The sequence below is a fragment of the Pseudomonas putida genome (assembly GCF_002741075.1).
In the GTDB taxonomy this organism is placed as follows: Bacteria; Pseudomonadota; Gammaproteobacteria; order Pseudomonadales; family Pseudomonadaceae; genus Aquipseudomonas; species Aquipseudomonas putida_T.
In genome coordinates, this window is record NZ_CP016634.1 from 3187364 (window position 1) to 3243253 (window position 55890).

The 55890-nt window shown below is 64.3% G+C and carries 54 protein-coding genes and 1 pseudogene (2 of these 55 only partly in view); 11 read left to right on the top strand and 44 right to left on the bottom strand.

All coding sequences use genetic code 11. The features are described 5' to 3' along the window. The 8 genes from IEC33019_RS14995 to hflK (IEC33019_RS15030) form a co-directional block, all read right to left on the bottom strand. Positions 1 to 189 carry the beginning of a metal ABC transporter substrate-binding protein gene (locus tag IEC33019_RS14995; protein WP_070092852.1) on the bottom strand. 687 nt of this gene lie to the left of the window's left edge, so 189 of the gene's 876 nt are visible here — the first part of the coding sequence; the start codon lies at positions 187 to 189; its stop codon lies beyond the left edge, outside the window. Positions 190 to 198: 9 nt separating this feature from the next. Then, the gene (locus IEC33019_RS15000; protein WP_070092853.1) at positions 199 to 1059 is read right to left on the bottom strand and encodes a metal ABC transporter permease; all 861 of its coding nucleotides are present in this window, start codon (positions 1057 to 1059) and stop codon (positions 199 to 201) included. Beyond that, positions 1059 to 1724, bottom strand: a complete 666-nt coding sequence (locus IEC33019_RS15005; protein ID WP_070092854.1) for a metal ABC transporter ATP-binding protein — start codon at positions 1722 to 1724, stop codon at positions 1059 to 1061. Before IEC33019_RS15005 ends, IEC33019_RS15000 begins: the two co-directional genes overlap by 1 nt. A 98-nt stretch (positions 1725 to 1822) precedes the next feature. Continuing rightward, positions 1823 to 2224 carry a hypothetical protein gene (locus IEC33019_RS15010; RefSeq protein ID WP_070092855.1) on the bottom strand — a complete coding sequence of 134 codons (402 nt, stop codon included), beginning with the start codon at positions 2222 to 2224 and terminating at the stop codon, positions 1823 to 1825. Continuing rightward, entirely contained in the window at positions 2221 to 4161 is a 1941-nt protein-coding gene (locus tag IEC33019_RS15015; RefSeq protein WP_070092856.1) for a heavy metal translocating P-type ATPase, read from the bottom strand. Before IEC33019_RS15015 ends, IEC33019_RS15010 begins: the two co-directional genes overlap by 4 nt. Before the next feature lie 37 nt (positions 4162 to 4198). After that, positions 4199 to 5224, bottom strand: a complete 1026-nt coding sequence (gene hflK, locus IEC33019_RS15020; protein ID WP_070092857.1) for a protease modulator HflK — start codon at positions 5222 to 5224, stop codon at positions 4199 to 4201. Further along, on the bottom strand, positions 5217 to 6257 hold the full coding sequence (hflC, locus tag IEC33019_RS15025; protein WP_070092858.1) for a protease modulator HflC: 1041 nt from the start codon (positions 6255 to 6257) through the stop codon (positions 5217 to 5219). The genes hflK (IEC33019_RS15020) and hflC overlap by 8 nt, the downstream gene beginning before the upstream one ends. Beyond that, complete coding sequence (hflK, locus tag IEC33019_RS15030; protein WP_244509760.1) at positions 6254 to 8218, bottom strand: protease modulator HflK; 1965 nt, start codon at positions 8216 to 8218, stop codon at positions 6254 to 6256. The genes hflC and hflK (IEC33019_RS15030) overlap by 4 nt, the downstream gene beginning before the upstream one ends. 856 nt (positions 8219 to 9074) lie before the next feature. On the opposite strand from hflK (IEC33019_RS15030), the gene IEC33019_RS15035 reads away from it, so the two are divergent. After that, a complete protein-coding gene (locus IEC33019_RS15035) occupies positions 9075 to 9341 on the top strand; it encodes a DUF3077 domain-containing protein (RefSeq protein ID WP_070092860.1) in 267 nt (88 codons plus the stop codon). Positions 9342 to 9392: 51 nt separating this feature from the next. On the opposite strand, the gene IEC33019_RS15040 is transcribed toward IEC33019_RS15035, so the two are convergent. From IEC33019_RS15040 to IEC33019_RS15100, 13 genes are all read right to left on the bottom strand, one after another. Continuing rightward, positions 9393 to 10088 (bottom strand): response regulator, encoded by a 696-nt coding sequence (locus IEC33019_RS15040; protein WP_070092861.1) that lies wholly within the window; start codon positions 10086 to 10088, stop codon positions 9393 to 9395. After that, positions 10085 to 12739 (bottom strand): sensor histidine kinase, encoded by a 2655-nt coding sequence (locus IEC33019_RS15045; RefSeq protein ID WP_099593734.1) that lies wholly within the window; start codon positions 12737 to 12739, stop codon positions 10085 to 10087. The genes IEC33019_RS15040 and IEC33019_RS15045 overlap by 4 nt, the downstream gene beginning before the upstream one ends. 211 nt (positions 12740 to 12950) lie before the next feature. Then, the gene (gene kdpC / locus IEC33019_RS15050) at positions 12951 to 13517 is read right to left on the bottom strand and encodes a potassium-transporting ATPase subunit KdpC (protein WP_070092863.1); all 567 of its coding nucleotides are present in this window, start codon (positions 13515 to 13517) and stop codon (positions 12951 to 12953) included. An 11-nt stretch (positions 13518 to 13528) separates the two neighbouring features. Further along, positions 13529 to 15583 (bottom strand): potassium-transporting ATPase subunit KdpB, encoded by a 2055-nt coding sequence (gene kdpB / locus IEC33019_RS15055; protein ID WP_070092864.1) that lies wholly within the window; start codon positions 15581 to 15583, stop codon positions 13529 to 13531. Between the two features lie 9 nt (positions 15584 to 15592). Further along, positions 15593 to 17287 carry a potassium-transporting ATPase subunit KdpA gene (gene kdpA, locus IEC33019_RS15060; RefSeq protein ID WP_070092865.1) on the bottom strand — a complete coding sequence of 565 codons (1695 nt, stop codon included), beginning with the start codon at positions 17285 to 17287 and terminating at the stop codon, positions 15593 to 15595. 9 nt (positions 17288 to 17296) lie between these two features. Beyond that, positions 17297 to 17386 (bottom strand): K(+)-transporting ATPase subunit F, encoded by a 90-nt coding sequence (gene kdpF / locus IEC33019_RS15065; RefSeq protein ID WP_070092866.1) that lies wholly within the window; start codon positions 17384 to 17386, stop codon positions 17297 to 17299. 184 nt (positions 17387 to 17570) lie between these two features. Next, complete coding sequence (locus tag IEC33019_RS15070) at positions 17571 to 18623, bottom strand: AI-2E family transporter (protein ID WP_070092867.1); 1053 nt, start codon at positions 18621 to 18623, stop codon at positions 17571 to 17573. A gap of 12 nt (positions 18624 to 18635) precedes the next feature. Continuing rightward, entirely contained in the window at positions 18636 to 19418 is a 783-nt protein-coding gene (locus tag IEC33019_RS15075) for a DUF4892 domain-containing protein (RefSeq protein WP_070092868.1), read from the bottom strand. A gap of 109 nt (positions 19419 to 19527) precedes the next feature. Then, the gene (locus IEC33019_RS15080; RefSeq protein ID WP_070092869.1) at positions 19528 to 20382 is read right to left on the bottom strand and encodes an alpha/beta hydrolase; all 855 of its coding nucleotides are present in this window, start codon (positions 20380 to 20382) and stop codon (positions 19528 to 19530) included. Then, positions 20379 to 21167 carry an alpha/beta fold hydrolase gene (locus tag IEC33019_RS15085; RefSeq protein WP_070092870.1) on the bottom strand — a complete coding sequence of 263 codons (789 nt, stop codon included), beginning with the start codon at positions 21165 to 21167 and terminating at the stop codon, positions 20379 to 20381. The genes IEC33019_RS15080 and IEC33019_RS15085 overlap by 4 nt, the downstream gene beginning before the upstream one ends. A gap of 212 nt (positions 21168 to 21379) precedes the next feature. Then, a complete protein-coding gene (gene sixA / locus IEC33019_RS15090; RefSeq protein ID WP_070092871.1) occupies positions 21380 to 21838 on the bottom strand; it encodes a phosphohistidine phosphatase SixA in 459 nt (152 codons plus the stop codon). Continuing rightward, positions 21835 to 22182: a DUF4389 domain-containing protein gene (locus tag IEC33019_RS15095; protein WP_070092872.1), complete on the bottom strand. Its 348-nt coding sequence runs from the start codon at positions 22180 to 22182 to the stop codon at positions 21835 to 21837. The genes sixA and IEC33019_RS15095 overlap by 4 nt, the downstream gene beginning before the upstream one ends. A gap of 15 nt (positions 22183 to 22197) precedes the next feature. Further along, a complete protein-coding gene (locus IEC33019_RS15100) occupies positions 22198 to 23223 on the bottom strand; it encodes an NAD(P)H-dependent glycerol-3-phosphate dehydrogenase (protein ID WP_043211374.1) in 1026 nt (341 codons plus the stop codon). A gap of 136 nt (positions 23224 to 23359) precedes the next feature. On the opposite strand from IEC33019_RS15100, the gene IEC33019_RS15105 reads away from it, so the two are divergent. The 5 genes from IEC33019_RS15105 (at position 23360) to fabB (ending at position 30356) form a co-directional block, all read left to right on the top strand. After that, a complete protein-coding gene (locus tag IEC33019_RS15105; RefSeq protein ID WP_170831784.1) occupies positions 23360 to 25504 on the top strand; it encodes a TonB-dependent receptor plug domain-containing protein in 2145 nt (714 codons plus the stop codon). After that, positions 25504 to 26394 carry an ABC transporter substrate-binding protein gene (locus tag IEC33019_RS15110; RefSeq protein WP_070092873.1) on the top strand — a complete coding sequence of 297 codons (891 nt, stop codon included), beginning with the start codon at positions 25504 to 25506 and terminating at the stop codon, positions 26392 to 26394. The genes IEC33019_RS15105 and IEC33019_RS15110 overlap by 1 nt, the downstream gene beginning before the upstream one ends. Beyond that, on the top strand, positions 26391 to 28316 hold the full coding sequence (locus tag IEC33019_RS15115) for an ATP-binding protein (RefSeq protein WP_070092874.1): 1926 nt from the start codon (positions 26391 to 26393) through the stop codon (positions 28314 to 28316). Before IEC33019_RS15110 ends, IEC33019_RS15115 begins: the two co-directional genes overlap by 4 nt. A 292-nt stretch (positions 28317 to 28608) precedes the next feature. Then, the gene (gene fabA, locus IEC33019_RS15120; RefSeq protein WP_043211383.1) at positions 28609 to 29124 is read left to right on the top strand and encodes a 3-hydroxyacyl-[acyl-carrier-protein] dehydratase FabA; all 516 of its coding nucleotides are present in this window, start codon (positions 28609 to 28611) and stop codon (positions 29122 to 29124) included. Positions 29125 to 29135: 11 nt separating this feature from the next. Beyond that, positions 29136 to 30356 (top strand): beta-ketoacyl-ACP synthase I, encoded by a 1221-nt coding sequence (gene fabB, locus IEC33019_RS15125; RefSeq protein WP_070092875.1) that lies wholly within the window; start codon positions 29136 to 29138, stop codon positions 30354 to 30356. An 88-nt stretch (positions 30357 to 30444) separates the two neighbouring features. Here fabB and IEC33019_RS15130 read toward each other — a convergent pair whose 3' ends face one another. Together IEC33019_RS15130 and IEC33019_RS15135 are read right to left on the bottom strand one after the other, a co-directional pair. Next, positions 30445 to 32091, bottom strand: a complete 1647-nt coding sequence (locus tag IEC33019_RS15130; protein WP_437436733.1) for a methyl-accepting chemotaxis protein — start codon at positions 32089 to 32091, stop codon at positions 30445 to 30447. An 88-nt stretch (positions 32092 to 32179) separates the two neighbouring features. Beyond that, positions 32180 to 33187: an amidohydrolase family protein gene (locus tag IEC33019_RS15135; protein ID WP_070092877.1), complete on the bottom strand. Its 1008-nt coding sequence runs from the start codon at positions 33185 to 33187 to the stop codon at positions 32180 to 32182. 115 nt (positions 33188 to 33302) lie between these two features. Here IEC33019_RS15135 and IEC33019_RS15140 point away from each other — a divergent pair, with 115 nt between their 5' ends. Then, the gene (locus IEC33019_RS15140; RefSeq protein ID WP_070092878.1) at positions 33303 to 34166 is read left to right on the top strand and encodes a pirin family protein; all 864 of its coding nucleotides are present in this window, start codon (positions 33303 to 33305) and stop codon (positions 34164 to 34166) included. A gap of 97 nt (positions 34167 to 34263) precedes the next feature. On the opposite strand, the gene IEC33019_RS15145 is transcribed toward IEC33019_RS15140, so the two are convergent. The 4 genes from IEC33019_RS15145 to IEC33019_RS15160 form a co-directional block, all read right to left on the bottom strand. Further along, positions 34264 to 34989: a dienelactone hydrolase family protein gene (locus IEC33019_RS15145; protein WP_070092879.1), complete on the bottom strand. Its 726-nt coding sequence runs from the start codon at positions 34987 to 34989 to the stop codon at positions 34264 to 34266. Between the two features lie 55 nt (positions 34990 to 35044). After that, entirely contained in the window at positions 35045 to 36949 is a 1905-nt protein-coding gene (htpG, locus tag IEC33019_RS15150; protein ID WP_070092880.1) for a molecular chaperone HtpG, read from the bottom strand. Between the two features lie 95 nt (positions 36950 to 37044). Continuing rightward, a complete protein-coding gene (locus IEC33019_RS15155) occupies positions 37045 to 37503 on the bottom strand; it encodes a PaaI family thioesterase (protein ID WP_081337463.1) in 459 nt (152 codons plus the stop codon). Next, positions 37500 to 37976, bottom strand: coding sequence for a PaaI family thioesterase (locus IEC33019_RS15160; RefSeq protein WP_070092881.1), 477 nt, complete (start codon positions 37974 to 37976; stop codon positions 37500 to 37502). Before IEC33019_RS15160 ends, IEC33019_RS15155 begins: the two co-directional genes overlap by 4 nt. A gap of 159 nt (positions 37977 to 38135) precedes the next feature. On the opposite strand from IEC33019_RS15160, the gene IEC33019_RS15165 reads away from it, so the two are divergent. Continuing rightward, positions 38136 to 38357 carry a hypothetical protein gene (locus IEC33019_RS15165; RefSeq protein WP_043211402.1) on the top strand — a complete coding sequence of 74 codons (222 nt, stop codon included), beginning with the start codon at positions 38136 to 38138 and terminating at the stop codon, positions 38355 to 38357. A 305-nt stretch (positions 38358 to 38662) separates the two neighbouring features. Here IEC33019_RS15165 and IEC33019_RS15175 read toward each other — a convergent pair whose 3' ends face one another. From IEC33019_RS15175 to IEC33019_RS15235, 13 genes are read right to left on the bottom strand one after another with little or no spacing between them, the layout of a single operon-like run. Next, a complete protein-coding gene (locus tag IEC33019_RS15175) occupies positions 38663 to 38908 on the bottom strand; it encodes a DUF2274 domain-containing protein (protein ID WP_000108283.1) in 246 nt (81 codons plus the stop codon). Then, a complete protein-coding gene (locus IEC33019_RS15180; RefSeq protein WP_003092274.1) occupies positions 38905 to 40185 on the bottom strand; it encodes a TrbI/VirB10 family protein in 1281 nt (426 codons plus the stop codon). The genes IEC33019_RS15175 and IEC33019_RS15180 overlap by 4 nt, the downstream gene beginning before the upstream one ends. Before the next feature lie 2 nt (positions 40186 to 40187). Then, positions 40188 to 41180 carry a P-type conjugative transfer protein TrbG gene (trbG, locus tag IEC33019_RS15185; RefSeq protein WP_000776560.1) on the bottom strand — a complete coding sequence of 331 codons (993 nt, stop codon included), beginning with the start codon at positions 41178 to 41180 and terminating at the stop codon, positions 40188 to 40190. Beyond that, positions 41177 to 41881, bottom strand: a complete 705-nt coding sequence (trbF, locus tag IEC33019_RS15190) for a conjugal transfer protein TrbF (RefSeq protein WP_001211312.1) — start codon at positions 41879 to 41881, stop codon at positions 41177 to 41179. Before trbF ends, trbG begins: the two co-directional genes overlap by 4 nt. Before the next feature lie 18 nt (positions 41882 to 41899). Next, entirely contained in the window at positions 41900 to 43267 is a 1368-nt protein-coding gene (gene trbL / locus IEC33019_RS15195; protein ID WP_023093366.1) for a P-type conjugative transfer protein TrbL, read from the bottom strand. Beyond that, on the bottom strand, positions 43264 to 43590 hold the full coding sequence (locus IEC33019_RS15200; RefSeq protein ID WP_014603538.1) for a hypothetical protein: 327 nt from the start codon (positions 43588 to 43590) through the stop codon (positions 43264 to 43266). The genes trbL and IEC33019_RS15200 overlap by 4 nt, the downstream gene beginning before the upstream one ends. Positions 43591 to 43602: 12 nt before the next feature. Continuing rightward, positions 43603 to 44346: a P-type conjugative transfer protein TrbJ gene (gene trbJ, locus IEC33019_RS15205; protein WP_003092277.1), complete on the bottom strand. Its 744-nt coding sequence runs from the start codon at positions 44344 to 44346 to the stop codon at positions 43603 to 43605. Continuing rightward, on the bottom strand, positions 44343 to 46793 hold the full coding sequence (gene trbE / locus IEC33019_RS15210; protein ID WP_000933135.1) for a conjugal transfer protein TrbE: 2451 nt from the start codon (positions 46791 to 46793) through the stop codon (positions 44343 to 44345). Before trbE ends, trbJ begins: the two co-directional genes overlap by 4 nt. Before the next feature lie 12 nt (positions 46794 to 46805). Further along, positions 46806 to 47075 (bottom strand): VirB3 family type IV secretion system protein, encoded by a 270-nt coding sequence (locus IEC33019_RS15215; protein ID WP_003092280.1) that lies wholly within the window; start codon positions 47073 to 47075, stop codon positions 46806 to 46808. Beyond that, positions 47072 to 47458 (bottom strand): TrbC/VirB2 family protein, encoded by a 387-nt coding sequence (locus tag IEC33019_RS15220; RefSeq protein ID WP_000150010.1) that lies wholly within the window; start codon positions 47456 to 47458, stop codon positions 47072 to 47074. The genes IEC33019_RS15215 and IEC33019_RS15220 overlap by 4 nt, the downstream gene beginning before the upstream one ends. After that, positions 47455 to 48525 carry a P-type conjugative transfer ATPase TrbB gene (gene trbB, locus IEC33019_RS15225; protein WP_023093367.1) on the bottom strand — a complete coding sequence of 357 codons (1071 nt, stop codon included), beginning with the start codon at positions 48523 to 48525 and terminating at the stop codon, positions 47455 to 47457. Before trbB ends, IEC33019_RS15220 begins: the two co-directional genes overlap by 4 nt. After that, a complete protein-coding gene (locus IEC33019_RS15230; protein ID WP_000085131.1) occupies positions 48522 to 48998 on the bottom strand; it encodes a ribbon-helix-helix protein, CopG family in 477 nt (158 codons plus the stop codon). The genes trbB and IEC33019_RS15230 overlap by 4 nt, the downstream gene beginning before the upstream one ends. Next, the gene (locus IEC33019_RS15235; protein ID WP_001163195.1) at positions 48995 to 50992 is read right to left on the bottom strand and encodes a conjugal transfer protein TraG; all 1998 of its coding nucleotides are present in this window, start codon (positions 50990 to 50992) and stop codon (positions 48995 to 48997) included. The genes IEC33019_RS15230 and IEC33019_RS15235 overlap by 4 nt, the downstream gene beginning before the upstream one ends. A gap of 305 nt (positions 50993 to 51297) precedes the next feature. Here IEC33019_RS15235 and IEC33019_RS15240 point away from each other — a divergent pair, with 305 nt between their 5' ends. The 3 genes and pseudogenes from IEC33019_RS15240 to IEC33019_RS15250 form a co-directional block, all read left to right on the top strand. Further along, positions 51298 to 52203, top strand: a complete 906-nt coding sequence (locus IEC33019_RS15240) for a LysR family transcriptional regulator (protein ID WP_023093368.1) — start codon at positions 51298 to 51300, stop codon at positions 52201 to 52203. Positions 52204 to 52484: 281 nt separating this feature from the next. Continuing rightward, complete coding sequence (locus IEC33019_RS15245) at positions 52485 to 53015, top strand: hypothetical protein (RefSeq protein ID WP_000043569.1); 531 nt, start codon at positions 52485 to 52487, stop codon at positions 53013 to 53015. A 101-nt stretch (positions 53016 to 53116) separates the two neighbouring features. Next, a pseudogene (locus IEC33019_RS15250) lies at positions 53117 to 53296 on the top strand (integrase core domain-containing protein); the annotation flags it as partial. A gap of 228 nt (positions 53297 to 53524) precedes the next feature. On the opposite strand, the gene IEC33019_RS15255 reads toward IEC33019_RS15250, so the two are convergent. The 4 genes from IEC33019_RS15255 to IEC33019_RS15270 all read right to left on the bottom strand — a co-directional run. Then, positions 53525 to 53842 carry a DMT family transporter gene (locus IEC33019_RS15255; protein ID WP_000539741.1) on the bottom strand — a complete coding sequence of 106 codons (318 nt, stop codon included), beginning with the start codon at positions 53840 to 53842 and terminating at the stop codon, positions 53525 to 53527. Positions 53843 to 53900: 58 nt separating this feature from the next. After that, the gene (locus IEC33019_RS15260; RefSeq protein WP_000717310.1) at positions 53901 to 54164 is read right to left on the bottom strand and encodes an EexN family lipoprotein; all 264 of its coding nucleotides are present in this window, start codon (positions 54162 to 54164) and stop codon (positions 53901 to 53903) included. Positions 54165 to 54196: 32 nt separating this feature from the next. Continuing rightward, on the bottom strand, positions 54197 to 55102 hold the full coding sequence (locus IEC33019_RS15265) for a LysR family transcriptional regulator (protein ID WP_000405670.1): 906 nt from the start codon (positions 55100 to 55102) through the stop codon (positions 54197 to 54199). Between the two features lie 93 nt (positions 55103 to 55195). Then, positions 55196 to 55890 carry the 3' end of an efflux transporter outer membrane subunit gene (locus IEC33019_RS15270; protein ID WP_000078291.1) on the bottom strand. The gene runs 709 nt beyond the window's last position, so only the last 695 of its 1404 coding nucleotides appear in the window; its start codon lies beyond the right edge, outside the window; its stop codon occupies positions 55196 to 55198.

A 55890-nucleotide genomic window follows, 5' to 3' on the forward strand; every position in this document is an offset into this window, starting at 1 on the left:
GTCCGGCGTGGTCTCGTAGACATGCGCATCGCTGTCGGGGCCGACGATGTTGATGACCTGCACCTGATCGCTACCGATTTGTCGGGTGATATCGGCCAGAATACTGAAGCTGGTCACCACCTTGATGCGTTCTGCGGCGGACAGAAACGGTGACAGCAACAGCATGAACACAACGATCAACAGGCGCATAGCGGCTCCTCAATGAGTGACAGGGGTATAGTGACGACGCAACAGACCACGCACCGGCCCCACCATCACCGAGAGCAGGTAGGCACTGCCAGCCACGACGACGATGGCCGGGCCACAGGGCAGCGAGGCGTAATAGGACAACAGCAGCCCCAGCCAGACCGAGCCCATGCCGATCAGCGCCGAGATGGCCATCAACCAGGGCAGGCGCTGGCTCCAGAAGCGTGCGGCAATGGCCGGCAGCATCATCAAGCCGACCACCATCAAGGCGCCGATGGCCTGGAAACCGACCACCAGGTTGATCACCACCAGCCCCAGGAACACGCCATGGGCGATGGGCCCGCAGCGGCTGACGCTACGCAGGAACAGCGGGTCGAGGCTATCGAGCAGCAAGGCACGGTAAATCAGGGCGAAGGTCAGCAGGCTGCCTGTGGCGACCCATACCATGGTGCGCAAGGTCGCCTGGTCGACCGCCAGGGCCGAGCCGAACAACAACCCCAGCAAGTCCAGGCGCTTGCCCGCAAGCCCAAGCAGCAGAACACCCGAAGCCAGTGAAATCGGGTAGACCGCCGCCAGGCTTGCGTCCTCGCGCAAGCCGGTGTGACGGCTTACCAATGCCGAGAAGCCTGCCACCAGCAAGCCCGCCAACAGGCCGCCAAGCGTCATAGCCACCACAGACAGCCCTGCCAGCCAGAAGCCCAACGCCGCGCCCGGCAAGATGCCATGGGAAATGGCATCGCCGATCAGGCTCATGCGCCGCACCACCAGGAACACCCCCAACGGCGCGACACTCAGCGCCAGGGTGAGCCCCCCAAACAGCGCACGGCGCATGAAGGCGAATTCGACGAAGGGTGCCCATGCCGGATCGAACATCACTGCACCTCCCCCAGGCTGGCTTGACCGATCACGCTATGACTGGGCCCGTATTGGCAACCCTCGCTGTCGACCAGCAGGCAGTACTCGGCCATCTCGCGCACTCGCGACAGGTCATGGCTGACCACCACTACCGTGTGGCCAGTTTTGTGCCAGGCATCGATATGCCGCCAGAGCAACGCCTGCCCGGCCTTGTCCAGCGCCGAATCGGGCTCGTCGAGCAGCAGCAGGTTGGCATCGGTCAGGCTCAAGCGTGCCAGCAGCGCACGTTGCAACTCGCCGCCGGAAAGCGCCTCGAGCGTGTGGGCTTCGAGTTTGTCGATATCCCAGGCTCGCAGCGCCTGGCGCAGGCGCTGTCTGCGCTCTCGGCGGCTCAGGTGTTGGCCCCAGAAGCCGCCGCTGACCAATTCGCCCAGGCTAATGGGAAATTGCCGGTCTATGGCTGAACGCTGGTTCAGATAGCCGACTTTCGTACCTTCGGCACCGATGCGAAAGCGCCCGGACAACGGCTTCTGCAAGCCGGCAAGCACTTTCAAGAGGCTGCTTTTGCCAGCGCCATTGGCCCCCACCACTGCAGTCAGACTGCCAGCCGGCAGCTGGATATTCAGATGCGGGGTCAACGGGCTGTTGGCGGCCCCCCACAAAAGGTCTTGGCACAGAATCACGGGTGAGTTCCAAAACGAAAGACAAGGAAGTGGCCGCAAACGCTGGCCTCACCACGCAAATGATATGTTATAACAAATCTAATGCAACGCTTTTCTATTCAGTCACAGCCTTTCAGACGATTGCAGCTGAGACGTCCTTGGCCACCGCTGGAGGTGGAAAAGCGCGTGATGACATCCCAGCCGAATGGCCGTGCCAGGCCGGACCAGACGTTGCCATCGCTGCTCAGCCCCGTGAAGAAATGCAAGCGCCCATGACGCGTGGTGGTCTGCGCCCAGGTCAGGCCAGAGCCCGCGTCGAAACCACGCAGGAACAGGTCGTTGCCGCGTTGTGCCATACCGTAGTAGCCGCCCTGGCTGTCGGTACAGCGCAGCAAGGTAGCACTGCGTACGCAATGCAGGGTGGCACCGCCGATCATCGGCAGTTCGGCATGTGCCAGGGGAACACCTGTCAACGGCAGCCACAGCAGCAGTTTCGCGATGCACGCAGTGAATTGTTTCATGACAGCGGTACTTCGTCCCTTTCATCGTAGCGCAGCAGCCGCCCGGCATTGCCGAGCACCAGCAAGGTACTGAGGTTGTGCAGCAGCGCCGCGATCATCGCGCCGGCCGCACCCAACAGCCCGAACGCCGCAGCCAGCATGATCCCCACCGTCCAGCCGAGCCCGATCAGCACGTTCCATTGCAGGGTACGCCGGCACAGGCGACTGAGGCGTACACCGGTGGCCAGGCGGCGCAGGTCACCATTGATCAGTACGATGTCCGCCGCGGCCATGGCGATGTCGGTTCCGCCCGCACCCATGGCGATACCCACGACGCCTGCTTTGAGCGCCAGCGAGTCGTTGATGCCGTCGCCGACCACCATCGGTCTGAAACCAGCCTGGATTTCTTGATTGACCTGCTTGAGCTTGTCTTCTGGCAACGCCTGGGCGACCACATTGGCGATGCCCACCTGGCTCGCCACCAACTGCGCCACGCTGTGGCGATCGCCGGTCAGCAGCAACTGCCGGCGTAACCCAAGCTCGCGCAATTGCGCCAACGCTTCAGGCGCTTCTCGTCGTACGTTGTCGGCCAGCAGCAGCCAGGCCAGAAAACGCCCGTGCAGCGCCAGGCCAACGATCGGACCATCGTGCTCCGGCACCGCCGGCAACGCGATGCCCAGTTTCTGGAACAGCTCCGCACGCCCCAGCGCGGCCTGGCCCTGGTCGGTCGACGCTACCACGCCGAAACCTTGCATCTCGTGTAATTCGTCGAGCGCAAGGTGCTGCTCGTGAGGAACGGACTTGGCCAAGGCACGGCTGACGGGGTGACTGCTCGCCGTGCCCAGGCTGGCAGCCAGGCGCAGCACCTGCTGCTCCGCCACCTCGGTTTGGCTGCTCACGACCTGCTGCAGATGCAATGCCCCTTTGGTCAAGGTGCCGGTCTTGTCGATCACTAGCGACGACAGGTCGGCAAGTTCTTCGAGAAACGCAGAGCTACGAATCAGAATGCCATGCCGCGCCGCAACGGCGACCCCAGCAATGGCCGTGGCCGGGGCCGACAGCACCAGTGCACATGGGCAAGCCGCCACCAACACGGCCAGCATGGCCTGGGCATCGCCGGTGATGAACCAGGTGGCCGCCGCGATCATCAGCACCAGCAGCAGGTAACGCCCAGCATAGCGTTCGAGCAACCGGGTGATGGGTGGCTTGGCCTGCTCTGCGCGGCGCATCAGGGCAATCACCTTGCCCAGGGTGGAGTCCTCGCCGGTGGCTGTCACCTCGATGCGTAGCAAACCATCGAGGTTGATCGCGCCGGCATGCACATGCGCACCCGCCGCGACCTCCTGTGGCAAGGACTCGCCGGTGATGGGCGCGGTATCGAGGCTGGCCTGGCCCTCGAGCACGCGCCCATCGGCCGGTACCCGGTCACCGGCTCGCACTTCTACCCGATCCCCCGCCTTGAGGCTGGCATTGTCGACCTCGCTCACCTCGCCGTTGGCGCCGATCAGCCGCGCCTGGCTGCGCGTCAGGCGGCCCAGGGCATCGATGGCTTCCTGCGAGCCCAGCACGCTGCGCTCTTCGAGCACGTGCCCGAAGATCATGATGATCGGCAACAAGGCAGCGGTGGTCAGGTCGCCAATGGCCCAGGCGCCAAGCATGGCCAACGCGATCAACTGGTCGGTGACGCCATGCAGGCTCGGCTGTTTGAGGCTGTGCCACGCCGAGCCCAGCACCGGCACGGCCACCAGTAACGACGCAGCGCCCAGCAGTAACTGCGCAACGCCCTCCTGGCCTGAAGCCAAGCCGTGCCAGGCCAATCCCAGCGCCAGCAGCCCGAGGGCGACCATAGCCAAGGTCAACTGGCGTGCGGCCTGCCGGCGCTCGTCCCCAGACAGCAGCCCCGAGGTGAGGTGGACATGGCCATGATGGTGGTGGCCGTGGTGATGGTGGGCGCTCATCGGCTGGGGTTCCAAATGCAGGGGCCAGAATAAGTGTTCATTGTTGGGGGCCTTGCAGGATCAAGCGCCCACTGTACTCGGGGCTGACCGTGGTGACGGAGCCCGCGCGGGACAGGATGGCAGGCACCCGCTCACGATACAGGCGCAGCATCAGGCCCGGGTCCTGCTGCTGCGCCAAGCCGACGATGGTGCTGGTGTCGGCACTCGCCTGCGCCAGCCGCTCACGCGCCTGGGCCTGGGCAACCTGCACGGTCCGGTCGGCACTCTGGGTTGCCTGCTGCAGGCGCTGCGCTGCTTCGTTGCGGGCGCTCGCCACCGCTTGCTCAGCGCGTTGGCTGGCGGTGAGCACGGCATTGAAGGCGCTCACCGCCGAGGGCGGGAGCGAAGACTGCACATCCACCCGCACCACCGTGATGCCCAGGTCGGCGCCCGCCGCCTTGAGCGCCGCCAGGCTGCGGTTGATGCCCTGTTGCAAGTCACCGCGTAGACGCTCACGGCGCTCGGCAACCTGCGCATCGGCGCCCACCAATTCAGGCCGCGCGACCAGAATCGCATCCATGTCTCGGGATGCGCAGACCTGAACGGCATTGCGCTCCACCAGCCGATCCAGGGCCGGCTCCACATGAACGCCCTGACGGGCAAAGGCAAACGGCTCGACAACCTGATAGAACACCCGCACTTCAAGCTGCACGATGCCTGCATCGGCAGTGAGCAGGTAACCTGACCCGGCCGTCGCGTCGCTGGCCGGCGCGAGCCCCCGGTCCGCTTTACGTGCGAAGTCCGAGCGCAGCAACAACTCCACTTTGCGCTCAGTCACCCGCCCGTCCGAAGGCAGCATCACCACTTGCTCGAACGGACGCGGCCAGGCCAGCAGCAGGCCAGCATTCTGGATACGGTGCTCGGCCCCCAGCCTGAGCACCACGGCCCGGCTTTCCGGCCCCACTGAACGAACATTGCCGAACAGCCAGCCCAGCGCGGCGAGCACGGTCACCGCGTACAGGGCGATAAAACCAATACGCGCCGACTGCAACCAGGGCCCGCCAGGCTGGCGCGGGCTAGTCATGGCCTTGCCCTGCCTGGCGGGTCAGCGAAGCCGGCGGGTTGGGTCCGTCGATCAGCGCCCGGAACGGTGCCGCGTCGGTGCGCAGCACCAGGCGTGTGTCGGGCGTCACGATAGTGCCCAAGGTGTCCAGCGAGCGCAGCAGCTTGTACAGCTCCGGCGCGCTGGCGTAGGCCTTGCCGTAAATCTGTGCCGCCTCGACCTGTGACTGCGCCTGGATCTGCGCCGCCTTCACATTGGCGTCAGCCTCCAGGATTCGGGCATCCCGCTCAGCCGCCGAGCGGATTTCTGCCGCCTTGCGCTTGCCTTCGGCCGTACGCTCGGTAGCGATCGTCTCGCGCTCGGCGCGCATGCGGTCTACGGTAGCTTCCAAGGTCACCTTGGGCAGGGTGAGGCGTTCGACCCCGACCTGGACCACCTTGATGCCATAGGTCTGGGCCAGCTGATCGGCAATATGCGCCTGCAACCGCTGCTCGAAGGTCTCGATGCGTACTCGCCCAGGGTCGACATTGACCAGATCCGCCAGTTCGAAGCCGCTGGTGGTGGTTTCCAGCGCCGAGCCCACCAGCGTACGGATCTGCCGCGCTGCTTCGTCCGGCTGGTTCTGCACCGCGCGCATGAAGCGCTGGATATCCTGCGGGTCCGGTGACACCTGCCAGGCGATATAAGCCTGCACGATGATGCGCAGGCCGTCGCGGGTACCGACATCGTGCAAACCACTGGAGGTGGTGCGCAGGCGCAGGTCGACCGGCACCGCCACCTCGAACGGTTGCGGCCAGCGCCAGGCCAGGCCAGGCTCTACCAGCACCCGTGTCGGGTTGCCGAAGCGGGTGATGACCGTCGCCTCGCCCACACGCACCTGGACGAAGCAGGCCACTACCGCCAATAGCAGCACCAGCAGTACCGCCCCTAGGATTCGTGGCCAGGCCGGCCGCGCCGGCCCGTCGTGTTCGGCGCTGTGATGGTCGTGATCATGGCCATGCGCGCAGCCATGGGCAGCATGATCATCGTGAGCGTGAGAAGCGTGAGGACTCAAGGGGTGCGCTCCTGGTTCGGTTTCGAGGTGGCCGGATCAACCGGCGCGGCGAAGGTACGCAAATCAAGGGTTGGGGCCTGACCCGCACTGATGCGGTGGTCGATGATCAACGCCTTACTGTCGCGCAGGCCTTCTCGCAACCGCGCTAGGTACTGTTCCAGCACGAACGCTGCACCAGCCTGTCGCCAGGCCGCCCGCTCGGCGTCGAAGCCAAGTTCTGCGGCCTGGGCCTTGGCGTTTGTTTCGTGGGCGCTTGCAGCGGCCTGGTCGACCAGCAGCGCGGCATTCTGGCGGGCCTGGCCGGTCTGCTCAGCGGCCTGACCGCGATCACGGGCGATCAGTGCCTGCGCAGCGATCTGCGCCGCCTGCACGCCATGATAGGCGTTCGCCGCGCCTGCGGGTGGGTGAATGGCCTCCACGGAAGTGGCCAGGATCTGCACGCCGCTTTCCAGTCGGTCGAGGTCAGCCTGCACGGCCTTGCCGATGTCCCGGCTGAGGGCTTCGCGCTCGGAACTGAGTACGCCATCCAATGTGCGGTTGGCGAAGTCATGAAGCAGCACGCGGTTGGCCAGGCTGCGTACCAACTGCGCGACATCGGCGCTGTGATAAGTCGCTGCCAGGGCGGATGCATCGTCCAGGCCTATGCGGTAGATGAAGCGCACATCCATGTTGACGATCTGAAAGCTCTGCCGACCGCCATCGCTGCCAGCGATCACCTGAGCGTTTTCGCTGGCATGGGCCGCATCCCACAGGCGGTTGGCCGACATTGGCGCCTCTCCCTCAGCATCGGCCATTGGGTCGGCCAGCGCTTCACGCCCGGAGGTCGCCAGCTCGTGGATGACACCATTCTCCGCCGCCAGCACTCGCCCGAATGGCCAGGGCAAGCCAATGTGCAGGCCTGGCGGGTAGACCTGCACCGGCTTGCCGAATCGCTCATAGATACCGCGCCCCTCCAGCGGTATCTGCACCACCCCGCTCAGCAGCCAGCCGACCAGCGCCACCAGTGCGGCCACCGGTAGCAGCGCCCGGCGCATGAAACCAAAAGCCCAGACTTGCTGCAGGTCGATACCGAAGCGCTGCTGCAACTCGCCCTGCAGCGCGGCCAACGGCCTCGGCGGCCACTGCAAAATGCCACCCATCAGGCTACGCGCCACCAGGGCGGGCTCCTGCTCCGCCCGTTGCGGCCGGAATGCCGCGACCAGAGCACGCACCAGGAACTCCACCGCCAGCAGGCCCGGCAGAATGCCGATCAGCACGGCCAGGCGGGCCGGCCACAACCGCGTGCCATCGGCGAAGAACAGGCAGGGAATAGACAGCACCTGGACCAGAATCACTACCCGGATCACTGTCGCCAAGGCTATCGCCTCCGGCCAATCCGCCTTGCTGGCTGAGGCCAGGTGCCTTTCTATGATCAGCAGTGCAAGCGCTAGCGCCAGCAATACGCCCACCGCCACCCAGCTCGCCTGAGTGGCGGTAGCCGGTGCCGGCAGATCGAAACGCCAACTGCCCATGACCAGAGCCAGTGCCAACACCGACCAGCCCGACAGCCACAACACGTCGTCGCCGATCGAGCGCAAGTGCCTGGCCAATGTATCACCGGTGCGCGCCAACCAACGGTCGAAGGCACTGAGGGCCTGGTCTTCGCCCTGCACCTGGCCCTTGTTCCGCCATAAGGCTAGGCGCACGGGCTGCTGCCCTTGGGCCTCGACCCGCCACTTGACGATGAACCAGGCTGAATGCCCCGCGGCCGCCAACAACAACAGTGCGGCGGCATTCACTCGCAATAGTGGGAGCCAATGGGCATCGGGTGAAAAGAGGCCAACCAGCAGCGCCAGCAGCCATAACCCGCCAGCACCAGCCAGTGCCAACCGACACAGCCGGACCAAATGCCTTGCCTGGTCGGCCGCCTGCAGAAAGCGAGGCTTGCTGTGTAGATCCGGGGTATCCAGAACAGTACTCACCATGACTCCAGGTACTCGGAATGCGAGGGCGCGGATTGTGGCCAATCGGCAATGCGCCGACAAGTAAAGACTAATTTATCTCGTGATCGCTGCACTGCGGCGCAGGCAACAACTGGACATGGCCATGTTCGCCCTGAATCGCCCCTGGTTTCGCAGACATCTCGAACGGCTGTAAAGGGTCGATAGCAGTCCCTCGTTGAGCGACCACCTTCTCCAATCCTCTGCTCTTCCAAGCGCTCCGAAGCCGTAGAAAAATCAGATTCCCCCTCTTCCTGGTAGTCCATTTCCCAAACACACTCCTGCCACCTTTTTTCCGTTGCGGGTGCTCTGGCAGGGCTCTAGTCTCGGCGAGTCGTTGCACGTCAACGACACGGCTTTGACAGGCCGCAACGGAACGCAGGGGCATAGCTTGGCCTTCAATGGCGGCTGTGTGTGGGGCACGTTCGCGTGCGCCGGTCTTCCTGTATTCCACCGGTCTGTCAACCCATACGCAGCTGCCACCCACCTGTTTGACAGCAGGTCGTGAGCAGCACTATCGGGAATACAGGAGTTGCCATGCTGAAAAATGATCTTCGATCCATCTCACTATCCCCTTTCTCAAAACACGATCTCCCAACCTCAGCGCAAATCCAGTGCATTCGGATCGTGGCTCACCCTCCAATCCCGCTACTACCCACTTTCGATTCAAGTTATGGGCTTGCGTGTCCAACCGTAAGACGCTGCATCTAGGCCTTTAACCATGTGCCATCTGTGCCGGCCCATTCGTGGGTGAACCCGCTCCCACAGGGGTTTGCGTTGTCGTTGGGGCAGCGGTGTGCCTGCGGGAGGGCGCTGATCATTTCAGGGAGATTGAACAATGACCACGAAGGACATCGAGCCGAGGACGGTGGGCAGGACGAAGTTCTACCAGGGCGAGGGCATGACCGCGCCGCTGTTTTGCATCGAGCCTGGTATCTCGTGCCAGCACGCACGTGAGCAGGCTTCGGAATTGATGGGGTATGTGCGGGACATGACCCTCACGGGGGTGATGGAGGAGAAGCCTCAGTTGGTATGGGCGTCACACTATCTGGCGGCGTTAGCCAAGGCGCTGATGGATGATGCGGAATTGGGGATGATGAGCTGAGGTCAAGGTGCTGCGGTGGCTGTTGGATTTGGGGCTGCGAAGCGCCCCCGGTCAGGGTCCCGGGGCGACCAGGCGATAGCCGACGCCGGCTTCGGTGATGATGAAGCGCGGAGCGGTGGGGTCGTCGCCGAGCTTCTGCCGCACGTGGGCGACAACAATGCGCAGGTAATGGGTGTCATCGACATGCGTCGGCCCCCAGATGTCCTTGAGCAATTGCTGCTGGGTGATGACGCGCCCGGGGTGGCCGGCGAGCTGGGCGAGCAGTGCGTACTCTTTGCGGGTCAGGGCCACTTCCACGCCGTCGAGGGTCACCTTGCGAAACGCGAAGTCCACCACCAAGGGCCCGAAGGTTGCGATCGATTGCGTGGTACTGGCCTGGGGCGTCTGGCGCAGCAAGGCGCGGACGCGGGCGAGGAATTCCTGGATGCCGAAGGGCTTGGTCACGTAGTCGTTGGCGCCGCCATCGAGTGCGTCGACTTTCTGTACTTCGCTCGCACGCACCGACAGCACCAGCACCGGCACGGTGCTCCATTCGCGCAGCTCGCGCAGTACGTGCTGACCGTCCATGTCGGGCAGGCCGAGGTCGAGCACCACCAGGTCCGGCTTGCTCAGCGCGGCCTGGGCGAGGCCTTCGGCGCCGGTGGCGGCTTCGATGACTTTGTAGCCCTGGGAGGCGAGGCTGATGCGCAGGAACTTGCGGATCTGCGGTTCATCATCGATGACCAGCAGGGTGGCGGACTGACTCATGGGGCTTCGCTTTCAGGCTCAGGTTGTGGGGGCAACGGCAAGCATAGAGTGATGCAGGTGCCCTGGCCATCGATGCCGTCGCCAACGAGGATCTGGCCGCCGTGGGCGCCGATCATGCCTTGGCAGATGGCAAGGCCAAGGCCGGTGCCCTGCCCGCCCCGGTCGCCGCGGGCGGCAGTGTAGAACATATCGAAGATCTTCTCGCGCTCGCTCACGGGGATGCCGGGCCCTTGGTCGCTGACGGCAAAGCGCAATTGCTCACCCTCGGTGGTGACGCGCAGTTCCAGGCGCCCGTTGGCCGGCGAGAAGCGGGCGGCGTTTTCCAGCACGTTCACCAGCGCCTGTTCGATCAGCGCCGCGTGCACGAACAGCAGCGGCAACGCGGGGGGCACGTCGGCGTGCACGCGCAAGGGGGCCAGGACCACGCGCAGGCGGTTGAGGGCGCTGCCGACGATGTCGGCGGGGGCGACCCAGTCGCGAGCGAGCTTGAGGCCACCATGGCCGAGGCGGGTCATGTCCAGCAGGTTCTGGATGTAGCGATCCAGGCGCTCGGCTTCGTTGCGGGTGCCTTCGAGCAACTCTTGGCGATCGGCCGGGGGGATGGCGTCGCCCAGGGCCAGCAGGCTGTCGATGCTGCCGCGCATGGCGGTCAGGGGGGTGCGCAGGTCATGGGAGACCGAGGCCAGCAGCGCGCTGCGCAGTTGCTCGGTCTCGCCGTGAAGGCGCGCGGCCTCCAGTTGCTCGCCCAGGCGGGCGCGGGCCAGGGCCTGAGCCAGGGGTTGCCCGAGAGCCATCAGCAGGCGGCGGCGCTCGGCGCTCAGGACTTCACCTGAACGTGGCCGCACACCGAGCAGGGCCAGGGGTTGTTCGTCCACGGCGAGGGGCCACCACCACCAGCGCCCGTCGGGCAAGGTGTCGCTGCCATGGCCGGCGGCTTGGCCGTGCTGCCAGGCCCACTCGGCGGCGGCGCGTTCGTTATCGGTCAGTTGCGGTTCGTGGCTGCCGGTGGCTTGCAGCAGGCCTTCAGCGTTGCGCTCGAGCAGGCAGGCCTGCATGTCTTGCCAGGCGCCCAGGTGCTGGCCCGCGGCGTTGAACACGGCCTGGCGGTCGGTGGCCACGGTGAGACGGCGCGAGAGGTCGAGCAGTTGCGTGGTCTCGGCCTGGGTTTCGCGCAGGGCCTGCAACTGGCGGCGCTGGCGCGCGGCGAGGTTGCCGGTAAGGCCGGCCATGAGCAGGAAGAACACCAAGGTGAGCACGTCTTCTTCGCGCTGGATGGCGAAGGAGAAGTTCGGCGGGATGAACAAAAAGTCGTAGGTGAGAAACGACAGCGCCGCGCAGGCCAGCGCCGGCCCCAGGCTGCTGCGCACCGCCACCAGCAGCACGGCGGCGAGAAACACCAGGGAGATGTTGGGCAGCGCCAGCACACTGGACACCGCCCACGACAACCCGGCGGCCAGCGCGGTGGCCACCAGCGCCAGCAGGTAATGGCGCCAGACCCACACGCGCTGCACCGCAGAGGGGGCCGTGCGGGGTTGGGTATCGCGATCGAGGACGTTGATTTCAAGCCCGTGGCTTTCGCGCAGCAGGCGCGCGGCCACGCCAGCACCGAACAGGCGACGGCGCAGGCGATCGCGGGACTGGCCCACCAGCACCAGGCTAGCGCGGCGTTCGCTGGCGTGCTGGATCAGGGTGCGGGCCACTTCACCGGCGCGCAGCACCACCACTTCGCCGCCCAGGCGCTCGGCCAGTTGCTGGGCGGCCTGCAGGCGCTGGCGGGCGGTCTCGTCGCGCAGGCGGCCGTTGTCCACGTGCACCAGGCTCCAGGGCAGATGGCGGCGCTGGGCGACTCGGCTGGCATGGCGTACCAAGCGTTCGGCCTGCTCGTCACCGTCCACGCCCACCAGCAGGCGACCGCGCAGGGCCGGGGCCTCCTGGCCGCGCTGGCGGTAGCCATGGGCAAGATCGGCATCGACCTGGGCAGCGGCGGTCTGCATGGCCAGCTCGCGCAGGGCGGTGAGGTTGGTTTGGGAGAAGTAGGCGTCGATGGCTGCCCTCGCCTGCTCCGGCACATAGACCTTGCCCTCGCGCAGGCGCATGAGCAGCTCACGCGGTGGCAGGTCGATCAACACCAGTTCGAAGGCTTCTTGCAGGACCCAGTCCGGCAGGGTCTCACGTACCTGCACGCCGGTGATGTCGCGGACTTTGTCGTTGAGGCTTTCCAGGTGCTGGACGTTGACGGTGGTGTAGACGTCGATGCCGGCGGCGAGCAGCTCCTGGACGTCCTGCCAGCGCTTGGCGTGGCGGCTGCCAGGGGCGTTGGTGTGGGCCAGTTCGTCCACCAGGGCCAGGGCGGGGGCGGCGTTGAGCAGGCCGTCGAGGTCCATTTCCTCGAGGGTCACGCCCCGGTAGTCGGTGCGCAGCAGGGGCTGCTGGGCCAGGCCGCCGAGCAGGGCCTCGGTTTCGGCGCGGCCGTGGGTCTCGACGACGCCGGCCAGCACCTGTACGCCCAGGCGTTGCTGGGCGTGGGCGGCCTGGAGCATGGCGTAGGTCTTGCCCACCCCAGGGGCGGCGCCGAGAAATACCTTGAGCTTGCCGCGCCCTTCGCGCGGCAGGCCCGCCAGAAGCGCATCGGCGCGGGCGGAGTCACTCATGTTTCATCCTTTCAATTCCGGGCCTGTTGTGCAGGCCATTGCAGGCTTCGCCCACAGAGACACCGCCTATCTTCATCAGCATCGGCGGCGTCTGTTTCGCGGGTAAACCCACCACAGGGATAGCGCAGCTCTTGGGTGGCAACGCTGTACCTGTGGGACAGCCTAGGCCAATAGGGCATCGCAGACCCTCAGCCTCGGATACACCGCAGCGCTATGAGCCGGATCCGAGCGGGGCCAGGCGTTCCAGGGCGTGGTTCAGCGCCAGCACGTTCACCACAGGCGGGCCGATCAACGGGTGCAGGGTGGCTTCTTCCACCAGCGCTTGCAAGCGCTCCACCGGCACTTGCCGCGCAGCCGCCACTCGGGGCAACTGGTAGGCCACGGCATCGGGCGGCAGGTGCGGGTCCAGGCCACTGCCGGAGGTGGTCAGCAAGGCCAGGGGCACGGGGCCCTGCTGGGGTTGGTAGAGCGCGGCAGCCTCGGCCTTGACCCGCTCGGCCAGGGCCGGGTTGCTCGGTGAAAGGTTGCTGGCACTGCTGGCTACGGTGGCATAGGCGCCAGCCGAAGGGCGCGAATGGAACCAGGCATCGCCGGTAAAATCCTGGGCGATCAGGGCCGAGCCGCGCACCCGCCCCTGCTCGTCACGCACCAGGCTGCCATTGGCCTGCTCGGGGAAGGCAACTTGGGCAATGCCGGTCACCGCCAGGGGGTACAGCGCGCCGGTGACCAGGGTCATCAGCAGGGCCAGGCTCAGGGCCGGGCGCAAATAGGTGGTCATGGGCGTCTCCTTCAAACCAAGTGCAGGGCGTTGAGCAGCAGGTCGATCAGTTTGATCCCGGCAAACGGCACGATGATGCCGCCCACGCCGTAGATCAGCAGGTTGCGTCGCAGCAGATGGGCCGCGCTCGCCGCCTGGACGCGCACCCCGCGCAGGGCCAGGGGGATCAGCACGACGATGATCAGCGCGTTGAACACGATGGCCGAGAGGATCGCGCTCTGCGGGCTTTGCAGCTGCATGAGGTTGAGCACGCCCAACTGCGGGTAGATCGCCGCGAACAGCGCCGGCAGGATGGCGAAGTACTTGGCCACGTCGTTGGCGATGGAGAACGTGGTCAGCGCACCGCGGGTGACCAGCAGTTCCTTGCCCACCTGGACCACGTCCAGCAGCTTGGTCGGGTCGCTGTCCAGATCGACCATGTTGGCCGCCTCGCGCGCGGCCTGGGTGCCGTCGTTCATGGCCATGCCCACGTCAGCCTGGGCCAGGGCCGGGGCGTCGTTGGCGCCGTCACCGCACATGGCCACCAGGCGACCGTCGTTCTGCTCCTGGCGGATACGCGCGAGCTTCTTCTCCGGCGTGGCCTCGGCCAGCACATCGTCGACCCCGGCTTCGGCCGCAATGGCTGCGGCGGTCAGCGGGTTGTCGCCCGTCACCATCACCGTGCGGATCCCCAGCTTGCGCAGCTCGGCGAAGCGTTCACGAATGCCCGGCTTGACCACATCCTTGAGGTGGATCACTCCCAGCAGGCGCTTGTCGATGCACACCAGCAGGGGCGTGCCACCACTCTGGGCGATGCGCTCCACTTCACGGGCCAGCGGCGCGGGCATCTCCAGGCGTTGCAGGCCGACGAAGGCCAGTACCGCATCGACCGCCCCCTTGCGGTAGCGATGCTGCTGGAAGTCGATACCCGAAAGCCGCGTCTCGGCACTGAAGGCAATGGCCTCGAACTGATTGGCCGAGGGCTCGATGAACTCATGCTGCTGACGCAGGAACTCGACGATCGACTTACCCTCGGCGGTGTCATCGGCCAGGGAGGCGAACAATGCGCCCTCCCCCAGCTCCCGCGCAGTGATGCCGGGCGCCGCGTGCAGCGCGCTGCAACGGCGGTTGCCGAAGGTGATGGTGCCGGTCTTGTCGAGCATCAGCGTGTGTACATCGCCCGCCGCCTCCACTGCGCGGCCGGAGCGCGCGATGACGTTCAGGCGCACCAGGCGGTCCATGCCGGCGATGCCGATGGCCGAGAGCAGGCCACCGATGGTGGTGGGGATGAGCGTCACCAGCAGCGCGGCGAGGAAGATCAGCGGCAGACTGCCGCCGGAAAAACGGGCGAATGGCTGCAAGGTCACCACCACGATCAGGAAGATCAACGTCAGGCCGATCAGCAGGATGTCCAGGGCGATCTCGTTGGGGGTCTTCTGGCGTTTGGCACCTTCGACCAAGGCGATCATGCGGTCCAGGGTCGACTCGCCAGGGTTGCTGGTGATGCGGATCAGCAGCCAGTCCGAAACCAGCCGAGTGTTGCCGGTGACCGCCGAGCGGTCGCCGCCGGACTCGCGGATCACGGGGGCCGACTCGCCGGTGATGGCCGACTCGTTGACCGCGGCGATACCTTCGAGCACTTCACCGTCCCCTGGGATCAGCTCGCCAGCGACGACCTTGACCACATCGTCCTTGCGTAACTGAGTGGCGGGCACGCTCTCGAAGCGGCCATCGGCGGTGCGACGCTGGGCGATCAGGCCCTGGCTGCCGGCCTTGAGGCTGTCGGCACGGGCCTTGCCACGGCCTTCGGCCAGGGCTTCGGCGAAGTTGGCGAACAGCACGGTGAACCACAGCCACAGGGCGATCTGCAGGGCCACGCCGGTCCCCACGCCACTGCCGGGAATGAAACACAGCAGGGTGGTCAGCAAGGCAGTCAGGGCGACCACCAGCATCACGGGCGAGCGCTTGAGCTGACGGGGGTCGAGCTTGACGAAGGCCTGCACCAGGGCTGGCCGCCAGAGCGCAGCGAAGCGGGTCTGGTCCACGGCGGCACGATGGGCTTTGACGTCAGTAATAGGCATGTTCATGGAAGGTCCTCAGAAGCCCAGGCTCAGGTGTTCGGCAATCGGCCCGAGGGCCAAGGTCGGTAGGAAGGTCAGGCCACCGACCAGCAGGATGGTCACCAGCAGCAGGACCACGAACAGCGGGCCGTGGGTGGGGAAGCTGTTCAAGCCCTGGGGCGCGCTCTTCTTCGCCGCCAGGCTGCCGGCCAGGGCCAGCACCGGCAGGATGTAGCCAAAGCGGCCAATGAGCATGGCCAGACCGATCATCAGATTGTGGTATGGCGTGTTGGCACCGAAGCCGGCAAATGCCGAACCGTTGTTGGCGGTGCCGGAGGTGTAGGCATAGAGCAGTTGGCTGAAGCCATGGGCGCCGGGGTTGGTCACGGCGCTGGCGGGCCCGGCGAGGCTCGCGGTGATGGCGCCAAGCACCAGCACGCCCACCGGCATCACCAGCAAGGTCGCCACCAGCAGTTGCACCTCTCGCGCCTGGAGCTTCTTGCCCAGGTATTCCGGCGTGCGCCCGATCATCAGGCCCGCCAGGAACACAGCGATCAGCACGAACAGCAACATGCCGTACAGCCCTGCGCCCACTCCGCCGAAGATCACCTCCCCGACCATCATGTTGACCATGGCCACCATGCCGGTGAGCGGGTTGAGGCTGTCATGCATGGCATTCACCGACCCATTGGAGGCGGCTGTGGTGGTCACGCTCCACAGCACCGAGGCGGTGGTGCCGAAGCGGCTTTCCTTGCCTTCGAGCGGCGCGGCTTGTTGCACCTGGGCGCTTTCGAAGGCCGGGTTGGGCTGCTGCTCGGACCACAGCGCGGTAGCACCGCCAATGAGGAACAGGCCCAGCATGCAGGCGAGAATCGCCCGGCTTTGGCGCAGATCCTTGACGTAATGGCCGAAAGTGAACACCAGCGCCGCCGGAATGAGAATGATCGATGCCACCTCGAACAGGTTGCTCCAGGCCGTGGGGTTTTCGAACGGGTGCGCCGAGTTGACGCCGAAGAAGCCGCCGCCATTGGTGCCCAGCTGCTTGATGGCGATCTGGCTGGCGGCCGGGCCCAAGGGAAGGGTCTGGTCGCTGCCTTGCAGGGTCAGCGCGTGGGCGTAGTCGGCGAAGGTCTGCGGCACGCCCTGCCATACCAGCAGCAGCGCCAGCACCAGGCTCAGCGGCAGGAGTACGTAGAGGATCGCGCGGGTCAGGTCGACCCAGAAGTTACCGAGGGTGGTGGTCGAGCGGCGGGCGATGCCGCGACACAAGGCAACCAGCACGGCGAGCCCCGTGGCGGCACTGACGAAGTTCTGCACCGTCAGGCCGATCATCTGGCTCAGGTAGCTGACCGAGGCCTCACCGCTGTAGGCCTGCCAGTTGGTGTTGGTCATGAAGCTGACCGTGGTGTTGAACGCCAGCGTCCACTCTTGGCCAGGCAGGTGCTGCGGGTTCAGCGGCAAGTGGCCTTGCAGCAGCAACACGGCGAACAGCAACGCAAAACCCGTCAGGTTGAAGGTCAGCAGCGCCAGCGTGTATTGCTTCCAGTTCTGTTCCTGCTCGGCGCGTACACCGGCCAGGCGGTAGCATCCCTGCTCCAGCGGGCCGAGCACGGGCGTCAGCCAAGTGCGCTGCCCCTCCATCACCTTGAAGCAGAAACGCCCGAGCCAGGGTGCTGGCAGTAGCACGATGGCGAAGAACGCCAGCAGCAATAGGTAATCGTAGCTGTGCATGGTCGCCCCTTAACTGCGATCGGCGCGCAGCAGCGCCACCAGCAGGTACACCGTCAACGCCACTGCCAGCAGCAGTGACACCCCGTCCAGCATGTTCATGTGCGCATCTCCCTTGGTACGGCGCGAGGGCCGGTTTAGGGAAATTGTCCGAGGGAGGGGCGTAAAGGGACGAGATGGAGGGTGGGGTCAGGGCATAAAGAGTGCGTAAAGATCAGGCTTTTCGGCAGCCGCCATCGTCGCGGGTACCCCTGCAACGATGGCGGCATGGAGAGTCTTGGACTGACTACCGCTGGGGTGTCTGCTGCCCCGCGTTACGGCTCCAGTCCAGCAGCAGGCTGTAGCCCACCGCCAGCAAGGTCGGCCCAATGAACAGGCCAATGAAGCCAAAGGCGAGCAGCCCGCCGAAGACCCCGAGCAGCACGATCACCAACGGCAGGTTGCCGCCGCGGCTGATCAGGTACGGTTTGAGCACGTTGTCCACGCCGCTGATGATGAAGGTACCCCACAGGCCGAGGAACACCGCCATGCCGTACTCGCCCTTCCACACCAGCCAGCCGGTGGCCGGTATCCAGGCCAGCGGTGGCCCCATGGGGATCAGGCTGAGCATGAAGGTAACCAGGCCCAGCACGATGGCACCCGGCACGCCGGCAATCAAAAAGCCGATCAAAGCCAGCAGCCCCTGGGCCGCGGCGGTACCGATCACGCCGTTGACCACGCGCTGCACGGTACCGGCCACCAGGTCCAGGTAATACTCGGCGCGATCGCCCATCAAGCGCTGCAACAGGCGCAGCACGAAGGCCGCCAAGCGCGGCCCGTCGCGGTAGAAGAAAAACACGAATACCAGGCTCAGGGTCAGTTCCAGGGCGCCGCTGCCGATCTGCGCGCTGCGTGCCAGGAACCAGTTGCCGACCTGCCCCAGGTGAGGCTTGATCGAAGCCAGCAAGGCCGCGCCCTGTTGGTCCATGGAGTCCCACCAGCGCACCAGGCGCTCCCCCACCAGAGGGATGTTGCCCAGCCAGTCCGGTGCGTCGGGCAAGCCGTCGACCTGCACGTCACGGATGAACGTGGTGGCATCGCGGATGTGGTCGGCCAGGTTGAAGCCAAGCCACACCAGAGGCAAGGCCACCACCAGAATCCACACGGCGGTCAAAAGGCTCGCGGCGAGGGTTTCGCGCCCGCCCAGCACGCGTGTCAGCAGGCGCATCAGGGGCCAGCTGGCGAACGCCAGGATGGCGCCCCAGAGCAATGCCGAGATGAACGGAGCCATGACCCACAGGCCAGCCCCCAGCAAGGCCAACAGCAGGATCTGGATCAGCAGGCGGTCATTGTTGGCCATGGATGCGCTCATTCAACGGATCAGTTCCAGATGCAGGCCTTCGGTGGGGGCCGTCCCGACTTCCAAGCGGGTGCTGCGCACACCGGCGTTCACCAGTTGCTCGCGCCAGGCCTCGGCCTCGGCGCCGCTGAGGCTGGCGCGCAGAGTGCTGTCCAGGTTCAGGCTGCGCCCGAGCAAGACCACCCAGGTGGACTGTGGTGCGGCAAGATCAGGGTAGTCCAGCTTGCCGGTGTCGCGCAGTTCGCGCAGCACCGTGGCGGGGGTCGGCAGCAGCTCGCCCAGGGGGCTGTCAGCCACGAATTCTTCGACGTGCAGGTAGGCGCGGCGATTGCCGCGGGTGACGCTGTAGAGCGAGACCAGGGTGTCGGCCTCTTCGGCGGAGCGGCGCAGGAGGATGAACGCTTGCTGCTCGTCACCACCATTGAGGCGAGCATTGGCGAACACCTCATTGGCCCACAAGCTGGCTTCACCGCAATCACGTCCCTGACACCAGAACAGCGGGTAACCGCCGTCACGCTGCAGGGCCTCGCGGGCGCTGGTGAAGGCTTCGCGGGCTGTACGTTCGACAGGGAGTTCGTAGGTGACGGAACTGACCTGGCCGCGGCTTTCGACCTTCTCGTCCACCCGCAGGCGGCCGCTGATCTTACGCAGAGGGCCCATCGGATAGACCCGTTCCTGCTCCACGGCCGGGCGTTGGTCGACCACTTTGGCGTCCACCGGTACGGGCAGGCTGCCGGCCCACGACAAGGGGCTGGCCAGGCCCAGGCAAACGGCGATCAGGTTGCGCGTGATCATCGGCCACCTGTCACGCACAAGGCGCCGATGGGGTAATCCAGGATGTCTGGCATGTGCATGGTTGTCTCCGTGTTCAACCCGCCAAGCCTCGACACTTGTCCGGTGCAAGTCAAGAAAAGCCGAAGAAGCGATTGAAACAGTCTGCAACAAGGGTTGCGCCCTGTTCGTCATTCAAATGCAGGTGATGACCACCGGGCAGCGTGACCTGCTCAAAGGGTAGCTGCTCCAGCAGGGCCGTGTGTCGCACCAGCATGCCATCGGCCGCCACCACCAGGCAGGCCGGGCATGCGACCCGCTTCACGAAGGCCATGGCTTGCGCTTCGTTCAGGCGTACCGGCGATGGCAAGGTCAGGCGGCTGTCGCTACGCCAACTGTAACCGCCCGGCACCGGCATCAGGCCGCGCTGGGCCAGCAGTTCGGCCGCCTCGCGGCTGACCGCGACCATGCCTTTCATGCGCGCCTGCACACCTTCTTCAAGGGTCGAATACACCGACTTGCGCTTGCCATCCACGCGCAACTGGGCCTGCAGTGCCATGCCCAGGCGTTCAGCGGCGTCCTGCTCACGGGCTGTGGGCGGGATCACCCCGTCGATCAAGGCCAGATGGCTGATGCGATCCGGCAAGGCCCCCGCCAGTTGTACGGAAATGATCGCCCCCAGCGAATGCCCGAGCAGGCCAAAGCGCTGCCAGCCCAATTGCTCGGCTACCCGCAGCACATCATGGATATAGTCGGCCAAGGCGTAACCCGCCCCCACGGGACGGTGCTGCGAATAACCGTGCCCGGCCAGGTCCAGGGCCACTACGCGTAACCCTTTGAGGCGCGGCGCCAAGCGGGCGAAGCTGTTGGCGTTGTCCAACCATCCATGCAGGGCGATGACTGGCAAACCGTCCTGCGGCCCGAACAGGTGCGCCGCCAGCTCGATATGGCCAAGGCTCAGGCGGATCTCTTCGACGTGTGTGCTCATGCCCGGCTCCAGCGATCGAACAGGCCCTTGATCAGGCCGGCGGTTTCATCTGGACGCTCCAGCGGGAACATGTGCCCGCCCGGGAGGCTGTGGTATTCGCCTCGGGGGATGCCGCGCACCGCCAGGGCATGATGCCGGCGGATCACCCGGCTTTTGTCCCCCCTCACCACCGCCAGCGGCACCTGCAACTGGCTCGCCGGGGCTGGACTGACATGGGGGATGCTGCGGTAGATGTCGATTTCGGTGGTCGGGTCGAAGCGCAGGCGCAAGCCCTCCTGGGTGGCTTGCAGGCCATGCTCCAGATACGCCTCCAGGCAGTCGGGGTCGAAGTGGCGGAACAGCGTCTTGCCGGCGAAGTAGGCCCGTGCGCTGTCACGGTCGGGGAATGCCTCGCGACGGCCCAGGGTCCGACCGGCCGGGGTGATGCGGTCGATGAATCCGAGGCGCTTGGCCGCACGGATCATCCACTGGTCGGCGCGGGTCAGCACGGGCGAGTCGAGCATCACCACGCCGCGGTAATACTGTGGGCAGCGCAAAGCGGCATGCAGGTGCAGAAGGCCTCCCAGCGAATGGCCGACACCCCACACCGGCTGCCCCTGCTGGGCCAGGTGATGAAGCAGCTCATCGACCAGGCTTTGCCAGTTGTCGTTTACCGGAAAACGCGGGTCATGGGCATGTTGGGCCAGGTGCCGGACCTGGTAGTCCGGCGCCAGCGCGGCGAACAGCTTGCCGTAGGTGGCCGAAGGGAAGCCATTGGCGTGGGCGAAGAAGATCTGCTGCGACATGGCGGCCTGGTCTGAATGGGAAGTGATGGCCCATTGTCGGCATGGTGCGCGGGGGCGGCAACGTTCGGAAAGGTCATCGATGAGGGTGATCTGGACATGCCTGGCATTTGTGTCGCCTTCTTCGCGGGTGAACCCGCCCCCTCTTGGTCCGCGCAAAGACCTGCGGGAGCGGGCGGGCTCACCCGCGAAGAAATCACCGCCAAAAGCCAGGATCAGCCGGCGTGGTACAGCCCCTTCAAGGTCATCAACCCGGCCAGCGGCCAGTCTCCTTCCAGTTCCGCCAGGCTCGCCGTGCTCAAGGGCGCCGGCTGCTGGCCATGGCCGTGTTCGAGCAGGCCCACCAGGGTGCCCACCAAAGGCTGGTGGCTCACCAACAGCACATGCTCCAGGCCTAGCTTGTCCAGCTCGCCGATCACCTGCCCGGCATCGCTGTCAGGGGTGAGCCAGGGGACTGTACGCACCGGCGCCTCGAAGCCCAGGGCGTCATGCACCAAAGCGGCAGTCTGCTGGGCACGAACGTAAGGGCTGGCGATGATCGCCTGCAGCGGCTGGCCCAGCAGGCGCGCGGCGCTACGCAGCACCTGCTCGCGACCATGGTTGGTCAGGCGGCGCTCGGCGTCGGTGTTGGCCCGTGGCTCTGCCTCGCCATGGCGCAGCACCCAGACCTTCACAGTTTGGGCTCCTGGTCGCGCACCGGGTGAGGCGCGCTGGCGACCTCGTGCGGGACTTCGCCTTCCGGCGCACGCGGGGTCGGCCAGTCGGCGAACGGCCAGGGTTTCTGGTCGCTGTGGAAGGTGCCGAAGCGACCGATCTGCGCCAGGAACTGGCTCAGGCTGTCACCGAAGTTCATCAGACTGCCGCTGGGTGCGCCATAGACCAGGCGGTAGATCAGCTGGACCAGCACCAGACCACCCAGCAACAGCTGGGCCACGTGCCAGACCAACAGGAACACCAGCATCCACAGTACCCGCAGGATGATCGATTCGCGCTGGGCGCGGTTGGCTGTGTCGTTCATGCATGTACTCCGGGATCAGTTGAAACCGCTGATGGAAATGAAATCGACGTCGGTCTTGGGCTCGGCGCGCATCAGGTGCTCGATCACCTGGTTCAGCGTACGTCCCTCGAAGAGAATCGCGTGCAGACCGGCCACCAGCGGCATGTACACCTGCACCTCCTGGGCCTTGGCCTTGAGCACCTTGAGGGTATTGACCCCCTCGGCCACCTCGCCCAGCCGGCTCACGGCCTGCTCCAGGCTCAGGCCCTGGCCCAGGGCATGCCCGACCTGGTAGTTACGGCTCTTGGGCGAAGAGCAGGTGACGATCAGATCGCCGACCCCAGCCAGGCCCAGGAAGGTCATGGGGTTGGCGCCCTGGCTCACGGCGAAACGGGTCATCTCGGCCAGCGCGCGGGTGATCAGCATGCTCTTGGTGTTCTCACCCATACCCAGGGCGACGGCCATGCCCGCGATGATCGCGTAGACGTTCTTGAGTGCGCCGCCGAGCTCCACGCCGAAACGGTCGGCGCTGGCATAGACGCGGAAGGTACGGCCATGCAGCACCGCCTGCACGCGTTGGCAGAGGGCTTCGTCCTCGCTGGCCACCACGGTGGCGGTCAGGGCATGCTCGGCGATCTCGCGGGCCAGGTTCGGCCCCGACAGCACACCGATGCGAGCCTCGGGCGCGATCTCCTCGAGGATCTGGCTCATCAGCTTGAAGCTTTGCGCCTCGATGCCCTTGGTCAGGCTGACCAGGCCCTTGCCACGCAGCAGCTCGGCATGGGGTGCCAGCACGCTACGCAAGGCGCTGGAGGGCAGCGCGACGAAAATCAGGTCGCAGGCTTGCAAAGTGGCCAGCAGGTCGTTGACAGGCTCCACCCCATCCTGCAGACGAATGCCTTTGAGATAGCGTGGGTTCTCGCGATTGACGCGCATGGCCTCGGCCTGCTCGGGGTCACGCATCCATTGCCGTACCGGCACGCCGTTCTCGGCCAGCAAGTTCGCCACGGCGGTGCCGAAGCTGCCGCCTCCCAGAACTGCAACAGGTTGCTGTTCAGTCATATCCAATCCGTTAAAGCCAATAAGTTAAGTTGGCGACTGGGGCATTATACGGCGCGCATGCGACAGAACCAGTGGCAGTGCCAGCCCTGCATATGGATATCAAAGAGCACTGGCAAAACCCAAGCGGTCAGTTAACATGCCTGTTTCATCTCTGAAACAAGGCCGTACCGTGTTCCCTGGCACGCCACCTTACCCTCGCCTGTTGTTGCTGACTGCCCTCTTGGGCGGCCCGGCCCTGGCCGATGATTTGTTCCTCGACAACCAGGACCTGCCCCAGGTTCTGACCGCGACACGCCTGAAACAATCCCCGGCGGCAGTGCCTGGCAGCATGACGGTGCTCGACAGCGAACTGATCCGCGCCAGCGGCGCACGCGACATCCCTGAGCTGATGCGCCTGGTGCCCGGCATGATGGTGGGCTACGTCGCCGGCAACCAGCCGACCGTCAACTACCATGGCAGCAACGTCAACGACGCCCGGCGCATGCAGGTGCTGATCGATGGCCGCTCGGTGTACCGCGCCGGCCTTGCCACGGTGGACTGGAGCGACATCCCGCTGGCCATCGAGGACATCGACCGGATCGAGGTGTTCCGCGGCCCCAATACCGTGAGCTATGGCGCCAACGCCCTGATGGCGGTGGTCAACATCCTCACCCGCAACCCCGCCGACAGCCACGGTACCCGGGTCAAAGTCACCCGCGGCCAGGACGGCATCAATGATTACTACGCCAGCCAGGGCTTTGGTTGGGAAGGCGGCGACATGCGCCTGTCGCTGTCCGGCATGCAGGACGATGGCTTCGACGAGGACCAGTTCGGCAACGACTACCGCGACAGCCGCCGCCTCAACCGCTTCAACCTCAGCGCCAGCCACAACCTGGCGGTGAACCAGACCCTGGAATGGCAACTGGCGGCCAAGGAAGGCAGCAATCAACGGCCATATACGTATCAGCCGGTGTTCCCCTTCGTCACCGCCCGAGGCGACAACGCCGACGTCAATGCCAAGGATTATGCGGGCTCGATGCGCTGGAACATCGATTTCAACCCCGAGCACAGCCTGTACGTCCAAGGCTCGGCCCAGCACTTCGACCGACAACAGGTCTGGCTGGCCTGCGATGCGGCCATTGCCTTCAGCCCGGAGCTGACGCGGCTCTGGCAGATCAACCCCGACTATGCCGAGCAGGTGGCGCGCAACGCCAACAATCCACCCTCCAGCAGCGATCCCGTGCAGAACGCCCTGCGCAACCAGATCGCCAACCAATGGGCCAATGGCGGGCGAGACGTGGTCTGCGGCGATGTGGACCAAAGCACCCGTGAAACCCGCTTCGACCTCGAAGTCCAGGACACCCTGAGCCTGACCGACAATCTGCGCCTGCTCAGCGGAATGAACTACCGTTACGATCGCGCCGACTCGCAGACCTACTTCAACGGCAGCCTTGACGACCAGACCTGGCGCCTGTTCGGCCAGTTGGAGTGGCGCGCCGACGAGCACTGGATTCTCCAGGGTGGCGCGATGTTCGAGGACTCGCGCCTGTCGGGCAGCTCGCTCACCCCGCGCATGGCGGTCAACTACCTGATCACCCCGCGTCACGGTTTGCGTGCGGTGTACTCCGAGGCCGTGCGCTCGCCGGACATGTTCGAGAACAACGTCAACTGGAGCTATACGGTCAACAACCTGACCCCCAACGTCTACGGGTTGCAGCATGGCGAATACTTCGTCAAGACCCGTGGCCCGGGCGACCTCGAACAAGAGCGCATGCGCTCGCGAGAGCTGGGCTACAACGGCAATTTCAGCGACATCGATTTGAGCATGGATGTGAAGTTGTTCTATGACGAGATCACCGGAATGATCAGCGAGCCGTTGCGCAACAACCAGTACATTGCCAGCAACGCCAACAAGGCCCGCTTCAGCGGCAGCGAAACGCAACTGGACTGGCGCCCTACCCTGCAGGACCGCCTGCGCCTGACCTACGCCTACGTCGATGCCTGGGCCAGCAACCCCAGCGACCGACGCCTGAGCGCTCGCAACAGTGGCTCGGCCGGCTGGATGCGCGAATGGGGCGGAGGTTGGTCCAGCGCCCTGTTCTACTACGGTGACGATGCGCTCAACCAGTACCGCTACGAACGCCTCGACCTGCGCGTGGCCAAGCGCATCCGCTTCCAGGGCACCAGCCTGGAGCTGGCCGCGCTCTGGCAGCAGCGGCTGGACGATGAACCGGTCACCGTGCCACAGAACCGCTACGACAGCCGCCACCGCCTGAGCGTGAGCGCGGAGCTGGAGTTCTGATGGCCTCGCTGCTGCGCCTGCTGCTGTTCTGCCTGTGGCCCTTGGGCGCGGTGTCGGCCAGCGAGATTCTGTTGGTAGGCGCCAGCGACCAGCCCGGCGTGCGCAGCTTCGTCGCCGCCCTGGAGGCGCGCCGCCCCACCGACCAGGTGCACTTCAAGACCGTCGACACCCTGCCCACTCCCGGGCAATTGAAGGCCGATGTGCGCCTGGTGCTGCTCGACAGCGCAGCGTTCGAGTGGCGCCTGGGCGAGGCCGCCGGCCCTCCGGCTCTGGCCTTGCGCGTCAGTCGGGTACAGGCGGAACAACGCCTGGGAAAGTCGCGTCCCGCCTACCTGTGCCTGTTGTGGAGCGATCCACCGCCTGGTCGGCAACTGCGACTGGCGCGCTACCTGTTGCCACAGGCGCGACGGATCGGAGTGCTGTACGGCGAGCAAAGCCGCTTCATGCTTGACGAACTGCGCCTGGCCGCCCGCCCGCTGGGTCTTGAGATCGTCGCCCAGGATTGGCCGGACCCGCGCGACAGCCGCCCGCTGCAGCACCTCCTGAGCAACAGCGATGTTCTGCTGGGGATCGACGACCCTGACCTGTACAACTCCAAGACCGCCAAGAACGTGTTGCTCAGCAGCTATGGCCGACAGATGGCGCTGATCGGCCCGAACGCAAGCTTTGTCCGCGCCGGGGCCCTGGCCAGCACCTTCAGCGACCAGAACGATTGGCTCGCGGTGCTCGACCAGTTGCTCGACCGCCCGCCCGCCAGTTGGCCGCGCAGCCATTACCCCGCGCACTATGGGGTCAGTGGCAACCAGCAAGTGGCACGCGCCCTGGGCCTGGAGCCGATCGACCCCAAGGCCGCCGCCGTGGTGCTGGCCGAAGGAGAGCCCACCCCATGAGCAACCGCCTGAGCTGGGACATCCATACCCGCACCCAGATCATCAGCCTGGGCCCCGCCCTGCTGCTGACCTTGCTGCTGATCAGTTTCTTTACCTTCGTGCGTCTGCAGGACCTGCGCCAAGAGCTCAACCACACCGGGCAGTTGATCGCCAACCAGCTGGCCCCGGCCTCCGAATACGGCGTGATCTCGGGCAACAACGAGGTGCTCGAAAGCCTCATGCGCGCGACCTTGAGCATTCCACATGTACGCTTTCTCGAAGTACAGGACAGCCGTAACCACATCTTGGTGTACGTCGAGCAGAACGGCGAGAGCGCTAACCGGGCCCAGCGTGTGGAAGTGTTCCAGGCACCGATCCGTCTGCAGCAGATCCGCCTGGACAACGACTTCCTGCAGCAGGGCAACACACCTGCCCCCAGCATCGGCGATGACTATCTGGGGCGGGTGATCGTGGGCATGTCCGACGATGCATTCAGCCAGCGCCAACAGGAAATCGTCATCAAAGCCGGCATCCTGGCCTTGTTCGCCTTGCTGTTCACCTTCCTGCTCGCCCGCCGCCTGGCCATGAGCCTGGCCAAGCCGATCAGCGACATGGGCCATGCGGTCAAGGCCATCCAGAAAGGTGAGTTCAAGACCCAGGTGCCGGAAGTCGACGACAGCGAGCTGGGACACCTGGCCCGACACATCAACAACTTGGCCAGCGCACTGGAGAAAGCCAGCACCGAGCAGAAGCAGGCCATGGCGCAGATGATCCAGGCGCGTGAGGAGGCTGAGCAGGCCAACCGGACCAAGTCGGAGTTCCTGGCGATGATGAGCCATGAGCTGCGCACCCCCATGAACGGTGTACTGGGCATGCTGCAACTGCTCGAAACCACCCCGCTGACCAGCGAACAGGCTGACTACACCGCCGTAGCCACCGAGTCCACTGGGCACCTGCTCAAGGTGATCAACGATATCCTCGACTTCTCGCGAATCGAGCGCACCACGCTGGAACTGGAGCACATCGCGTTCAACCTGGGCGAGCTGATCAGCAGCAGCGTCCAGTCGTTCCAGCACAGTGCCCAGCAACGCGGGCTGGGTCTGCACCTGCAGCTTCGCCAGGGCATCGAGCGGTTGCAAGTCACAGGCGATCCGACGCGGATCCGTCAGATCCTGCTGAACCTGATCGGCAACGCTCTGAAATTCACCGAGCACGGCCAAGTGGAAGTGGAAGCCCGTTGGCGGGCCCTGGACGCGCAGCAGATAAGGTTCACCTGCGCGGTGCGTGACACCGGCATCGGCATCGACAGCGATCGCCTGGAGATGATGTTCGTGGCTTTCCAGCAGGCCGACAGCTCGATTTCCCGCCGCTATGGCGGTACAGGCCTTGGCCTGGCGATCGCCCGGACCCTCGCCGAACGCATGGGCGGACAGTTGCGCGGCGAAAGCCGCGAAGGCCTGGGCTCGACCTTCACCCTGGAAATGCCCCTGGCCCTGGCCAGCACCACGGCGACCCTGCTTCCAGCCCAGGATGCCGAAGGCCAAGGGGCCTGCGAAGGCGGGCAGATCCTGCTGGTGGAAGACAACCCGGTCAACCAGAGCGTCATCGAGGCCATGCTGCGCAGCCTGGGCTTCGACGTCGTCACGGCCCTCGATGGCCTTCAGGCTGTCGAGCAGGTGCTCCAGCAACGCTTCGCCGCCGTGCTGATGGACTGCCGCTTGCCGGTGGTGGATGGCTATGAGGCGACCCGGCGTATCCGTCTGCTGCCCCATGGCGCGCAGGTGCCGATCATCGCCCTCACGGCCAACGCCCTGCAGGGCGACCGCGAGCGCTGCCTGGCGGCGGGCATGAACGATTACCTGAGCAAACCGTTCAAACGTACGGAATTGCAGCAGGTGCTGCAGCGTTGGTTGTCTGGACGGACAGCCGCGACTGGCGATTAACGCCGAAATACGGCAGTCTAGGGAGATGGAAGCCAGAACGCGGCTTGTCCGGTGTCGGTGACGGGTCGCCAGACGACGCAAAGCTGCCGAATTAACCGCCCTGGCCACTAGACAGGACCTGCATAGGCCCTGAAAATAAGCGTTTCAGTGCACACCTGTACTTCTTTGCCAGGTGCGCTGTGACTTTCACCACAACGCAATAGTCTACCTGTAGGCTGCCGTCCCGGACTCAACCGACGGGCCGGCCGGGAAGATTCAGCCCCAGCCGCACGGGGATTATTGAGGAGCTCGCATGACCAAACAAAACGCCTTTACTCGGGAAGATTTGCTGCGCTGCAGTCGCGGTGAGCTGTTCGGCCCAGGTAATGCGCAACTGCCCGCCCCGAACATGCTGATGGTCGATCGCATCACCCATATCAGCGCCGAAGGCGGCAAGTACGGCAAAGGTGAATTGGTCGCCGAGCTGGATATCAATCCGGACCTGTGGTTCTTCGCCTGCCACTTCGAAGGCGACCCCGTCATGCCGGGCTGCCTGGGCCTGGATGCCATGTGGCAGCTGGTCGGCTTCTTCCTCGGCTGGCAGGGTCTGCCAGGCCGTGGCCGCGCCCTGGGCTCGGGCGAAGTGAAATTCTTCGGCCAAGTACTGCCCTCGGCCCAGAAAGTCACCTACAACATTCATATCAAGCGCGTCCTGAAGGGCAAGCTGAACATGGCCATCGCCGATGGCTCGGTCAGCGTCGACGGCCGCGAGATCTACACCGCCGAAGGCCTGCGGGTCGGCGTGTTCACCTCCACTGACAATTTCTAAGGGTTATTCGCATGCGCCGCGTCGTTATCACTGGTCTGGGCATCGTATCGTGCCTGGGCAATGACAAAGCTACCGTCACCGAAAACCTGCGCAACAGCCGTCCGGGTATCCGCTACAACCCGGAATACAAGGAAATGGGGCTGCGTAGCCAGGTTTCCGGTTCCATCGACCTCAACCTCGAAGAGCTGATCGACCGCAAGGTCTATCGCTTCGTCGGCCACGCCGCTGCCTACGCCTACCTGGCGATGCAGGACGCGATCAAGGATGCCGGCCTGACCGAGGAGCAAGTCTCCAACCCGCGTACCGGCCTGGTCGCAGGTTCCGGCGGCGCCTCCACCCTGAACCAGATGGAAGCCCTGGACACCCTGCGCGAGAAAGGCGTCAAGCGCGTCGGCCCATACCGTGTCACCCGCACCATGGGCAGCACAGTGTCGGCATGCCTGGCCACCCCGTTCAAGATCAAGGGCATCAACTACTCGATCTCGTCGGCCTGCGCCACCTCTGCTCACTGCATCGGCACCGCCCTGGAGCAGATCCAGTGGGGCAAGCAGGACATCGTCTTCGCCGGCGGCGGTGAAGAAGAGCACTGGAGCCAGTCGTTCCTGTTCGATGCCATGGGCGCCCTGTCGACCAAGCGCAACGAAACCCCAGAGCTGGCCTCGCGCGCCTACGACGCGGACCGTGATGGCTTCGTCATCGCCGGTGGCGGCGGCATGGTCGTGGTCGAGGAGCTGGAACACGCCCTGGCCCGTGGCGCCAAGATCTACGCCGAAATCGTCGGCTACGGCGCAACCTCCGACGGCTACGACATGGTGGCCCCGAGCGGCGAAGGCGCGATCCGCTGCATGCAACAGGCGCTGTCCACCGTCGACACCCCGATCGACTACCTCAACACCCACGGCACCTCGACCCCCGTCGGTGACGTCGCCGAGATCAAGGGTGTACGTGAAGTGTTCGGCGACAAGGCACCGAAGATCAGCTCGACCAAGAGCCTGTCCGGCCACTCCCTGGGTGCCGCAGGCGTCCACGAGGCGATCTACTGCCTGCTGATGATGGAGAACAACTTCATCGCCGGCTCCGCCAACATCGATGAGCTGGACCCGGAGGTCGCCGACCTGCCGATCCTGCGCCAGACCGAAGAAAACGCCAAGATCGACACGGTCATGAGCAACAGCTTCGGCTTCGGTGGCACCAACGCCACCCTGGTGCTCAAGCGTTGGACTGGCAAGTAATCGCCTGACCTCGCTGCAATGAAAACGCCCCGACTGGTTCGGGGCGTTTTCGTTTGGATTGCAAGAATAGAGGAAGGACCTCGCCCTCCTACACCGAGAACCTGTGCACCAACGCGTTCAGATCCACCGCCAACTGCGACAGAGCCTGGCTCGCCGCCGAGGTCTGCTCGGCCCCGGCCGAGGACTGGTGCGCCAGGTCGCGGATGGTGGTCAGGTTGCGATCCACTTCACGGGCGACCTGGGCCTGCTCTTCCGATGCACTGGCAATCACCAGGTTGCGTTCGTTGATCCGCGCGATGGCCGCCGTGATCCCCTCCAGCGCCTCTCCTGCGGCATGAGCACCCTCGAGGGTCGAGCGCGCCCGCTCATTGCTCTGCTGCATGCCGTGCACGGCCCGCTCGGTGCCAGCCTGGATGGCAATGATCATCTGCTCGATCTCCCGGGTCGACGTCTGCGTGCGATGGGCCAGCGCCCTCACTTCATCAGCCACCACCGCGAAGCCACGCCCCGCTTCCCCCGCCCGCGCCGCTTCGATGGCGGCATTGAGCGCCAACAGGTTGGTCTGGTCGGCAATAGCGCCAATCACGTCCAGTACCTTGCTGATGTCCTGCACCTGCTGCGCCAGTTGCCCCACCTCCTCGGCGTTGTCGGCCACGCCCGCAGCCAGGGACTCGATGGCATGCACGGTCGCCTGCACCTGCTCACGCCCCTGCCGGGCGATGCGGTCGGACTCGCGGGAAGCCTCGGACGTGGCAACGGCATTGCTCGCCACCTCCTCCACCGCCGAGGTCATCTGGTTGACGGCCGTCGCCGCCTGCTCGATTTCCTGGCTCTGTTGCTGCAAGCCAAGGGTTGCGCCCTCAGTGACCGCGCTGAGCTGCTCGGATGCCGAGGCCAACTGGTCTGCCGAGTCGGAAATTCGCCCGATGGTGTCACGCAGGCTCTGTTGCATGACTTTGAGCGCCGCCTGCAGGCGCGCAGGCTCGTCGTCGCCCTGTACGGTGATCTGCGGCGTCAAGTCGCCCTTGGCGACTGTCTCGGCCACCTGCAATGACTGTCCCAGTGGCCGTACGATACTGCGGGTCAGGAGCAGCGCCAGGACCACGGTCATGGTCACCGCCACCAGCAACAGCACCCACACCCAGACCTTGGCGCCTGCATAGACTGCCTCGGCAAGGTCCGTGGCGCGATCGGCGTGGTGGATGTTCAACTCGATCAATTCATTGAGGGTGGCGGTCATCTGGTCAGCGAACTGGTTCATCTCGCCATTGACCAAGGTCGCCGCCGCCTCGCCACGCCCCTCGCCCGCCAGCTGCATCACCTGGCCCTGCAGGTCCAGGTACCGGCGCTCAAGGTCCTGGTAGCGATCGAGCAGCGTCTGTTCTTCCGGCAGCACGATCAACGCTTTGTAGCGCTGCTGCACCTCGTTCAAGCCTGCCTTGAGGTCCTCGATACGCGCACGGTTCTGTTGCTGCGCCGCCGGCGCCGGGTCGATCAGCAGGCGCAAGGTCAGGGCGCGAATTCGCAACATGTCCTGGGTCATGCGCCCCACCGAAATGACACTGGGCAGCCAGTTGTCATCCACCTGTTCGGCCTGCTGGCGCATATGGGTCATCTGCTGGAGAGAAAAGCCCCCGAGCACAGCGACCAACAAGGCCATCAAGCCAAAGCCAAGCCCCGCACGCGGGGCAATGTTCAAGCGTCTCAGACTCATGTACAGCTCCCTCTGCCACATTGTCGTTGTTATAGACGCTATCGGGGAGCGGCTGGATTTGCTTAAGACGAAAAAGCAATATCAAAGTGCCACGCCCTAGCGGTACGCATTATTTTGGTGCGCCCGGTAGCACTGACAGAAAGTTCGTGCGCGCCACCCGCGTGGCCACCTCGGCGGGCAATGCGTCGAGGAACGCATCGAAACCGTGCATCTGCTCGCCGATTCCGGAAAAGCGCCCGACTACATCCGAGCCCAGCATGAAACGCTCAGGGAACCGCTCGACCAGCTCGAGCCACGCCTGGCGCGGCTGGCCTTGCTCGTCCAGCAAGTAAGGTTCGCGCAGGCTCCAGGACAGGTCGATGTACAGGTTCGGGTAATCTTCGAGCAGCCGGGTGAGCACCGGCAGAATGAACGTCATCTGGGTCTGGTGGCGGTGGATTTCCACGCTGGTGCCGGCATGCGCCCAGATGAAGCGAGTATGCGGATGGTTGCGCAGTGGCGCTTCGATTTCCGCCAGGTACAGCGGGTTGCGCTCGCGCTTGGAGGTGATGTTGGAATGGATAAGCACCGGCAGGTCACGTTCGGCCGCCAAGTGATAGATACGGGTCATGGCCTCGTTGTTGGCCCTGGGCGTATCGCCACTGGTCAGCGCGGTCAGATCGTCATGACGGGTGAACACCTCGCCAATGCCCTGCCACAGGCCTGGGTACAGCTCGAGCATCCGCTCGATATGGCTGACGGCGTTCTTGTCCACCGGATTGAAACCACTGAGAAACGGATGCAAGCGCCGACGCTGCTCCGGCGGCAGCTGTTGCACCGCGGCAGCCACGTAGACATCGGTGGCGCTGTACCAATAGGCGTCGGCATCATCCCCGGCGTAGTAACGCGGGCGCTTGGGCTCATCCTCATGCCACTTCTTGGCCACGGGAATGCCCGCGATCATGGATTGCTCGACACCGGCCTCGTCCATGGCCTTGAACAGCGCAGGCATGCCCTCGCTCTCCTGGAAGAAGTCGACGTAGTGCAGGTGGGCATCGCTGTAACGGTAGTCCCGGGCCTGCGCCGTCAGACCTATGCCCGCAGACAACAGCAAGCAGGCCAGCGCTCTGGCGATCATGGTGGTCTTCCTCTGCGACTATGAAAAGAGTAGACCGACCCCTGCGCAAGGCGGTTCAGCCCATTTCGCCGAACCGCTATGCTTGAGGCATCCGTTGCCTGCCTGGAGCCCCGTCATGAGTCGCCCTTTGATCATTCACCCGCGCGCCGAATCGGTCGAGGGCCAACCAATCCTGCGCCCACTGCCATCGGCCCAGTGCCGCAGCGTGGGCCCTTTCGTGTTCTTCGATCATATGCTGGACACCCGCTACGCCCCAGGCAGCGGGATGGACATTCGCCAACATCCGCATATCGGCCTGTCGACCCTGACCTACTTGTTCGAAGGCGAAATCCTGCACAAGGACAGCCTGGGTTCCGAGCAGCGCGTGCTGCCGGGCGATGCCAGTTGGATGACCGCAGGCAGCGGCGTCGCCCATGTCGAACGCACCCCCGCCGAGGCCGTGCGCAAGGGCTCGCGCCTACATGGCTTGCAGGTTTGGCTGGCTTCACCGCGCGAGCATGAGCAAGCGCAGCCCAGCTACAGCCATCACCCAGCCGATAGCCTACCGGTCAGCGACAACCTGGGTGTGACCATACGCATGATCGCCGGCGAGGGTTTTTGCCTGACCTCGCCTGTCCCGGTGCTCTCCCCCACCCTGTACGCCCAGGTACAGATGCAGGCGGCCACCACCTTGAACGTGCCCCTCGAACATGCCGAGCGCGCCCTGTACCTGCTCGACGGCGAGCTACTACTGGGCGAGGACGAGGTAGAGCCGTGCAACCTGCTGGTGCTGCCCGAAGGCGAAGAAGTGACGTTGTACGCGCAAAGCGAGTGCCAACTGATACTGATCGGTGGCGCGCCGCTGGATGGGCCACGGCGGATGAACTGGAACTTCGTGGCCAGCGATCCGGAACTGATCGAACAGGCCCGGGTGCGCTGGGCGGCAGGTGAGTGGCCGACGGTGCCTGGGGAAACGACGCGGATCGAGTTGCCGCGTTAAGAGAGCCGCCTTGCGGCCGGGATTGAGGCGCTGCAGCATGGCGGCTCGGTGGAAGCTGGCGTAGCCTGCGATGGGCTGCAGCGCAGCCCTTGCCCAGTTAGAACTGGAACACTTCGTCCAACAGGTTGTGCATGGCGCGGAACGCGCGCTCGGAGGTGCGCCGGTCGTATTGCATCTTGCCGGGCACATTGGCGGCAGGGTCAGTGAACGAGTGCACCGCACCGCCATAGCTGAGCAATTGCCAGTCGACCTTGGCCGCGTTCATCTCCTCTTCGAACGCTGGCAGTTGCTCCTTGGGTACCAGCGGGTCGCAAGCGCCGTGCAGCACCAGTACCGAGCCTCTGATGCGTTTGGCATCGGCCGGGTTCGGCGTATCCAGCGTGCCGTGGAACGACACCGCCGCCCGCAGGTCGGCACCGGTACGGGCCAGCTCCAGCGCGCAGCAACCACCGAAGCAGAAGCCAAAGGTCGCCACCTTGCCCGGCTCCAGCAGCGCCCTGGACTGCCCGAGCAATTGAGACAGCGCTTCTTCCATGCGCTTGCGCAGCTCACCGCGATTGTTTTTCAACGGCATCATTGCCGCACCCGCCTCGTCGGCATTGGACGGACGAACCGATTGTCCGTAAAGGTCAGCGACCAGCACCACATACCCCTGGCTGGCCACTTCCCTGGCAATCCGCTCGGCACCTTCGCCCACGCCCATCCAGTTCGGGGCCATCACCAGGCCTGGCCGGGGCAGCGCGCCCGGCTCGTAGACCAGACGGCTTTCGTAGGCCTTGCCCGCATGGTGATAGACCAACGACTCGACGATTACCTTGCTCATCAAACTCCTCCTTGCACCATGAAAAAAGCCCGCCGAAGCGGGCTTTGTCTTCAACTCAAGCAGACAATTCGACCAACAGCTTGTTCAGGCGACGAACGTAGGCCGCCGGGTCCTTCAGGCTATCGCCGGCTGCCAGCGCAGCCTGGTCGAACAGAATATGCGAAAGCTCCGCGAAGCGGTCCTCGCTCTGTTCGTTGTCCAGCTTCTCGATCAGCGGGTGGCTCGGGTTGAATTCGAAGATCGGCTTGGAGTCCGGCACCTTCTGGCCGCTGGCTTCGAGGATCTGGCGCATCTGCAGGCCCAGGTCCTGCTCGCCGATGGCCAGGATCGCTGGTGAGTCGGTCAGGCGGTGCGACACACGTACTTCGGCGACGCTTTCACCCAGCGCGCTCTTCAGACGCTCGACCAGCCCTTCCTTCTCCTTGGCGACTTCTTCCTGAGCCCTCTTGTCCTCTTCGGAGTCCAGCTTGCCCAGGTCCAGGTCGCCACGGGCGACATCGACGAAGGCCTTGCCATCGAACTCGTTGAGGTAGCTCATCAGCCACTCGTCGATGCGGTCGGTCAGCAGCAGGACCTCGATGCCTTTCTTGCGGAAGACTTCCAGGTGCGGGCTGTTCTTGACCTGGGCGTAGGACTCGCCGGTCAGGTAGTAGATCTTGTCCTGACCTTCCTTGGCGCGCGCCAGGTAGTCGGCCAGGGCAACGCTCTGCTCGCCGCTTTCGTCAGCGGTCGAGGCAAAGCGCAGCAGGCCTGCGATCTTCTCCTTGTTGGCGAAGTCTTCGGCTGGGCCTTCCTTCATCACCTGGCCGAAGTTCTTCCAGAAGCCCTTGTACTGCTCGGGCTCGTTCTTCGCCAGTTTCTCCAGCATGTCCAGCACACGCTTGGTCAGGGCCGACTTCATCGAATCGATGATCGGGTCCTTCTGCAGGATCTCGCGGGAGACGTTCAGCGACAGGTCGTTGGAGTCGACCACGCCCTTGATGAAGCGCAGGTACAGCGGCAGGAACGACTCGGCCTGGTCCATGATGAACACGCGCTGCACATACAGCTTCAGGCCGCGTGGCGCTTCGCGCTGGTACAGGTCGAACGGCGCGCGGGCCGGCACGTAAAGCAGTGAGCTGTATTCAAGCTTGCCTTCGACCTTGTTGTGGCTCCAGGCCAGCGGGTTCTCGAAGTCATGGCCGATGTGCTTGTAGAACTCCTGGTATTCCTCGTCCTTGATCTCGGTACGTGGACGGGTCCACAGGGCGCTGGCGCGGTTGACGGTTTCCCATTCCTGGGCCGGCTGCTCCTCGCCTTCGACAGCGGCAGATTCCTTCGGCAGTTCGATCGGCAGGGCGATGTGGTCGGAGTACTTCTTGACGATGTTGCGCAGGCGCCAGCCATCGGCGAACTCTTCTTCGCCCTTTTTCAGGTGCAGGACGATACGGGTGCCGCGTTGCGGCTTGTCGAGGGTGGCGACTTCGAACTCGCCCTCGCCTTTGGAGGACCAGTGCACGCCTTCGGCGGCTGGCAGGCCGGCGCGGCGGCTGTAGACATCGACCTTGTCGGCGACGATGAACGCCGAATAGAAGCCGACACCGAACTGGCCGATCAGGTGCGAGTCCTTCTTCTGGTCACCGGTCAGATTCTTCATGAAGTCGGCGGTACCGGACTTGGCGATGGTGCCCAGGTGCGCGATGACGTCTTCGCGGCTCATGCCGATACCGTTGTCCTCGAGGGTCACGGTGCTGGCGTCCTTGTCGAAGCTCACGCGAATCTTGAGCTCAGCGTCGCCTTCGAGCAGCTCAGGCTTGGCCAGGGCCTCGAAACGCAGCTTGTCGGCGGCGTCGGAGGCGTTGGAAATCAGCTCACGCAGGAAGATTTCCTTGTTCGAATACAAGGAATGGATCATGAGGTGCAGCAGCTGCTTTACCTCGGTCTGGAAGCCCAGGGTTTCTTTTTGAGTTTCCACACTCATGGTCTTCAAAACTCCGATCTGTTGGCAGTGGTCGCCTGGCACCCGCAAAAGGGCTGCATCGACGGCGGATGTCCAGCAGATGGGGGCTGGCCTGACTATTTCAAGGGCTTTACCGGTTCAATCTTGAAATGAGCACGCGCGGTCGCGATCGGCGAATCGGGGTCGGCCTGCCAGGCGGTGATGGCGACGTTGGTCACCCGACGCCCCTGGCGCCAGAGCTGACAGGAGGCGAACGTATCGCGGTAGTGCCCTGCCCGCAGGTAATCGATGGAGAAATCGATGATCTTGGGGATGCTGGCGCTCTCACTGTAGATCAGCAAATAAAGCGCCGCCGAGAGTTCCATGAAGCCTGCGATCACACCGCCATGGATCGCGGGCAACAGGGGGTTGCCAATGTTGTCCTGGCTCGCGGGCAGACGAAACAGCAAGTCATCGCCTCGACGCTCGCACTCGATGCCGATGAGTCCGGCATAAGGGATCAGCTCCAGCAAGGGCTGGTAATCGCCGACAGCGTGGGCTTCGTTGAGCCGCTGACGGACGTCATCAGGCATCATGGGCGCTCCTCCTTGAGGCTATTGCCGAAGCGGATGCCGCCCTTGACGTCCTGGCCCAGGCGCATGAAGGTGCCGACTACATGGCAGATCGGTCGTGTCGGGTCATCCTGGTAGGCCGTGCCGCGGGTGAAGATCACGTCACGCGTTACCCGGTAGCACTGGGCATGGCCATGGATGTCCTTGCCCGCCTCGGCTGGGTGCATGTAATCGATGCGAAGATCCAGGGTCGGGCAGACCTCGAAGCGCGGCAAGGCACACAAGGTGGCCATGCCGCAGGTGGTATCCATCAGCGTGGTCAAGGCGCCACCGTGTACCGCCCCAGTCTGCGGATTGCCTACGATGGCCGCAGACCAAGGCAACACCAATGTCATGCCGTCGGTATCGGCATGATGCACGCGCATCTGCAATAACTGACAATGCTTCAATGCGGACAGAAAGCGTTCGGCCATGGCCCGCAGGTCTGAATCTGTCATGGGGCAACCTGTTTTTTGTGAAGATATTCACTCTGCACAAATCCCGAAAAAAGTCTATCTGGATCCACGCTATATATATCTGTACTCTGCGTGGAACTTATTCGACTTACTTCAGCTCGAATGGAACAAGTAAGTTATTCCACCAAGGAGAGACACCCCATGCGTAAACCTTTTGCTTTTGCCCTGATGCTGGCCGCTGCCATGGGCCTGGCCGCTTGCGACAAGGCGAGCGAAAACAAGGCTCCGGAAACCAAGACCGAGCAAGCCGCCCCTGAAGCTGCCCCAGCCACCCCGGCTCCAGAAGCTGCTCCTGCTACCCCAGCTCCGGAAGCAACTCCTGCTCCGGAAACCGCTCCAAGCGAAGAGCCGGCCAAGCAGTAAGCAGCACCCCCAAAAAAGTGCCGGTGTCAATTCTTTCGCGCAAATCAAGAAGGACTTGAAACCGTATATGGGACAGTAGGTTAGCTCCTTTCGGGGCCGCTTAGAAGAAGAGCGGCGTTGTCGGCTAGGAGCGACATAGGAGCGTTGGGAGAGAAAGCCGCATCGCACTGTGTAGTGCTGGATTGCCGAGGAACGGCGGGCCTGTCGCATCATCATAGCCCAACAGGCTCGGCGGCATCCAGAATGAAGAACGCGCAGCCTGGGCTGCGCGTTCGATGGATGCCGTTGAATAGCATGCGGTGCAATCATGGCGGCTTCGGTGGTGTGCTGCGGGTCGCCGTGCCCTTCCTGAATCCTCGATCCCCCGCCATGAACGCTTCCAGCATATGCGGGATCAGCGTCGCCGCATCAACGGCCTCGCCATACGCCTGCGCGTGTAGCGCGGCGTAGCGGTCGAGGTCGACTTTCAAGCTGGTCGGGCAAACGAAAGTCAGCTTGGTGCTCTCGGTCTTCGGCAGCGGGCCGAGCCGCAGCTTCTTGGTCGTGCTCATCGTGAAGTCCCCCGGTTGAAGAACAGCGGCTGGTACGGCCGCAGCACCAGATCCCGGTTGACGATGATGCGAACCGGCAGGCCCGGCCGTTGCGTTAAGGTCGGCTGGATGTTGAGGTTGCGCCGGGTCATCTCCTGGCCGACCTGATTGATGCTGTCCTGCGCGCTGTCGCGCCCAGCGATGATGACGCGATCACCATCCTGCCGGTTCTCCGGCGCGGCCAGCTCGGCACCGACGCCCAGCAGCGTGGTGAGTGCCGCACCGGCAAAGATGCGGCCCCAGTGGTAGTCCACATCGTCCTCCAGCCCGGCATAGCCGGCTGGGTCGGTGCCGGCCAGGTTGTCGAGCGTGAGCGAAGACGTGTCCGGCAGGATGATCCGGTTCCAGACGACTTGAACGCGGCTCTGCCCGTAGCTGACCTGGCTGTTGTATTTGCCCAGGATGCGCGAACCCTGCGGAATCAGCAGGAAGCGCCCGGTGGCTGTGTCATAGACCGGCTCCGTCACCGTGGCGATCACGTCGCCGGGCAAGTCCGACTTGATGCCCGTCACCAAGGCACCTGCGACCACTGTTCCGGCCATAACCTGATACGGCGAAATTGGCAGAGTCAGATTGCCGGAATTACGGGTTTCAGTGGGGCCAGCTTTCATGAAAGCCTCTTTCTGGTCTTGCCGGTTTTGCACCGCTGTCGGGTCAGCAGGTTGGGCCGCCGTGGAGGCCGGCCCGGCCGCCAGCGGGTCAAACGCCGCATTGGCGGCGAAGCCCGGCGCAGCGGCCACCTGTGTCTGCGCTACCGGCGCCGCATTCTGCCCACCCGAGCGGAAGAACACGGACGAGGCCGCGGCCGCCTCGGCTTCTTTTCGCAGGGCATCGTTCGGGTCGTGACCGGGGGCCGCGTAGGCAGCCGTCGCCGGTTGCTGCGACTTCACGATAGCCGGGCCAAGATCGCCCGGCAGCGGTGGCCCTAGTTCGGGAACGGCAGGCAGCAACGCCGGCGGCAGCTTGGAATAGTCCGTCGGCAGCGCATCCAGTCCTTCCGACTTTGACACGCGATCGACGTTGTAAAGCTCGGTCTGCTCGCCTGTGCTGCGTCGATGAGGTTGCAGCGACCACATCAGCGCGCCGAGCACGGCGACCGCTAGGACGCCGGCAAGGATGGCCAGCGAGCGCCGGTTCAGGCGTGTGACTGGACGCGGCTGGGCGCGCAGCGCCACTGCCTCCGGCGCCACCTTGTCCGCCTGCGGCGCGGCAAGGTCGGGAGTGTCATCCTGGCTCATGGTCAGTTCCTCCGTGCAACACCATCGGTGCGCTCGATCCGCACCACGTCGCCGCCATCGCCGCCCAGCCGCAGTTCGGCCGCGCCGAACAGGCGATCCACGACGTAGTACGGCGAGCGAAAACGGTAGTTCACCAGTTGCCCGTCGCCCTGCGCGCCGATGACAAACAGCGGCGGCAGCTCGCCCTGGGCGATGCCCGGCGGGAACTGGATATAGACCTTCTCTCCATCATCGAAGGCGCGCAGAGGCTTCCACGGCGGGTTGCTGCCCGATACCGCGTAGCGGAAGCGGATCTTGTCCAGCGACAGGCCCGTATCGACAGGCGTTGTTGCCTGCGCTGCCTGCGCCTGGCGCTGCAACGCGAGCATTCGGTCTTTCGGATAGTCCCAGGACACCGACGCCATCCATGCCCTCTCGGTCGAGGTCAGCTCCAGCAGGTAGGTGCGCCGACTGGTGGTGATGACGAGATTGGTTTTCAGACCGGAGCGGATAGGCTTGACCAGCACATTGACGCGCAGATCGGCCCCGCCGCCGCTGGACGTGTCGCCCACGATCCAGCGCACGGTATCGCCGGCGGCGACCGTTACCAGTTCCTCGCCCGGTTGAAGCGAAACCACCGTCACGCGCCCCGGCGACGCATAGACCTGATAAAGCGCGCCATCGGTGAACGGCCACACCTGAATCGCGTTGACGTAGCCCTCACGGGTAGGCGCGATACGCGCTTCTGCATTGGCACGGGAAACGCGCACCTTTTCGTCGGCCGGCTCCGGCGCAACGGGGGCCTCATCGAGTTCCGGCAGGGGCTTCAACTGCGCCGGCAGCGCCAGCGGTTCAGGGACGGCGACGACTTCGACGGGCTTGGGCGGTTCGGGCAACGGCTGGGCCAGCACCGTCTCGTCGAGCGAGATGGATGGCGGCGGCTTCCCCTGCGAGGCGCAGCCCGCGAGGGCCAGCAGCGTCAAAGGAACAACGTAAAGGCGGAAACGAAGTTTCATGGTTTGGCTCCTTCGGAAGAATCCAGTTCGCGGCTCCATGACAGGCCGTTGACGTAGATACCCAATGGGTTCTTGAGCAGGCGCTGTTCAGTACGCGGGGTTTGCAGGACGGTCGAAAGCACGGCGTTCCAGCGTTCGGTGCCGGCGGGCGCACCGTTGACATAGCGCTGCTCTGTCCAGCGCACGTTGAAAGACGTGTCGCTCGCGCGAACCACGCTGGTGATTTGCACCGTTACCGATTCCTTGCCGATGCGGGCGAATGGGTCATTGGTGCGGGCGTAGTCGTTGAGCACCGCCGCGCCCTTGTCGGTGGTGTAGTCGTAGGCATCGAGCCAGTTCTGCCGCACCACGATGGGGTCGATGGACAGCGAGCGAACCAGCGTCACGAAGCGCGCCAGGTGGTGCGCGATCTGCGCGTCGCCGGGCCGGTACGGCGTGGCGGCCTCTCCCACGGCGCGCACCTGCCCGGCTTGATCGACCTCGATGACATAGGGCGTCACGATGGACTGCGCCGAGCGCCACACCAGGCCGCCGGCCATCAACAGCGCGAGCACTAGGCAGCCGAAGGCCATCAGGCGCCAATTCTTCGCCTGCACGCGGGCGGAGCCGATACGGTCGTCCCACACCTGGGCGGCGGCTTGATACGGGGTGGCAGGCTGCGGCGTATCGGCGTAGCGCACCTGCGGTCGTTTGAATCGCATGGGTGTTCTCCTTGAAGGTTAGGTATCGGAATCCCGCAGGCTCGGGCCTTGCCCGGAGCCGCCGCCGTCGCCGCCGCGCAGCGTGTGGGCGGCAGTGGTCGCGGCATGGGTAGCCTGCTGGCGGCGGTGCATCCGCTTGGCCCAGGCCGGTTGCTGTTGCTTCTGCGAGCCTGCGGTGCCGTCTGCGGTCTGGCCGGGGCCAGCACCGTCGCTGCCGGCTTCTGTGCCGTTCCAGCCAGCGCGGAAGGAGTCGGCCACCTTCTGCCCAACAGCGGAAGCACCAGAGGTGACGCTGCGGCCTGCGGCTTGTGCGCCAGTCTTGGCGACATTGCCGAGGCCAGCCGCCGCGCCCTTGGCACCGCCGCCGGCCGCAGCGGAACCGGCCTGGAACGCCGATCGGGCACTGCCGGCCGCCGAAGTCGCGGCACGCGCACCGGCACCGGCCAGCTTTGCGGCCGCCGGGGCCATTCGTGCCCCGGCCATGACGGCGCCGCCCACGCCCGTTACGGCGGCGCCGATGGCAACGCCGGTGCCGACAGCCCCGACCGCAGCACCAGCCATCGCGCCCGCACCAAGCTGTGGCGCACCGGACACCAGGCCGGTGGCGATACCGGGGCCGAAAATGCCCAGCGCCAGCAGCGCGAGCGAGGCCAGCATCACGACCAGCGCGTGGTCGATGGATGGTTCGTCGGGATGCACCTGGAACTCGGCGAACAGGCCTGAACCGATGCCGACGATGACGGCCAGCACCAAGACCTTGATGCCTGACGACACCACGTTGCCTAGCACCTTTTCCGCGAGGAACGAGGTCTTGTTCCAGAGTGCAAACGGGATCAAGACGAAGCCGGCGAGCGTAGTCAGTTTGAACTCGATCAGCGTGATGAAAAGCTGTACGGCCAGCACGAAGAAGCAGAGGATCACCACCAGCCAGGCGATGAACAGAACCACGATAGGGTCGATGTTCACGAACACCTCGGGGAACCCAGCCATGTCCCCGATCTGTTCCAGAATCGGCGCGGCTGCGTCGATGCCGGTCTTCGCCAGCCGGCCCGGCTGAAGGAAGTTCTCCATCGTGATGGCCGAGCCGGTAGCGGTAATTCCCAAGCCGGCGAACGAGCGGAACACGATGCTCGCCAGCCAGTTGAAGTTGCCGATGATGTAGGCGAACGCGCCGACACAGAGCACCTTGCGCAGCAGCTTGGCGATCACGTCGTCGCCCTGGCCGGTGGCGTGGCTCATGGCCCAATACAGGCCAGCGATCGTCATGTCGATGACGATGAGCGTGGCGGTGAGAAATGCCACTTCGCCCTGCAATAAGCCGAAGCCCGAGTCGATGTAGCGCGAGAACGTATCGAGGAAACGGTCGATGATGGTCACGTCGTTCATGGCGAATCCTCGGGCGGAGTGAGCGGAACGGCGCCCTCTGGCAATTCATCTGCGGGCGTATCGAAGCTCGGCGGAATCGGCGGGAGTTCAGCCAGCGAGTTGTATTCATCCGGCCCGGTATGGCCGGCGAAGAAGCGCCGCCGGAAGGCTTCAGCGGCGGCGCGGCAGGCATCCTCGCCCACGGCCTGCCGGTCGGCCGCGCATTGCCCGCGCAACGCCTTGAGCCGCACCGGATCTGCGGCCAGGGCGTCGGCCAGGTTCTCGGCCGGCTGCTGGCCGCACGCGGTCAGCAGCACGGCCATCAGGACGGAAGCGCATCGCATGGCCGCCTCCGGTCAGTTGTTATAGAAGTTGACGGACTGCGGCGTGTACGGCGTGCCGGTGCCCAGAAAGCGCCGCCGCACTTCGCGGGCGCGCTCCATAGCCGCCGCTTGCCGCGCCAGTTCCAGTGAAGCGGCCCGGTCTTGCGTGATCTGGAGCTGCTGCGCCTGGATCGACTGCTTGGCCTGCAAAGCCAGGAGCTGGTTCGTCGCCTGCATCGCTTGCAGCGCGCCGGTGGCCGACTGGCTCTGGCTCACGAGATCGGCCAGCGCGCTTTCGTCTTGGGCGAGGTTCTGCGACACCTGCGCCTGCATCCGCATCGCGGTGTGCAAGCCGTTCAAGGTGTTCTGCCAGCGTTCGCGGGCGTCCTGTGCCATGCGGTCGCCGCTGATGGTGGCGGCGTACTGTTCCGGGTACAGGCGGGCGAACGTGGCATCCATGCTCTGCACGTCGTAGGCCAAGCCGCGCGCCTCGGCGATCAGGCGCTCGGTGGTGGCGAGCGTCGAGCGCAGGCGGTTGACGATGTTGAAGTCGAGATTTGCCAGGTTCCTGGCCTGGTTCATCAACATCTGCGCCTCGTTCTGAAGCTGGTTGATCTGGTTGTTGATCTGTTCCAGCGTGCGCACGGCGGTCAGCGTGTTCTGCACGAAGTTGGACGGGTCGAACACCGTCAGCGCGGATGCGGGCTGCACGGCCAGCAGCGATACCGACAGCACGGCAGCGAGTGAGACAGAGAGCAAACGGGGCTTGGTCTTCATGGTGAAACCTCCAGCGGTTGAGAAGCGAGAAAGGAAGCTGCCGCCGGAGCGGACGGCAGCAGGTCGGCGGCCCAGCCGAGGCCGCGATGGCGCAGCCACGCGCCGGCGAAGCCGGGAGCGCCGGCCTGCGTCAGCACGCGGTCAATATCGCGTTGGTCTTGAGGGGTGGATGCGCCCGCGAATGCGAGCGCGACAGGCCCCAGGTCGAGGTCGAACAGGCGATTGCCGAGGCGCGACTGGTAGTAGTAATCGCGCTTGGGCTGTGCGGTCGCCACGATCTCAATCTGGCGGCTGTTCAAGCCGAAGCCTTCGTAGATCGTGCGAATCTGCGGCTCGGTGGCCTGCGGGTTAGGTAAGAAGATCCTGCTCGCGCAGCTTTCGATGATGGCTGGCGCGATGGTCGAGTCCTTGATGTCGGCCAGCGACTGCGTGGCAAAGATGACGCTGACGTTCTTTTTTCTGAGCGTCTTGAGCCATTGCCGGATGCGGGCCGCGAAGGACGGCTCATCGAGGAACAGCCACGCTTCATCGAGGATCAGCAGCGTGGGCGCGCCGTCAAAACGTTCGTCGAAGCGGGCGAACAGGTAGCGCAGCACTGCTTGCACGGCGGCGGGGCTGTGCATCAGTTCTTCCATCTCAAAGCCCTGCACGTCGGCCATGCCCAGCCGGTCGTGGTCAGCGTCCAGCAGCTTGCCGTGGGCGCCGCCCAACACATAGGGCGCGAGCGCTTGGCGCAGCGCGTTGGACTGCAATAACACCGACAAGCCGGTCATGGTGCGCTGCTCCACTGGCGCACCGGCAAGGCTTCGCAGCGCCGACCAAATGGCAGCCTTCTCGTCCGGGCCGACCGTCACGCCTTCGTGCAGCAGCCGGCCCTCCACCCATTCGGCGGCCCAGGTGCGGTAGCCCTCGTGGGCTATTCGCGCGAGTGGCTGGAAGGCGATGCCGCCATCGGCACCGAGGTCGTAGTGCTCACCGCCAAGGCCGAGGATGGTGGCGCGCATCGAGCGCCCCATGTCGAAGGCGAAGATCCGCGAGCCGAAGTAGCGCCGGAACTGCATGGCCAATATGGCGAGCAGCACCGACTTGCCCATGCCGGTCGGCCCGGCGACAAGGGTGTGCCCCACGTCGCCGATGTGCGTCACCAGCCGGAACGGCGTCGCGCCATCGGTGCGGGTGACGATCAGCGGCGGGCCATCGAGGTGTTCGTTCTTCTCCGGCCCAGCCCATACCGCTGACATCGGCATCATGTGCGCCAGGTTCAGCGTCGAAACGATGGGCTGACGCACGTTCGCGTATGCGTTGCCGGGGACGGACGACAGCCAGGCATCGACTGCGTTGAGGGTTTCGGGGATGGTCACGAAACCCCGGCCCTGGATGACGCGCTCCACCATGCGCAGCTTCTCGTCGGCCACGGCCGGGTCGGCGTCGAGCACCGTCACCGTGGCGGTGAGGTAGCCGAAGGCGACTTGATCGCTGCCCAGCTCCTGCAAGGCGGCATCGGCGTCGGCGGCCTTGTTGCTGGCATCGGTATCGACCAGCGGGCTTTCCTGCTGAAAGATCGTTTCGCGCAGCAGCGCGATGACGTTCTTGCGCTTGGCGAACCATTGGCGCCGCAAGCGCCCCAATTCCCGTTCCGCCTCGGCTTTGTCCAGGCACAGGAAGCGCGTACTCCAGCGATACGCAAAGCCCAGGCGGTTGAGGTCGTCCAAGATCCCCGGCCAGGTCGAGGTCGGGAAGCCTCGTACCGACACCACGCGCAGGTGCTGATCGCCCAGCATGGGCGCCAGGCCGCCGACCAGCGCGGCATCGGCCAGCAGTGCGTCGATATGGAACGGCACGTCGGGCACGCCGACGCGATAGCGCCGCGTGGAGACTGTGGCATGCAGGTAGGTCAGCGTCTGGCTATCGTCCAGCCAGGCAATCTCCGGCATCACACCATCGAGCAGGTCGAACACGCGATCGGTCTCTGCCACGAAGGAATCAAGCCGACCACGCCAGTCCACACCCTCAGTGGGCCGGTTCTCGTACAGCATCCCAGCCGCACGGGCGCGAGACTCTTGCGGCGGTAGGTGTTGCAACGTGAAGTGATAGACGCTCTCGAAATGGCCATCCGACTCCTCGAACGCCGCGCGTCGCTCCTCATCCACCAGCCAGGACAGTGGTTCGGGAAAGGAGGATTGCGGATAGCTCGATGCCCGCATCCGCTCGGCCTCGATATAGAAGGCCCAGCCAGACCCGGTACGGCGAAGCGCGTTGTTCTGCCGCGCCGACGTGGCAATCAGCTCGCCCTGTGTCGCACTGTCCAAGTCGGGGCCGCGAAACTGGAACGTGCGTTGAAACGAACCATCTTTGTTCAGCACAACGCCCGGCGCGACCAGCCCGGCCCAGGGCAGCCAGTCGGCAAGCAAGGCCGGGCGCTGACGATATTCGGCAAGGTTCAGCATGGCGTCCTCCCCTCACACGTCCAGAAGCGGGCGGTGTTTGATATGCCGCGCGAAGACCTGCATGAACTGCGGATCGACGCGCGCACCCCATACGGCCAGCGAGTGGCCGACGATCCAGAGCACCACGCCGGGAATCCACAGTTGCAGGCCCAGCCCGACGGCGGCGGCTAGCGTGCCGTTGGCAATCGCCACGGTGCGCGGCGCACCGCCCAGCAGGATCGGCTCGGTCAGCGAGCGATGCAGCGGCACTTCAAAGCCCGGAAGATCGGTGGCCTTACTCATACGACGGCCCCTCCGGAGAAGCTGAAGAACGACAGGAAGAACGAGGACGCGGCGAACGCGATGGACAGGCCGAACACGATCTGGATCAGCTTGCGAAAGCCGCCGCTGGTATCACCGAACGCCAGCGCAAGCCCCGTCGAGATGATGATGATCACCGCCACGATCCGGGCGACTGGCCCTTGGATGGATTCGAGGATGGAGGTCAGCGGCCCTTCCCACGGCATCGAGGAACCGGCGGCCTGCGCCGTGCCCGCCAGCAACAGCATCAGCGCGGCCAGCAGCAGCCCTTGCCCTGCGGGACGGGCCAGGTGGCGCAGCCGCGCCATGCTGGACAGGCGAGAAATAGGATTTACGGAAAGACGGAAAGCATCAACGTGCGTCATGGCAGTTCTCCAGGTTGGTCAGGGGTCGAGGAAGGCGCAGCGGCAGCGGCTGCAAGAGGAACCGGCGGCAGCTCGGGAAACGGCGTTTCCAGCGCATCTGTCAGGCGATAGCCCGCACCGTCGAAGCCGACGACACGGGAGATGGTTTCGACGTGACGTTTGCGGCCACGGCCTGCGATGTGAATCACCACGTTGACCGCCTCGGCGATCAGGGCGCGGGGCGGATTCACTGCCACTTCGAGGATCAGTTGCTCCAGACGCAGCAGTGCGCCCAAGGCGGAGCCGGCATGGATGGTGGCAATGCCGCCGGGGTGGCCGGTGCCCCAGACCTTCACCAAGTCCAGGGCTTCGCCGCCACGCACTTCGCCGACGATCACGCGGTCAGGCCGCAGGCGCATCGTGGCCCGCACCAGCTCGGTCATTGTGACGACGCCGGCGCGGGTGCGCAGCGGCACATGGTCGCGGGCCGCGCATTGCAGCTCGATGGTGTCTTCGAGCACCAGCACGCGGTCGCCTGTGGCGGCGATCTCGGCCAGCAGCGCGTTCGCCAGCGTGGTCTTGCCGGTGCTGGTGCCGCCGGCGATCAGGATGTTCTGCCGCTCGCGCACGGCGCGGCGCAGGAACTCGGCCTGCCCGGCGGTCAGGATGCCGTCGGCCACGTAGCGATCCAGGCCGATGATGCTCACGGCCCGCTTGCGTAGCGCGAAGGCTGGCCCCGGGGCGGCCGGAGGCAGGATGCCCTCGAAACGCTCGCCGGTTTCCGGCAACTCGGCGGTCAAGAGCGGCTGGCCGCGATGCACCTCCGCGCCGACATGCGCGGCGACCAGGCGGATGATGCGTTCACCATCGGCCTCGGGCATCTCCACGCCCAGCGGCGAGCGACCCGACGACAGCCGATCCACCCACAGGGTGCGATCGGGGTTGAGCATGATTTCCACAACATCCGGATCTTCGAGCGCAGCGGCGATCAGCGGCCCCATCGCCGTGCGCAGCATCTGGATGCGGCGATCCTGGGACGCCGCGGCGGATGAGCGAGATTCAGGCGGAATCTGCGGAACGGCACTCATGACGCACGCTCTGCAGCTCGCTCATCGGCGGACGCCATCGCTGCTGCGTCATCCATCCGCATCGGATCGGGGTGCAGTTCCTCCACCACGTCGCGCACCAGACTGCGGCCACGCAGCAGGTGGCGACCCAACTGCTCGACGAACTGCTCGAAGCGCGCTTTGCCCTGGGCGCGGGCCGCGTCCTTGTGGGCTTCTGGCACCGGCGTGCTGATGGTCAAGAAATAGCGGATGAACAGCGCCAGCGTTTCGATCTGGATGTTCTGGTCGCGCTCCATGCGTTCGGTCTGCCGCGACAGTCGATCCAGCCGCTTGGCAATGGCGGCCTCACGCTGGTCGCCCGCATCGGGTGACAGCCAGGACGCCAAGGCCGCTGCGACGATGGAGGACTTGGACACGCCTTTCTTGGCGGCAAGTTCATCCAGGCGCTTGGCGTGCTCGGGCTGGATGAAAAGATTGAGGCGGTATTGGCTCATAGGTCGATTCCGTCGTTGGGGTCGAGAGAAGCCAGCCGGGCCGTGCGCTGCATGGCCGGGTCGAGCTGGCCGGGAAGCGGGAGCGCCAGGTCGTCGTCATCGAGCAGCTCCAGGTCGTTCGCACACGCGTCCAACTCGGGCTCGTAGGCGACGGTTTCGGAGAGTTCGAGCTGGCGGCGCGGGCCGCCGTCATCGGTGCCGCCCGGACCATCGGCGGATACCGAGGTCGGCGCCGTAGGTACGGCCGGGATCGCCAAGCCGCTCCAGTCGTCGGGGCGGGCTGGCGGCGCGTCGGCGTACCTCCCGACTGCGAGCACGGGCGGTGGCAGGACGCGATCCTTGAAATTGGCGTCGACGTAGTAACGCAGCTTCTTCGCGCGGATCGGGGCAACGCTGGACACCATGACTACGGCGTCCTCAGGTGGAAGCTGCATCACCTCGCCGGGCGTCAGCAGCGGACGTGCAGTTTCCTGACGCGACACCATCAGGTGCCCCAGCCACGGAGCGAGGCGGTGGCCCGCGTAGTTGCGCTGCGCGCGAAGCTCGGTGGCGGTGCCGAGGGTTTCGGAAATCCTTTTCGCCGTCCTTTCGTCGTTGGTGGCGAAAGTCACCCGGACATGGCAGTTGTCGAGGATGGAATGGTTCTGCCCATACGCCTTGTCGATCTGGTTCAGGCTTTGAGCGATGAGAAAGCTGCGGATGCCGTAGCCGGCCATGAAGGCAAGCGCGGACTCGAAAAAATCGAGGCGACCCAGCGCCGGAAACTCGTCCAGCATCAGCAGCAGCTTGTGCCGGCGCGCGATGCCATCGCTGCCGTCGAGCGATTCGGTCAGCCGCCGCCCGATCTGGTTCAAGATGAGCCGGATCAGCGGCTTGGTGCGGCTTATGTCGGAGGGCGGCACCACCAGATAGAGCGATACCGGGTGCTCGGCGGAAATCAGGTCGGCGATGCGCCAATCGCAGCGCGATGTGACTTCGGCCACGGTCGGGTCGCGGTACAGGCCGAGAAACGACATGGCGGTGGAGAGCACGCCCGATCGCTCGTTGTCCGACTTGTTGAGCACTTCGCGGGCAGCGGATGCGACAACCGGGTGAGGCGCATCGCCCAGGTGCTTCGTCGTCATCATCCGGTGCAGCGTCAGCTCGAACGGACACGCCGGGTCGCTGAGGAAGTTGGCGACGCCGCGCAGCGTCTTGTCCTCGCCTGCGTACAGAACATGCAAGATTGCACCGACCAGTAGCGCGTGGCTGGTCTTCTCCCAATGATTGCGCTTCTCTAACGCACCTTCAGGGTCAACCAGAATGTCGGCGATGTTCTGCACGTCGCGCACTTCATGTGCGCCGCGCCGGACTTCAAGCAGCGGGTTGTAGGCGGCCGACTGCCTATCGGTGGGGTTGAAAAGCAGGCAGTGCGAAAAGCGCGAACGCCAGCCCGCCGTGATCTTCCAGTTCTCTCCCTTAATGTCGTGAATGACGGCGGACGCCGGCCACGAAAGCAACGTAGGCACCACCAAGCCCACGCCCTTGCCCGAGCGCGTGGGTGCGAAGCTCAGGACATGTTCCGGCCCCTCATGTCGGAGGTATTGGTCGTCGTGTTGGCCGAGGAAGACGCCCGCCGGGAGGGTCAGTCCAGCTTTGCGGATGTCGACGGCATCGGCCCAGCGTGCCGAACCATAAGTCGTAACCAGCCGCGACTGCCGAGAACGCCATACCGACATGGCGATGGCGACGAGTAAAGCGAACAAACCGCTACCACCCGCAATCGCACCGCCTGTGTCGAAGACGTGCGGCGCGTAGGCATCAAAGAAGAACCACCATTCGAACAAGCGCCACGGGTGATAAACCGGTACACCTAGAAGATCGAACCAGGGCGATCCGAGGCGTACTTGATAGCCAAGGGTCGCTGCTGTCCATTGTGTGGCGCCCCAGACGCCGGCGATCACGATGCCGATTACCACAGCGATCTGGCCGAACAGAACGTTCGTCCCTTGCATGACCTGTCCTCCGATTTCTCCTGCGCTGGTGTCTCATTGAAAGCGTTGCACAGGGGGTGTCGCAGGCGTCAGGATCGGTTCTGGGCTAGTGCCGGTCAAAGACCGTTCGCAGCACAATGGTCGAGGGAAAAGAAAGAATGAGCGCGGTGGCGAGTCAAAGAAAAGCGCCGCAAGCGAAAGCGCACTGCGGCGCATACAGAGTTCCAAGCAAGTTACCCAAAAAAAGCCGTCAATGGGCCTTGCTTCCACTCATAGGCAATATTTAGATATCATGAAAAACGATGATATTTAAGATTGGAATAAAAATGAAAAATATCAAGAGTATGGATCTCAACTTGCTCAAGGCGCTGGACGCATTGTTAGACGAACGCAATGTGACACGGGCGGCGGCCCGTCTGGGACTAACCCAGCCGGCCTTGAGTGGCATGCTGACGCGGTTGCGCGAGAGCTTCGGTGACCCGCTTTTCGCGCGCTCGCAGCGGGGTATCGTTCCAACGCAGCGGGCGCTGGATCTAGGGATGCCTGTCAAGCAGGTGCTCGCCGAAATCGACGCGCTGCTCCAGCCACCTTCCTTCAATCCGGCCACCGCACAACTGACCTTCTCCATCGCCGCGACGGACTATGCGCTGCGTGCCGTTGCTGTCCCATTTCTATCGGCACTTAAACGGCACGCACCGCGTGTACGAGTCTCATTAGTGCCAGTCGAGAGCGGGCAGCTACAGAACCAGCTTGAGCGCGGTCAGATCGATTTAGCCCTCCTGACGCCAGAGATCACTCCGCCAAATCTGCATGCCCGAGAGCTGTTCAAGGAACACTATGTGTGTGTCCTGCGGGAAGACCATCCTGCGGCTATGGGGCGCAAGCTGACCGTTAAACAGTTCTGTGCTCTCGACCATGCGCTTGTTTCCTACGATGGTGGAGGTTTCCGCGGCGTCACCGACGATGCGCTAGAACAGTTGGGCAAACGACGCAGCGTCACACTGTCGGTCAAGAGCTTTCTGATCTTGCCAGACATCCTGCGTGCCAGTGACATGGTTGCGATCTTGCCGAGCCGCTTGGTCGCCGGTATGGACAAGCTGGCTATCTCCCTGCCGCCGGTGAAGATACCGGGGTTCACCAAGACGGCTGCTTGGCACGAACGCACCCATCACGATCCAGCACATCGCTGGATACGAGCACTGCTGTTCACTTCCTGTGCTAACAACAAGTAGGCAAGATCGCTCCTATCGTCATGCTCAGCACAACTCTACCTCGCACTACAAATAAGCAATCAGTCGGCTCAATTGGAGACGCGCCCTTTCGTAGCGCCGCTGCGAGATAGCCTAGTCGGTGGATGGCAGAACCTAGGCCTTGATATCATATTTTATGATATCAAAAATAGAAACTTAGGATTTCACTTATTGCAGATGGAGGCTCATGATTTGCTCCATGACCACTTGAATGACGCAGCCACCCCTGTTGCGTCATCGACATTTTGTGAAGGAGCTTCGATATGAGCAAGCAACAGAACGCCATCCTCTGGCCCGAAGGCTACACGCCGGGCTTTACTGAGAATTTCGCCTCCAATGAGATCATCGCCGCCGGCTTGAGCGCGGCCGACGTATGGCCTCTACTCGTCACACCATCGCTGTGGCCAAGCTACTACGCCAACTCGGCTAACGTGTGCTTTCATGACGGCAAAGGCCCGGTACTGGCCGACGGCGATCGGTTTTACTTCGAGACCTTCGGCTTCCCGGTAGAGGGGCAGTGCAACGAATACGTGCCACCTGCGGATGGGCAACCCGGCCGCGTGGCCTGGCACGGCTGGTCCGGCGAGGAAGGCACAGATACGCGCCTGGATGTGCATCACGCCTGGCTGGTTGAGAACCTGGACGGCAGGCGCGTGCGCATCCTCACGCAGGAAACTCAGAAGGGCAAACCGGCCGAGGAGCTGCACAACGCCAAACCCAACCCGATGATCAACGGCCATCAGGACTGGCTCGACAGCTTGGTCGAGGCAGCGCGCAAAGCCAAGCAGGCGTAGTGGTCTCCGGCCGCTTGATCCCAAGCGTCTGAACGGAGAAAACCATGATGAGAACTCCCCTCAGGATTCTGCTGGTCCTGACTTCGCAGGCAACGATGGGCGACGAACTGCTCAACCGCGAATGGTTCCGCAGTCGGACCGAAGCGAAGGTGCTGATCGAACGTTGGCGACAGTTCTACAACGAGCAGCGGCCGCATAGCGCGCATGCTTACAAACCGCCGGCGACGATCCGGCGCAACTGGATCCAATCCGATAGCATCCCCTCCGAACTCACTGCCTGACTGGCTACAAAGTTCGTACTCAGGTCACCTTGGCGCAGGCACTGAAGGTGGAGCCACCCGGAATGGGTGCTCCCACCGCCTTACGCGCACTGGCTCGAACTCTCCCGAGGCGCCGGCAAGCTCGTCACATAGCGACTAGAGAGAGGAGGTGACCGTACGAGTTCCCAGCGCCCGATCCACTCTGGGAGCTGGGTCGCCTAGCGACTACGCTACCAATGGAGCTAGCGATCAACTCGATAACTTGAGCGTGATAACGCCCAGGATGATCAACGCCACGCCAAGGTATCGCATCAGGGAGGTTGGGTCGCCATAGAAATGAATTCCGACTAAGAAAGTTCCCGCCGCTCCGATACCCGTCCACACCGCATAAGCAGTCCCAATCGGTATCTGACGCTGAGCAAGCCATAGGAAGGCGCCGCTAATTGTCATGAAAGAGACGGCTACTGCGACCCCACTCCAACGCGATGTTGGCTCTTGCGCCATTTTCAGCCCGACCGGCCATCCGATTTCAAACAATCCAGCCAAAACAAGATAGATCCAACCCATTGCGATTCTCCTTCAAATTTTTCATATCCGGCATACATACTCCGGCATGACCACCAGCTTAGAACTTCGGCGGCTCTTTAGGCGTGGTGTGGGGCACATCGCCATCTTCGTAAAAGCGCTTTCGCGTAGCCTCGGCAACCCGGTTACATAGTTGGTCGCCCAGCATTGGTCGATCCAACTTGCATTGCTTGCGCAACTCTTTCAGACGCTCAGGATTGAGCGCTAATTCATCGACTGTCGGAAGGTTGGCTTTATCTGGTTTCCCAGATGGGCTGCAGGCTGCCAATGTCGAGGAAAGCAATATGAGAGCAATCTTCTTCATGGTTAATTTTCTTTGGGAGATTGTGTGATGGTTTACCGCCGACCTTTGGCATCTGGAGATTTGATCGAATGAACGCGTTCCATGAAGCGAGTCAGCATTTCTGACGGCTCGCTGGCCGGCCGTAGTAGATAGGTCGTGAGCATTGGCGAACGTCCAGTCAGCGGCCGTGCGACCACCCCCTGTTCCCTGCTGGCTGTGATATGCGCGCCTCCTGTGAGGCCTAGTGCAAGTCCCGCCGAAACCAGGACCATCATTAGATCGCTGGAAGTCACGCGTTCGGCAATCAGTGGCTCTATGTCCACGCGACGTAGCACCCGTTCAACTTGCCGAGCATGGCCCTCACACGCCACCGCGTCGCAGAGCACCAGCGGATACCGCAACAGCTCTTCTAGGGGAATCTGTTTGTGGGATAGCAAGGGGTGCCGTGCGGGCACAGCTACCATCAGAGGGTCACTCCACACCGGCACGGCGATGATGCCTTCGCCGACTTCATCCGATTGAGCGAAGCCGAGATCGTACAGTTCGCCACACAATCCCTTGATTTGCTGTGCCAAAGGCACCTCGAAGAAGCGAACTTCCACTTCCGGCTCTTCCTGCCGGCAGAGCGCCAACAACGCAGGCAGGCGCGATGGCGTGATTCCATCAGACAATGCAATACGGAGCTGGCAATGAAAGCCATTGGCTGCGGCGTTCACACTGTCGCGCGCCTGCTGCAAAGCTGCGAAGACACGCGGCACGCTCTCAAAGAAGAGCCTGCCCGCACGAGTCAAGCGGGTGCTCCGAGTGGTTCTCGCAAATAGCGCTACGCCCAACTCTTCCTCAAGTTCCTTGATGGCGCGCGACAGCGGCGATGTCTCTATGTGGAGGCGCTCTGCGGCTCGGGCAAAGTGCAGCTCCTCTGCCACCGCCAGAAAGTAGCGCAGGTGTCGAATTTCCATGTTCGCATTCCTCATCACTCAGGCCTCACCACCTTCGCCTTGCGTCACGCTATTTAGCTAGCCTTCGCAAGCTGCTCCAGCATGTTTCTGCGATCAAACAGGAGAGCCGGATAATGCTTTTGCCAGGACGCCCCATTGCATGGCTGTCTCGGCCCGCGTGCGGATCAGCGAAGCCTGCGCTGACAGCACCCCGGCCTCAGCCTCGGCCACCACCGTGGCGTCCACTTGTCCCGCCTCGAACAGACGTCGGCTGCGATCGAGCTGACGCTCCGCGACTGCGACACCCTCGGCCTGATGCTCCAGTGCTGCGTGCTGCGTATGCCAACCGAGATATGCGTTCTCTACGTCCTGCAAAGCACTCAACAAAGTGCGCTCGAACTCCGCACGGGCAGCTCGGCTGCGCGCCTCTCCGGTCTCGATGCCGGCACGGATCGCGCCACCATCGAAGATCGGCAACGACACCCCGGCCCCAAGTGAAAAAATGTTTCCAGTGATGCGGGTTCCCACACTCTCTACGCGCTGCCGTCCGCCGCTCAGGTCCAACACCAGCCTGGGGAAGCGTTCGCCTTCGGCTGCGTTCCAGCGCGCGGTTTCGGCGGCGAACTTCGCTTCGGCGGCGCGCACGTCGGGCCGCTCACTCAGCAGGTCCGCAGGTATGCGTGTCGGTGTCCAGTCCGGGACGGCGAGCGACGCAAGAGTTGGGGAAGCTGCAGGCGCTCCGGGCGTTTGTCCCACTAGTACATCGAGTGCATGCGTCGCCTCGCCGCGCGCACGCCGCAGTTGCTCTT

Bases quoted from the DNA above. Each gene is read 5' to 3' on its own strand.
- IEC33019_RS15000 (WP_070092853.1), bottom strand. From the start codon at position 1,059: ATGTTCGATCCGGCATGGGCACCCTTCGTCGAATTCGCCTTCATGCGC.
- IEC33019_RS15010 (WP_070092855.1), bottom strand. From the start codon at position 2,224: ATGAAACAATTCACTGCGTGCATCGCGAAACTGCTGCTGTGGCTGCCG.
- IEC33019_RS15015 (WP_070092856.1), bottom strand. From the start codon at position 4,161: ATGAGCGCCCACCATCACCACGGCCACCACCATCATGGCCATGTCCAC.
- hflK (WP_070092857.1), bottom strand. From the start codon at position 5,224: ATGACTAGCCCGCGCCAGCCTGGCGGGCCCTGGTTGCAGTCGGCGCGT.
- IEC33019_RS15035 (WP_070092860.1), top strand. From the start codon at position 9,075: ATGACCACGAAGGACATCGAGCCGAGGACGGTGGGCAGGACGAAGTTC.
- IEC33019_RS15040 (WP_070092861.1), bottom strand. From the start codon at position 10,088: ATGAGTCAGTCCGCCACCCTGCTGGTCATCGATGATGAACCGCAGATC.
- IEC33019_RS15045 (WP_099593734.1), bottom strand. From the start codon at position 12,739: ATGAGTGACTCCGCCCGCGCCGATGCGCTTCTGGCGGGCCTGCCGCGC.
- kdpC (WP_070092863.1), bottom strand. From the start codon at position 13,517: ATGACCACCTATTTGCGCCCGGCCCTGAGCCTGGCCCTGCTGATGACC.
- kdpB (WP_070092864.1), bottom strand. From the start codon at position 15,583: ATGAACATGCCTATTACTGACGTCAAAGCCCATCGTGCCGCCGTGGAC.
- kdpA (WP_070092865.1), bottom strand. From the start codon at position 17,287: ATGCACAGCTACGATTACCTATTGCTGCTGGCGTTCTTCGCCATCGTG.
- kdpF (WP_070092866.1), bottom strand. From the start codon at position 17,386: ATGAACATGCTGGACGGGGTGTCACTGCTGCTGGCAGTGGCGTTGACG.
- IEC33019_RS15070 (WP_070092867.1), bottom strand. From the start codon at position 18,623: ATGGCCAACAATGACCGCCTGCTGATCCAGATCCTGCTGTTGGCCTTG.
- IEC33019_RS15075 (WP_070092868.1), bottom strand. From the start codon at position 19,418: ATGATCACGCGCAACCTGATCGCCGTTTGCCTGGGCCTGGCCAGCCCC.
- IEC33019_RS15080 (WP_070092869.1), bottom strand. From the start codon at position 20,382: ATGAGCACACACGTCGAAGAGATCCGCCTGAGCCTTGGCCATATCGAG.
- IEC33019_RS15085 (WP_070092870.1), bottom strand. From the start codon at position 21,167: ATGTCGCAGCAGATCTTCTTCGCCCACGCCAATGGCTTCCCTTCGGCC.
- IEC33019_RS15095 (WP_070092872.1), bottom strand. From the start codon at position 22,182: ATGAACGACACAGCCAACCGCGCCCAGCGCGAATCGATCATCCTGCGG.
- IEC33019_RS15100 (WP_043211374.1), bottom strand. From the start codon at position 23,223: ATGACTGAACAGCAACCTGTTGCAGTTCTGGGAGGCGGCAGCTTCGGC.
- IEC33019_RS15105 (WP_170831784.1), top strand. From the start codon at position 23,360: ATGCCTGTTTCATCTCTGAAACAAGGCCGTACCGTGTTCCCTGGCACG.
- IEC33019_RS15110 (WP_070092873.1), top strand. From the start codon at position 25,504: ATGGCCTCGCTGCTGCGCCTGCTGCTGTTCTGCCTGTGGCCCTTGGGC.
- IEC33019_RS15115 (WP_070092874.1), top strand. From the start codon at position 26,391: ATGAGCAACCGCCTGAGCTGGGACATCCATACCCGCACCCAGATCATC.
- fabA (WP_043211383.1), top strand. From the start codon at position 28,609: ATGACCAAACAAAACGCCTTTACTCGGGAAGATTTGCTGCGCTGCAGT.
- fabB (WP_070092875.1), top strand. From the start codon at position 29,136: ATGCGCCGCGTCGTTATCACTGGTCTGGGCATCGTATCGTGCCTGGGC.
- IEC33019_RS15130 (WP_437436733.1), bottom strand. From the start codon at position 32,091: ATGTGGCAGAGGGAGCTGTACATGAGTCTGAGACGCTTGAACATTGCC.
- IEC33019_RS15135 (WP_070092877.1), bottom strand. From the start codon at position 33,187: ATGATCGCCAGAGCGCTGGCCTGCTTGCTGTTGTCTGCGGGCATAGGT.
- IEC33019_RS15140 (WP_070092878.1), top strand. From the start codon at position 33,303: ATGAGTCGCCCTTTGATCATTCACCCGCGCGCCGAATCGGTCGAGGGC.
- IEC33019_RS15145 (WP_070092879.1), bottom strand. From the start codon at position 34,989: ATGAGCAAGGTAATCGTCGAGTCGTTGGTCTATCACCATGCGGGCAAG.
- htpG (WP_070092880.1), bottom strand. From the start codon at position 36,949: ATGAGTGTGGAAACTCAAAAAGAAACCCTGGGCTTCCAGACCGAGGTA.
- IEC33019_RS15155 (WP_081337463.1), bottom strand. From the start codon at position 37,503: ATGATGCCTGATGACGTCCGTCAGCGGCTCAACGAAGCCCACGCTGTC.
- IEC33019_RS15160 (WP_070092881.1), bottom strand. From the start codon at position 37,976: ATGACAGATTCAGACCTGCGGGCCATGGCCGAACGCTTTCTGTCCGCA.
- IEC33019_RS15165 (WP_043211402.1), top strand. From the start codon at position 38,136: ATGCGTAAACCTTTTGCTTTTGCCCTGATGCTGGCCGCTGCCATGGGC.
- IEC33019_RS15175 (WP_000108283.1), bottom strand. From the start codon at position 38,908: ATGAGCACGACCAAGAAGCTGCGGCTCGGCCCGCTGCCGAAGACCGAG.
- IEC33019_RS15180 (WP_003092274.1), bottom strand. From the start codon at position 40,185: ATGAGCCAGGATGACACTCCCGACCTTGCCGCGCCGCAGGCGGACAAG.
- trbG (WP_000776560.1), bottom strand. From the start codon at position 41,180: ATGAAACTTCGTTTCCGCCTTTACGTTGTTCCTTTGACGCTGCTGGCC.
- trbF (WP_001211312.1), bottom strand. From the start codon at position 41,881: ATGCGATTCAAACGACCGCAGGTGCGCTACGCCGATACGCCGCAGCCT.
- trbL (WP_023093366.1), bottom strand. From the start codon at position 43,267: ATGAACGACGTGACCATCATCGACCGTTTCCTCGATACGTTCTCGCGC.
- IEC33019_RS15200 (WP_014603538.1), bottom strand. From the start codon at position 43,590: ATGCGATGCGCTTCCGTCCTGATGGCCGTGCTGCTGACCGCGTGCGGC.
- trbJ (WP_003092277.1), bottom strand. From the start codon at position 44,346: ATGAAGACCAAGCCCCGTTTGCTCTCTGTCTCACTCGCTGCCGTGCTG.
- trbE (WP_000933135.1), bottom strand. From the start codon at position 46,793: ATGCTGAACCTTGCCGAATATCGTCAGCGCCCGGCCTTGCTTGCCGAC.
- IEC33019_RS15215 (WP_003092280.1), bottom strand. From the start codon at position 47,075: ATGAGTAAGGCCACCGATCTTCCGGGCTTTGAAGTGCCGCTGCATCGC.
- IEC33019_RS15220 (WP_000150010.1), bottom strand. From the start codon at position 47,458: ATGACGCACGTTGATGCTTTCCGTCTTTCCGTAAATCCTATTTCTCGC.
- trbB (WP_023093367.1), bottom strand. From the start codon at position 48,525: ATGAGTGCCGTTCCGCAGATTCCGCCTGAATCTCGCTCATCCGCCGCG.
- IEC33019_RS15230 (WP_000085131.1), bottom strand. From the start codon at position 48,998: ATGAGCCAATACCGCCTCAATCTTTTCATCCAGCCCGAGCACGCCAAG.
- IEC33019_RS15235 (WP_001163195.1), bottom strand. From the start codon at position 50,992: ATGCAAGGGACGAACGTTCTGTTCGGCCAGATCGCTGTGGTAATCGGC.
- IEC33019_RS15240 (WP_023093368.1), top strand. From the start codon at position 51,298: ATGAAAAATATCAAGAGTATGGATCTCAACTTGCTCAAGGCGCTGGAC.
- IEC33019_RS15245 (WP_000043569.1), top strand. From the start codon at position 52,485: ATGAGCAAGCAACAGAACGCCATCCTCTGGCCCGAAGGCTACACGCCG.
- IEC33019_RS15255 (WP_000539741.1), bottom strand. From the start codon at position 53,842: ATGGGTTGGATCTATCTTGTTTTGGCTGGATTGTTTGAAATCGGATGG.
- IEC33019_RS15260 (WP_000717310.1), bottom strand. From the start codon at position 54,164: ATGAAGAAGATTGCTCTCATATTGCTTTCCTCGACATTGGCAGCCTGC.
- IEC33019_RS15265 (WP_000405670.1), bottom strand. From the start codon at position 55,102: ATGGAAATTCGACACCTGCGCTACTTTCTGGCGGTGGCAGAGGAGCTG.